At 61.1% G+C, this 43708-nt stretch carries 29 protein-coding genes; 20 read left to right on the top strand and 9 right to left on the bottom strand.

Annotated elements, in window-relative coordinates:
* Positions 1-70 precede the first annotated feature (70 nt).
* A complete protein-coding gene (locus tag ACF8K2_RS02820) occupies positions 71-2335 on the bottom strand; it encodes a fatty acid cis/trans isomerase (RefSeq protein WP_392463396.1) in 2265 nt (754 codons plus the stop codon).
* A gap of 206 nt (positions 2336-2541) precedes the next feature.
* Between ACF8K2_RS02820 and metH the strand changes: the two genes are divergently transcribed.
* Both metH and ACF8K2_RS02830 read left to right on the top strand, forming a co-directional pair.
* Entirely contained in the window at positions 2542-6249 is a 3708-nt protein-coding gene (gene metH, locus ACF8K2_RS02825; RefSeq protein ID WP_392463376.1) for a methionine synthase, read from the top strand.
* Between the two features lie 86 nt (positions 6250-6335).
* Complete coding sequence (locus ACF8K2_RS02830; protein WP_186556771.1) at positions 6336-6554, top strand: DUF2970 domain-containing protein; 219 nt, start codon at positions 6336-6338, stop codon at positions 6552-6554.
* 269 nt (positions 6555-6823) lie between these two features.
* Here the strand turns inward: ACF8K2_RS02830 and ACF8K2_RS02835 are convergent, their stop codons facing one another.
* Complete coding sequence (locus ACF8K2_RS02835; RefSeq protein ID WP_392463377.1) at positions 6824-7912, bottom strand: ABC transporter substrate-binding protein; 1089 nt, start codon at positions 7910-7912, stop codon at positions 6824-6826.
* Positions 7913-8127: 215 nt separating this feature from the next.
* On the opposite strand from ACF8K2_RS02835, the gene ACF8K2_RS02840 reads away from it, so the two are divergent.
* From ACF8K2_RS02840 to ACF8K2_RS02850, 3 genes are all read left to right on the top strand, one after another.
* Positions 8128-9780 carry a nitrite/sulfite reductase gene (locus tag ACF8K2_RS02840; RefSeq protein ID WP_392463378.1) on the top strand — a complete coding sequence of 551 codons (1653 nt, stop codon included), beginning with the start codon at positions 8128-8130 and terminating at the stop codon, positions 9778-9780.
* On the top strand, positions 9764-10258 hold the full coding sequence (locus ACF8K2_RS02845) for a DUF934 domain-containing protein (protein WP_186556773.1): 495 nt from the start codon (positions 9764-9766) through the stop codon (positions 10256-10258). The genes ACF8K2_RS02840 and ACF8K2_RS02845 overlap by 17 nt, the downstream gene beginning before the upstream one ends.
* A 161-nt stretch (positions 10259-10419) precedes the next feature.
* Entirely contained in the window at positions 10420-11991 is a 1572-nt protein-coding gene (locus ACF8K2_RS02850; RefSeq protein WP_392463379.1) for a hypothetical protein, read from the top strand.
* A gap of 63 nt (positions 11992-12054) precedes the next feature.
* Here ACF8K2_RS02850 and ACF8K2_RS02855 read toward each other — a convergent pair whose 3' ends face one another.
* The 4 genes from ACF8K2_RS02855 to ACF8K2_RS02870 all read right to left on the bottom strand — a co-directional run bounded on the left by ACF8K2_RS02855 (position 12055) and on the right by ACF8K2_RS02870 (position 22604).
* The gene (locus ACF8K2_RS02855; RefSeq protein ID WP_392463380.1) at positions 12055-16131 is read right to left on the bottom strand and encodes a dermonecrotic toxin domain-containing protein; all 4077 of its coding nucleotides are present in this window, start codon (positions 16129-16131) and stop codon (positions 12055-12057) included.
* Between the two features lie 101 nt (positions 16132-16232).
* Complete coding sequence (locus tag ACF8K2_RS02860) at positions 16233-20567, bottom strand: NEL-type E3 ubiquitin ligase domain-containing protein (protein WP_392463381.1); 4335 nt, start codon at positions 20565-20567, stop codon at positions 16233-16235.
* A 93-nt stretch (positions 20568-20660) separates the two neighbouring features.
* Positions 20661-21623, bottom strand: coding sequence for an aliphatic sulfonate ABC transporter substrate-binding protein (locus ACF8K2_RS02865; RefSeq protein WP_392463382.1), 963 nt, complete (start codon positions 21621-21623; stop codon positions 20661-20663).
* Positions 21624-21638: 15 nt separating this feature from the next.
* A complete protein-coding gene (locus ACF8K2_RS02870) occupies positions 21639-22604 on the bottom strand; it encodes an ABC transporter substrate-binding protein (RefSeq protein ID WP_392463383.1) in 966 nt (321 codons plus the stop codon).
* 560 nt (positions 22605-23164) lie between these two features.
* Between ACF8K2_RS02870 and nhaA the strand changes: the two genes are divergently transcribed.
* On the top strand, positions 23165-24355 hold the full coding sequence (gene nhaA / locus ACF8K2_RS02875; RefSeq protein ID WP_392463384.1) for a Na+/H+ antiporter NhaA: 1191 nt from the start codon (positions 23165-23167) through the stop codon (positions 24353-24355).
* 68 nt (positions 24356-24423) lie between these two features.
* Here nhaA and tssM read toward each other — a convergent pair whose 3' ends face one another.
* From tssM to vasI, 3 genes are read right to left on the bottom strand one after another with little or no spacing between them, the layout of a single operon-like run.
* Positions 24424-28056 carry a type VI secretion system membrane subunit TssM gene (gene tssM, locus ACF8K2_RS02880; protein ID WP_392463385.1) on the bottom strand — a complete coding sequence of 1211 codons (3633 nt, stop codon included), beginning with the start codon at positions 28054-28056 and terminating at the stop codon, positions 24424-24426.
* 9 nt (positions 28057-28065) lie between these two features.
* Positions 28066-29520 carry a type VI secretion system protein TssA gene (gene tssA / locus ACF8K2_RS02885; RefSeq protein WP_392463386.1) on the bottom strand — a complete coding sequence of 485 codons (1455 nt, stop codon included), beginning with the start codon at positions 29518-29520 and terminating at the stop codon, positions 28066-28068.
* Positions 29508-30140, bottom strand: a complete 633-nt coding sequence (gene vasI, locus ACF8K2_RS02890) for a type VI secretion system-associated protein VasI (protein ID WP_392463387.1) — start codon at positions 30138-30140, stop codon at positions 29508-29510. The genes tssA and vasI overlap by 13 nt, the downstream gene beginning before the upstream one ends.
* 354 nt (positions 30141-30494) lie before the next feature.
* On the opposite strand from vasI, the gene tssB reads away from it, so the two are divergent.
* The 14 genes from tssB to ACF8K2_RS02960 form a co-directional block, all read left to right on the top strand.
* A complete protein-coding gene (gene tssB / locus ACF8K2_RS02895; RefSeq protein WP_186556804.1) occupies positions 30495-30998 on the top strand; it encodes a type VI secretion system contractile sheath small subunit in 504 nt (167 codons plus the stop codon).
* 54 nt (positions 30999-31052) lie between these two features.
* Positions 31053-32543, top strand: coding sequence for a type VI secretion system contractile sheath large subunit (gene tssC / locus ACF8K2_RS02900; protein ID WP_186556811.1), 1491 nt, complete (start codon positions 31053-31055; stop codon positions 32541-32543).
* Positions 32540-32950: a type VI secretion system baseplate subunit TssE gene (gene tssE, locus ACF8K2_RS02905; RefSeq protein ID WP_186556813.1), complete on the top strand. Its 411-nt coding sequence runs from the start codon at positions 32540-32542 to the stop codon at positions 32948-32950. The genes tssC and tssE overlap by 4 nt, the downstream gene beginning before the upstream one ends.
* 3 nt (positions 32951-32953) lie before the next feature.
* Positions 32954-34720: a type VI secretion system baseplate subunit TssF gene (gene tssF / locus ACF8K2_RS02910; RefSeq protein ID WP_392463388.1), complete on the top strand. Its 1767-nt coding sequence runs from the start codon at positions 32954-32956 to the stop codon at positions 34718-34720.
* Positions 34684-35709, top strand: a complete 1026-nt coding sequence (gene tssG / locus ACF8K2_RS02915) for a type VI secretion system baseplate subunit TssG (RefSeq protein WP_392463389.1) — start codon at positions 34684-34686, stop codon at positions 35707-35709. Before tssF ends, tssG begins: the two co-directional genes overlap by 37 nt.
* Positions 35706-36290, top strand: a complete 585-nt coding sequence (locus ACF8K2_RS02920) for an FHA domain-containing protein (RefSeq protein ID WP_392463390.1) — start codon at positions 35706-35708, stop codon at positions 36288-36290. The genes tssG and ACF8K2_RS02920 overlap by 4 nt, the downstream gene beginning before the upstream one ends.
* The gene (gene tssJ / locus ACF8K2_RS02925) at positions 36287-37075 is read left to right on the top strand and encodes a type VI secretion system lipoprotein TssJ (protein WP_312151772.1); all 789 of its coding nucleotides are present in this window, start codon (positions 36287-36289) and stop codon (positions 37073-37075) included. The genes ACF8K2_RS02920 and tssJ overlap by 4 nt, the downstream gene beginning before the upstream one ends.
* 52 nt (positions 37076-37127) lie before the next feature.
* Complete coding sequence (tssK, locus tag ACF8K2_RS02930) at positions 37128-38465, top strand: type VI secretion system baseplate subunit TssK (protein WP_392463391.1); 1338 nt, start codon at positions 37128-37130, stop codon at positions 38463-38465.
* Between the two features lies 1 nt (position 38466).
* Entirely contained in the window at positions 38467-39273 is an 807-nt protein-coding gene (gene icmH, locus ACF8K2_RS02935; protein ID WP_312151768.1) for a type IVB secretion system protein IcmH/DotU, read from the top strand.
* Positions 39274-39401: 128 nt separating this feature from the next.
* Positions 39402-39920, top strand: coding sequence for an Hcp family type VI secretion system effector (locus ACF8K2_RS02940; protein ID WP_312151767.1), 519 nt, complete (start codon positions 39402-39404; stop codon positions 39918-39920).
* A gap of 68 nt (positions 39921-39988) precedes the next feature.
* Positions 39989-42076 (top strand): type VI secretion system Vgr family protein, encoded by a 2088-nt coding sequence (locus ACF8K2_RS02945; RefSeq protein ID WP_392463392.1) that lies wholly within the window; start codon positions 39989-39991, stop codon positions 42074-42076.
* Positions 42076-42999: a hypothetical protein gene (locus ACF8K2_RS02950; protein WP_392463393.1), complete on the top strand. Its 924-nt coding sequence runs from the start codon at positions 42076-42078 to the stop codon at positions 42997-42999. The genes ACF8K2_RS02945 and ACF8K2_RS02950 overlap by 1 nt, the downstream gene beginning before the upstream one ends.
* Positions 42996-43133 carry a hypothetical protein gene (locus ACF8K2_RS02955; protein ID WP_392463394.1) on the top strand — a complete coding sequence of 46 codons (138 nt, stop codon included), beginning with the start codon at positions 42996-42998 and terminating at the stop codon, positions 43131-43133. The genes ACF8K2_RS02950 and ACF8K2_RS02955 overlap by 4 nt, the downstream gene beginning before the upstream one ends.
* Positions 43134-43142: 9 nt before the next feature.
* Positions 43143-43708, top strand: a 566-nt coding sequence (locus ACF8K2_RS02960; RefSeq protein ID WP_392463395.1) for a T6SS effector BTH_I2691 family protein, incomplete at its 3' end; no start/stop codon positions are given.

A 43708-nucleotide genomic window follows, 5' to 3' on the forward strand; every position in this document is an offset into this window, starting at 1 on the left:
ATCCGGGACCACTCCCAGAGTCGGACCGCAGGATGCCGGGAAAGATCAGCCGACCTTCCCGGCGGTCATGTCACAGGCTCTCGTAGCGGTTCATGTCCAGCACCCCCGCCTCCACCGGCTGGGTTTGCTTGATGAAGCTGTTCAGGTCATGGAAGTAGCGCCAGAACTCAGGGTGGCTGCGCCGCACGCCCCAGCGCATGACGATCCGTTCGAACTTGGCCGGATCATCGCGAGCCGCTTCCATGTCCTCGACCCACTCCGGCACATCGCTCGCCGGGATGTTGAAGATGAAGTTGGGATAGCTGCTCAACACCCCCGGATACAAGGTCAAGGTATCCAGCCCCGGCTGATAGCGATAAGCCTCGCCGAGCAGGAATGCCACGTTGCTATGCGCGCGGTTGCGCAGCAGGCTGTAGACCTCGCGCTGGCCACCCTGCCCTTCGATGCGCAGCATGGTCGCCTCAGGCAACTGGTTGATCACCTTCAAGCCCGCAGCTGGGCGCGAAACCAGGCGACTGAGGCTCTGTTCAACATCACGGAACTCATCCGTCATCTCTGGCCGCGAGCAGTACGCGCCGGTGCAGCGGTTGATCGGATCGGGCGCCGCGTTGAGGCTGCCGGTGCGCTGCAGCAGTTTCAGGCCAAAGTCGCGCTTGGGGTCGCGCTCATCGAGCTTGAGCCCGCTTGGGGTATCGGTGTCGATGTCCTCGTAATCGAGCCACATCTTCACCTTGCCGCTGTTCTGGTACCAGTCGCTGAGGATTGCCCCACGCTTGTCAGCCGGCATCAGGCGCAGGAAGTTGACCTCGGCGCCATTGCGGATCAAGTCGAAGTACAGACGCGTCTGCAACTGGTGCGAGACGTTGCCGAACACATCGAAGTTGACCGCCAATTGATAGTAGGTGCGCTCGAACAGCGGGTAGTCGAACAGCCAGGTGGTCTTGGGCACATCACCGATCAAGCCCTTGGTCACCGAGGCGCTATCGAAGTGGCGGAAGATGCTCAGCAACGCGTTGTCGTTGCCCGCCCACAAGGTCGACCAGCCCGGCGCCGGCAGTTCGGCATAGGCTTGGCGGCGCAGTTTCTCGTACTCGTTGCGCTTGTCGCGATAGGCGTGCCAGAGGCTCAGTACGCTGCCGACATCATCGATCTGGCCAGGCATGGCCAACAGCGGCGTGGCTTCGCCACGGTACTGGGCATCGGTGACATAAAGGTCATGTGCAGGCTCCTGGAACAGCGCCCAGAAGTTGTCGCGAATCACGTCGGTAGCGATCTGCCCGCGGCACACCGGGCCGCGAATGAAGGTGCGCACGAAGTACTCGGCGTTATCCAGCATGAACTGGTAGCGCGCCACGGCCGGAATCGCTTCGAAGGTCTCGAACGGGTTGGCCCGGTGGCGCGGGCCGTAGCCCGGCAGCGCGGCGGCATGCCAGTCGCCGCTGTAGAACAGCTGTTTGACCCGCTTGAGCTTCTGCGGCCCCATCGGGTAGGTGATGTGGGTTTTATGGACGATCACGCCCTGCACCGGCATCAAGCGGTAATAGAAGTCGGTGCCCGGTGGATCGTTGGGCCGGCGGGTGGCGATCAAGTCCACCGGCTGGCCGCTTGGCGTGCGCGAGCGCACCCACTGGAAGAAATGCCCCTGCTCGCCGCCGACAAAATGAATGTGCGCCAGGAACAGGTGCTCATACAGCCAACGGCCTACCAGCGCTTCGGTGGAACCTGGGCGATTGAGCAGCTCTTCCCAATCGGCGATCTGCTTGGCCTCGACTGCACTGGGCTGGATCGGCTGCGACTCGACCGGCGCACCGGCCGCCAGCCAACGCTGCAGGGTCTGGTACTCCTGATCGGTCAGGCCGGTGACCGCCAGCGGCATGCCCTCCTTGGGGTGGGCGCCGGCATAGGCGTCGAACTCATGGGGCAAGGGGCACATGTTGTTGCGGTTGAGCCCCAACACGATCTCTTCAGGGAGTTTGGCATTGGGCGTCAGCGGGGTCTTGTGCCCAAGCTCAAGCATGCGTGCCATCAGCGCGGCCTGGCTGCCCTGGCGATCAAGCACCGAATAGAAGCCCTGCTTGCGCCAGCCCTGTTCATTCTGCTCGTCGTAGAACAGCCGCGTGGTAGGCACCGCCTGACTGCGTTCGCCTTGATACACCGGCACCTTGGAGGCACCGCGCTCGGCGCCTTCGGCACTGCCCAGATTGAGCTGGCAAGCGGCATCGTTGCAGGCGTGGCAGGCGACGCATTTCTCGGTGAAGATCGGCTGGATATCCCGGGTGTAGGAGATTGCCGGGCTCGATTGCGGGGCTTGCCCCACCGCCAGCCCGCTGATCATCAGGGTCAAGGCGGTGGTTATGGCAAGTAAACAGCGATGCACCATGTGCAGATTGTCCTGGTTTCTAGTAAAGCCATCACGATTGCCTACCGGTCGCGGGGTGCGTCAACATGAGGGAAATTCATGCAAAAGCCCAGCATGCCTAAAAACCGCACAGCTTTGCTATCATTGCGCACCTTCTGTTATTCGCCCGACCAGGTAGTCCTATGTCCGACCGTAGCGCTCGTCTCCAAGCACTTCAGCAAGCACTCAAGGAGCGCATACTGATCCTCGACGGAGGCATGGGTACTATGATCCAAAGCTACCGTCTGGAGGAACACGACTATCGTGGCACGCGCTTTGCCGATTGGCCAAGCGACATCAAGGGCAACAACGATCTGTTGCTGCTGACCCAGCCCGATATCATCGCCGCGATCGAGAAGGCCTACCTCGACGCCGGGGCCGATATCCTCGAAACCAACACCTTCAACGCCACGCAGATTTCCCAGGCCGACTACGGCATGGAATCGCTGGCCTACGAGATGAACGTCGAAGGCGCGCGGGTTGCCCGCCGCGTGGCCGATGCCAAGACCTTGGAAACACCGGACAAGCCACGCTTCGTCGCCGGCGTGCTCGGCCCGACCAGCCGCACCTGCTCGATCTCCCCGGACGTCAACGACCCGGGCTATCGCAACGTCACCTTCGATGAGTTGGTCGCCAACTACATCGAGGCGACCCGCGGCCTGATCGCCGGCGGCGCCGACCTGATCCTGATCGAAACCATCTTCGACACCCTCAATGCCAAGGCGGCGATCTTCGCCGTGCAGCAAGTGTTCGAAGATGACGGCATCGAATTGCCGATCATGATCTCCGGCACCATCACCGACGCCTCCGGCCGAACCCTGTCCGGGCAGACCACCGAAGCGTTCTGGAACTCGGTGCGTCACGCCAAGCCAATTTCCGTGGGCCTTAACTGCGCCCTCGGCGCCAAGGACCTGCGGCCGTACCTGGAAGAGCTCTCGACCAAGGCCGACACCCATGTATCGGCGCACCCCAACGCCGGCCTGCCGAACGCCTTCGGCGAGTATGACGAAACCCCGGCCGAAATGGCCGCCGTGGTCGAAGAGTTCGCCGCCAGTGGTTTTCTCAACATCATCGGTGGTTGCTGCGGTACCACCCCGCCACATATCCAGGCTATCGCCGAAGCGGTGGCCAAGTACAAGCCGCGTGAAATCCCCGAGATCGCCAAGGCCTGCCGCCTGTCGGGCCTGGAGCCGTTCACCATCGATCGCCAGTCGCTGTTCGTCAACGTCGGCGAGCGGACCAACATCACCGGTTCCGCCAAGTTCGCCCGCCTGATTCGCGAAGAGAACTACACCGAGGCCCTGGAAGTCGCCCTGCAGCAGGTCGAAGCCGGCGCCCAGGTGATCGACATCAACATGGACGAAGGGATGCTCGACTCCCAGGCCGCCATGGTTCGCTTCCTCAACCTGATCGCCGGTGAGCCAGACATCTCCCGCGTACCGATCATGATCGACTCTTCCAAGTGGGAAGTGATCGAAGCGGGCCTTAAATGCATCCAGGGCAAGGGCATCGTCAACTCGATCTCGATGAAGGAAGGCGTCGAAGCCTTCAAGCATCACGCCCGCCTGTGCAAGCGCTATGGCGCTGCGGTAGTGGTGATGGCCTTCGACGAGGTCGGCCAGGCCGACACCGCGGCGCGCAAGCGCGAGATCTGCAAACGCAGCTACGACATCCTGGTCAATGAAGTTGGCTTCCCCGCCGAAGACATCATCTTCGACCCGAACATCTTCGCCGTCGCCACCGGCATCGAAGAGCACAACAACTATGCCGTGGACTTCATCGAAGCCTGCGCCTACATCCGCGACCACCTGCCCCACGCCCTGACCAGTGGCGGGGTGTCCAACGTGTCGTTCTCGTTCCGTGGCAACAACCCGGTGCGTGAGGCGATCCACTCGGTGTTCCTCTACCACGCGATCCAGAATGGCCTGACCATGGGCATCGTCAACGCCGGCCAGCTGGAGATCTACGACGAGATCCCGCCCGCGCTGCGTGACAAGGTCGAGGACGTAGTACTCAACCGCACCCCCGAAGGCACCGACGCCCTGTTGGCCATTGCCGACGACTACAAAGGCGGCGGCGCGGCCAAGGAAGTGGAAAACGAAGAGTGGCGCTCGATGCCTGTCGACAAGCGCCTCGAACATGCGCTGGTCAAAGGCATCACCGCCTACATCGTCGAAGACACCGAAGAATGCCGCCAGCAAGCGGCGCGGCCGATCGAAGTCATCGAAGGCCCGCTGATGAGCGGCATGAACGTGGTTGGCGACCTGTTTGGCGCGGGCAAGATGTTCCTGCCGCAGGTGGTCAAGTCGGCACGGGTGATGAAGCAGGCCGTGGCCCACCTGATCCCGTTCATCGAAGCCGAGAAAGGCGACAAACCTGAAGCCAAGGGCAAGATCCTCATGGCTACGGTCAAGGGCGATGTGCACGACATCGGCAAGAACATCGTCGGTGTGGTCCTCGGCTGCAACGGTTATGACATCGTCGACATGGGCGTGATGGTCCCGGCCGAGAAGATCCTGCAGACCGCCCGCGAACAGAAGTGCGACATCATTGGCCTGTCCGGCCTGATCACCCCGTCGCTGGATGAGATGGTGCATGTTGCCCGCGAAATGCAGCGCCAGGACTTCCACTTGCCATTGATGATCGGCGGCGCCACTACCTCCAAGGCGCATACGGCGGTCAAGATCGAGCCCAAGTATTCCAACGATGCGGTGATCTACGTGACCGACGCCTCGCGCGCGGTCGGCGTGGCCACCCAGTTGCTGTCCAAGGAGCTGAAGGCCGGCTTCGTCGAGAAGACTCGCCAGGAGTATGTCGAGGTACGCGAGCGCACCGCCAACCGCAGTGCCCGCACCGAGCGCCTGAGCTACGCCCAGTCGATCGCCGCCAAGCCCAAGTACGACTGGGCCACTTATTCGCCGGAGGTGCCCTCCTTCACCGGCGTCAAGGTGCTGGAGAACATCGACCTACGGGTGCTGGCCGAATACATCGACTGGACGCCGTTCTTCATCTCCTGGGACCTGGCCGGCAAGTTCCCGCGCATTCTCACCGACGAGGTGGTCGGCGAAGCAGCCACGGCGCTCTATAAAGATGCCCGGGAAATGCTCGACAAACTGATCAACGAAAAGCTGATCAGCGCCCGCGCGGTGTTCGGCTTCTGGCCGGCCAACCAGGTCGCCGATGACGACATCGAGGTGTATGGCGACGACGGCCAGACGCTGGCCACCCTGCACCACCTGCGCCAGCAGACCATCAAGCCTGATGGCAAGCCGAACCTGTCGCTGGCCGACTTCGTCGCGCCCAAGGACAGCGGCGTCACCGACTATGTCGGCGGCTTCATCACCACCGCGGGTATTGGCGCTGAGGAAGTGGCCAAGGCCTATCAGGACAAAGGCGACGACTACAGCTCGATCATGGTCAAGGCCCTGGCCGACCGCCTGGCCGAGGCGTGCGCCGAATGGCTGCATGAACAGGTGCGTAAAGAGCACTGGGGCTATGCCCGCGACGAACACCTGGATAACGAGGCGCTGATCAAGGAGCAATACAGCGGCATCCGCCCTGCCCCGGGTTATCCGGCCTGCCCGGATCATACCGAGAAGGAAACCCTGTTCCGCCTGCTCGACGGCACGGCGATTGGCCAGACCGGCCCAAGCGGCGTATTCCTCACCGAGCACTTCGCCATGTTCCCGGCGGCAGCGGTCAGTGGCTGGTACTTTGCCCACCCGCAGGCGCAGTATTTTGCCGTGGGCAAGGTGGATAAGGATCAAGTCGAGCGCTATAGCGCGCGTAAGGGCCAGGAGTTGAGCGTGACCGAGCGCTGGCTGGCGCCGAACCTCGGTTACGACAGCTGAGATTGATTGGGGCCGCTTTGCGGCCCCAAAAATCGAAAGGTCTACACTTGTCCCTGATCGTTTCTGAAAGCCTTCAGGAGCCCCTCATGGACGACTCAAGCCAGGGCAAACCGCCCACCTTCTGGCAAATGCTGCACAGCATTCTCGCCGCCGCCTTTGGCGTGCAAAGCGGCAAGAACCGCGCCCGTGACTTCACCCACGGCAAGGCCAGCCACTTCATCGCCCTCGGCACGCTGTTCACCCTGATTTTCATCCTGGTGCTGATCGGCCTGGTGCAACTGGCCCTGCACCTGACTGCCCGCTAAAACGCAATCCGCCCGTGGAAATCCCTTCCACGGGCGGTTCAGGTTGAATCCACGGTCTGAAGTTTTTGCGCTACTGATGGCTGACCCAATACACAGCGGTGACGACCACCAGAACGATCAGGCACAGGATCGCCCAGGCATCGACACTGCTGTCAGGCTTGCGGACCTTGGTTGAGTTTCCCATTGCATTGCCTCTTGTAGTGGTTATGGGAATGCACTTCACCACCAGCAGTTAAGACGAGCAATGCCCTTCCCTCAAGCAGGGTTTTTCAATAGTCGACGGGTGACGTAAGAAAAGGATACTGATAATCGGCCGGGCGCCCCTCAGCGCTGTAGCGCTGGAAATCAACGCCATGATCGTCCTCCTCCAGCAGCTTGAGCCAACGCCTGGCCTTGGCCTGATCGATCGATTGCAGCACGGGCAGGCTGTGCTCGCGCAGGCCGTCACGGTTGATCGCCAGCCCCTGGGCATCATCGTGCAGCATCACCATGGCCCAACCACCCACACTGAAGTGTCCGCCCATCAACACCCCCAGGCGCCCATCGATCCGCGCCCGCAGGGCTTCTGGCGAGCTGTTGACGGCGCTGAAGACGGTATCGACGCCTGGCTTGCGCCCAGCCGCCTCGAACGCCTGCATGGCGCCGAATGCCATTTCGTCATTGGCCGACCAGACCAGCTGGACCTGCGGATAGCGCTCGAGCAGTAACTGGGCCTGTTCGTATGCGCGCTGGCGGCTCCAGCCGCCATACACTACCTGACGCAAGCGTACCTGGGGGAAATCGGCCAAAGCGCGGCGCATACCTTGCTCACGCAGTTGCGAGGCGGGGGTGGTCTTGATCCCGGCGAACGCCAGCAGATCCACCGGCCCACTTGAGCGCGGCAGCAACGCGACCATCTCGCGCAACATCTGGTAGCCAGCCTGCTCGTCGTTCCCGGTGAGGGTGCCCAATACCGGGGCATAGCGCTCAGGCTGGGCCTGGATACTGCTGGCCTGGGTCGCGGTCAGGCCGTTGTTGACCAGAAACAGCTTGACCCCGCTGCCACGTGACAAGCGGATGATCTCCGGGGCCACATATTGCTCGTTGACCAGCACCAGGTAATCAGGCCGCTGCGGCCCCTTGAGAATCGCCCGCGCCTGGCTCAGGGCAAGGTCCGCACGCCGCTCACTGTATTGCACGCGCAACTCCATCCCCAGGTCCTGTGCTGCCGCCTGCATGAAGCGCGAGTAACTGACCCAGAAGTTTTCATTGGAGTGACCCGGGTTGAGAAACACCACCGAAGCGGCCTGCGCGCCCGCTGCCAGGGGCAGGCTCAAGCACAGGCCCTGACCGACGGTGCGAAGCAGCGCCTTGAACATGAGGTACATCCCTGCGGAGCAAACCGCGGATTATACCTATTCGCCCCGACTGCGCGGATAAATGCCAGTCAGTCTCACTTAGTCCGTTTAGTTCTTTTCATATGCAAAAACATCACTTTAGCGCATAAATACAACCTGATATCGTTCCCCGGCTCCGAACCGGAGTGCGCGGCCGTGCGCGCGATTAGCTGCATGCAGCCTGAGACAGGACTTTTATGTACGTATACGACGAGTACGATCAGCGGATCATCGAGGACCGCGTCAAGCAGTTCCGTGATCAGACCCGCCGCTACCTGGCCGGTGAGCTGAGCGAAGAAGAATTCCGCCCTCTGCGCCTGCAGAACGGCCTCTATATCCAACGTTTCGCGCCCATGCTGCGTGTCGCGGTGCCTTACGGCCAGCTGAACTCGACTCAGGTGCGCCTGCTGGCGAAGATCGCTCGCGACTACGACAAGGGTTACGCGCACATCAGTACCCGCCAGAACGTGCAGTACAACTGGCCGGCGCTGGAAGACATCCCCGAGATTCTGGCAGAGCTGGCCACCGTGCAGATGCACGCGATCCAGACCAGCGGCAACTGCCTGCGCAACACCACCACTGACCAGTTCGCCGGCGTCGCCGCCGACGAAATCGTCGACCCGCGCCCATGGTGCGAGATCGTCCGCCAGTGGACCACCTTCCACCCCGAGTTCGCCTACCTGCCGCGCAAGTTCAAAATTGCCGTCAACGGCTCGAAGGAAGACCGCGCCGCCATCGAAGTGCACGACATTGGCCTGGAGCCGGTGCGCAACGAGGCCGGCGAGCTGGGCTTCCGGGTCCTGGTGGGTGGCGGCCTGGGGCGTACCCCGGTGGTCGGTTCGTTCATCAATGAGTTCCTGCCGTGGCAGGACCTGATCAGCTACCTCGATGCCATCCTGCGCGTGTACAACCGTTACGGTCGCCGTGACAACAAGTACAAGGCGCGGATCAAGATCCTGGTCAAGGCGCTGACCCCAGAAGTGTTCGCCGAGAAGGTCGAGGCCGAAATGGTCCACCTGCGTGGCGGTAACACCACCCTGACCGAGGCCGAAGTCGAGCGCGTTTCGCGCCACTTCGTCGACCCGGCCTACCAGGCCCTGGACAACGTCGACTACGCCGAGCTCGATCAACAATTCCCAGGCTTTGCCCGCTGGCGTTCGCGCAACACCCGCGCGCACAAGCGCCCTGGCTATGTGGCCGTGACCCTGTCGCTCAAGCCGACCGGCGTTGCCCCAGGCGACTTGACCGACAAGCAGCTCGACGCCGTTGCCGACCTGGCCGAGCGCTACAGCTTCGGCTTCCTGCGCACCTCGCACGAGCAGAACATCATCCTGGCCGACGTCGAGCAGCGCCAGTTGCATGCGCTTTGGCAGGAACTGCGCGAAAGCGGCTTCGCCACGCCGAACATTGGCTTGCTGACCGACATCATCTGCTGCCCGGGCGGCGATTACTGCTCGCTGGCCAACGCCAAGTCGATCCCGATCGCCGAATCGATCCAGCGCCGTTTCGATGACCTCGACTACCTGTTCGACATCGGCGAGATCGACCTGAACATCTCCGGCTGCATGAACGCCTGCGGCCACCACCACGTTGGCCACATCGGTATTCTCGGCGTGGACAAGAAAGGTGAAGAGTTCTACCAGGTCTCGCTGGGTGGCAACGCTGCGCGTGACGCAAGCCTGGGCAAGATCCTCGGCCCATCTTTCGCTCAAGACCAAATGGCTGATGTGATCGAGAAGCTGATCGACGTCTACGTTGAACAACGTACCGAAGAAGAGCGCTTCATCGACACCTACCAACGTATTGGCATCGACCCCTTCAAGGAGCGCGTCTATGCAGCGAATCATTAAGAACAACCAACTGGTCGACGAAACCTGGCACCTGCTGCCCAAGGAAACCTCGTTCGACGAGCTGACCAACTGCGACGACTACATCGTGCCGCTGCAGTTGTGGCGCGACCACGCGCATGCCCTCAAGGCGCGCGATGGTGGCCTGGGTATTTGGCTGGACAGCGACGAAGAAGCCGAAGAGATCGGTGACGACGTCGAGCACTTCCAGGTCATCGCCCTGAACTTCCCGGCGTTCACCGACGGGCGCAACTACTCCAATGCGCGCCTGCTGCGTGACCGCTACCAGTTCAAAGGTGAGCTGCGTGCCATCGGTGACGTACTGCGCGACCAGCTGTTCTTCCTGGCTCGCTGCGGCTTCGACGCATTCGCCATTCGCGCCGACAAGGATCCAGTGGATGCCCTTGAGGGCCTGAAAGACTTCTCGGTGACCTACCAGGCCGCCACTGACGAACCGCTGCCGCTGTTCCGTCGACGCTGATCGTTATCGCTTCACCCTCCAGCCCGCCCTTGAGCGGGCTGGTTGGTTTTAGCGCTGCCAGTAATCTCTGGCTGAACTCGTTAAACGCAATAAACCCTCAGGTTTCCTAGTGGCATGCCGATATCAAGGGCTACAGCCTAAGATCTGCACGGAAGCCGACCATGAATGCGATCACTGCCGCACAGCGCTTCACACCTGTCTACACGCCACCGGTGCGTGCGCTGGCGCCCATTAGCACCAACACCCAGAGCAGCACCGCCGCAGCCACACCCAGCACCAGCGTGAGCCTTGGCCAGAGTCAAACCACGCCCGTGCAAACCTACAGCCCCAACGGCTTGGCCAGCACTGGCCAGGTGCGCTACATCTGGGAAAAAGACAGCGGCAACAAGCTCGGCACGGCCATGACCATCGCGGTGCAAGCCTCGTCCAATGGCGGCCGCTTCGCCGGCATTGGCGCAGCGCTGCTCGACCAGTTGGCGGCCAATGGTGGGCGCAACATCTCGCAATCGGTGCTCACCTTCTCAGGCACTGAGCAACCTGATGCCACTGGACTGCGTCTGCAACAGGACAGCCTGCGGGAAAACGCCGCCAACACGGTGACGTTCAATCTCACCACGGCTTCCGGCGCTACAGTGACGCTGTCGTTGGCCAGCGGCGAACAAGGGCTGGCGGTAAGCGCAGAAGTTCAAAACGGCCAATTGAGCGCAGACGAGCTCAAGGGCCTGGCCGGGCTGGCGGACGGTTTCCAGTCCGCCCTCAACGGCCTGACCCAAGTACCACCGAGGGTACAGATTGGCGACTTGGTAAAGGTCGATCCTGCGCTGTTCAGCTCACTACAGCTCAACGCCAGCCTTGATGTAGCCGGGGAAACACAGACCTTCGACCTGCGTCTGGACGAGCAGTCGCGCAGCCTGGCGCTACAAGGTCCGTCGGGGCGCGTACAACTCGACCTCGACGCTTCCAGCACCCGGCTTGGCAGCGCGGCGCAACGCCAGGCGGCAATCGACAACTACCTGAGCCAGTTCGACGCGGCGCAAAAACGTGGCAAGGGCGACGAGAACCTGATGCGCCAGTTCAAGGACGCCTTCACTCAGCTCAATGCCGCAGACAATGGCAAGAAGGCGGTCAACGACCGTATCTCGCTGATCGATACCGGCTCGCGCGCCTTGCTCAGTGGCCTGGCGGACTTTTCCGCCTCGATCAGCCAGACACCAGGGCAAAGCAACCCCCTGCACCCCGAGGAATCAGACCGCTTCAGCTATCGTGCTTCGCAGTCGACCAGCCTCAAGGGCAGTGGCTTGAACCGCTCAGTGCAACAAGACCAGCAAGCTGAACTCAAGGCTGCCTATCACAAAGGCCTGAACCCCCTGGTGGACATGCAGCTTGGGATGGACCGCGAGTCGCAGAACTACAGCTACCACGAGATCAACGACCAATCGAGCAGCTCCACCCGCCTGGCCTATGACAAAGGCCGGCTGGTAGAAGCCAGCGCTACTCAGCAAGCCAGCCAGAGCGAGCGGGTGCGCACCTACGTCAAAGGTGAGCTCACCGAAGATGTGACCACACCGGCCTCGGCACGCCAGTCGCGCAACCTGCTGGGCGTGCTTGATGATGTGATGCGCCGTGAGCGCAACGCTCGCGAGCAAACCGGCGCCTCGATCCTCGATGACGCCTTGCAAAGCTTGCGCAGCCGCTGGCAGTTGCAATCGACGCCTTCGGCGATTGCCGCCTAAGCCTGCTTCACCCCGCGCTCATCCTGGCTTTTTGGCACGAATGAGCGCGGTGTCCCAGCCCTGTCAAAGCCTCTCTTGCTCCCAGGAAACACTGCGCCCCTGACGGCTCAAGGTATCGATACGCATCTGCGCAGCTCGCCAGCGCGCCATAGCCTCCTCCTCCAACGGATTATTGGCCAGATTGACCCGATGCGGATGTTGGTGAACCCACTGCAGGGCCTGTTCGCTCACCTCCACGATGAGATTGTCGGCAAGGTCTACATGCAGGTTGGGATGACGCTGCAGAAATGCCAGCGGAAATTCACTCAAGCGGGTCTCGCGCAGCGCCAAGTGACGCAAATGGTCCAGCTGGCGCAGCGGTGCAATACGGCCAATCGGGTTACGGCTCAGGCTCAGCGTTTGTAGGCGGCTAAAAGCCTCAAGTCGCTGCCCGCCTGGGAGATCAATGACGATCTGGTTATTGCCCAGATACAACTCGGTCAATTGCCGTAACCGCTCCAAACCGAGCGGAACTTCAGTGAGCTGGTTGGAGGCCAGGTTGAGAATCCTCAATTGCGTCAGATTACCAAGCGCAGCTGGCACCCTGGACAAGCTATTGCCGCCCAGATGCAGATGCAGCAATCCTGCTAGCTGGCCAAGCGAGTCAGGCAGTTCAGTCAGCTGATTGCCGCCCAGGCTCAACTGATTCAACCCGGCCATGTGCTCGATGCCCTGCGGTACCACCGTGAGTTGATTCCTGCTCAAGTTCAGATACTGCAACCCAGTCAACCGTCCGAGCTGCCCAGGTAGCGCCGTCAGGCGATTACCGCTGAGGTCCAGTTGAATCAGCAAAACGAGGTTTTCAAGGCCAGGCACGCCGGTCAGTTGATTGTCCTGCAAGTCCAGACGCAGCAACCGCGCCAGGTTTTCCAACCCTGGCAGCTCACTCAGCTGATTGTCATTGAGGCTCAACCGGGTCAACTGCGTAAGCTGCCCAAGCCCGCGAATCTGGCTCAGCTGATTGCGCTGCAGGTCCAATCGCGTCAAGCGCGTGAACAACGCCAGATCCGGAAGGGTGGTTAATTGATTACCGCCCAGGAGCAAGCTGGTCAGATTGGTAAAATGAGCCAAGAAAGCCTGATCAAGCGTCGCCAAACCGATGTTGCTCAAGCTGAGGTTGCGGATGTGAGCGAAGTGCACATTGGCCGGCAACCTGGGCAGCGTACCGACACGCTCGCCCTCGATTCTCAAGGTGCTCGTGCCACCGGGGCCAAAGTCGTGGGGTTCCCAGGCCTGAGCGAGCAAGCGCCCGACGCGCTGGCGACTGCTGTAGGTTGCGCCCGTGGCCTGGACGTACCAGCTCCACAGACTCGATCGCAAACCACGCACCTGGCTGCTCAGCTCGCTAAAGGCCGTCCACACCGTCCTTGCTGGGCGCTGTGCGAGCTGATGGGCCATCCAGGTCACATCCGCCGCGCGCCAATGCGGGAACAACTGACGCAAGCCGGCGTGGATCGAGCGCCGAGCGCTCTGATCTTCGGTGGTGAGCACGGGCCCAACTAGAATCCTGTAAGGCTTGCCACCGCTCAACGGGTAGCCCAGGCGGCCATCACCCAGGCGCACCGGCGCGCGCACACTGCCTTCGAGTGGCGCCATACCCAACAACTGTGCGACCTGCTCGCGGCGACTCGACGCGCGTCCTGCCAGTGCCTCGGCCAAGTGGTGTGCTGAACGCGCAGCGCCCCCCATGAGCTGCTTCTGCGCCTCATCCAGATGTAGCCACAGCGCGGTGAACAAGCTGTCGCTCGGCCTGGCAGTAGTCAGCAATGCGCCATTGGCTGACAGGGCGCGATAACCCTCCGCGGTCTTGACGATTAGCCGCACGTGCGCGGCCATGGCCGGGCCCGCCTCGGCCAGTAGCGCGCCGGTCGAAGTCAAGTCGCGTATCTCGATGCGCACTGTCGGCTGCCATGGCGCCCAGTCGGTGATCAGGCCCAGCGCCAGACGTTGTCCATCAGCGTTGATCGCCGAGGCCTGATAAAAACCGGCGCAGGCGCGGTCCAGTCGATAATCGCGGATCAACCAGCGCGCCGCAGTGGCCAAAGCCTGGGGTACGCGCTGGGCGGTAACCATTTGCTCGACTACCTCGTCACCTGCCTGGTCGACGATCTGTTGCGCTGCGCGCGCGGTCAGGCTGGGGAAGTCGCGACGAAGCAGCTGCTGCGCTGGCGTTGATGGCGATTGCAGGGCGTTGAACTGGTGGTCGAATGCAGTGCCGACCAGGTTGGGCTGCTGTTCGCGCAGTTGATAGGCTTGCCACGCGTCGTGCAAACGCGCCGGGGCGGGAGCGTGGTCCAGGTGCAAGCGGCGCAAGCGATCTTCATCGAAACCGGTAATGTGCATGATCCGCTCTGCACTGTGCTCGTCCAGTTCGGCCCAATGGCTGCCCAGGCGAGACATCAACAAACCCGCACCCTGCCACTCTTGTGGGGTTTCAAGTTCGTGGCGCCAGGCGCCTTCGCCGTTGTCCTCTAGCAACGGCGTATAGGCATCGGGATTCGTCGGATGCTGGATGCGTAGCCCAGCACCGGGAACAGCCTCGACCACTTGATAGGTTGCCAAGGGCGTGCGCAGCCGTAGCTGGCCGGCTACGAGTCTGCGCTCTCCCACCTTCAAGCCAAGGTCGCCCAGGGCATAGCCGGGCAGATCGGCGCTGATCAACTTGAGCGCACCTGTTGCGGTCTGTATCGGGATCAGCCCATCAACGTACGCAGACCGTTCGATCAGCCTACCTGCGGCAACGCCCACTGCCGCGACCGCCGTGCCAAACGCCAGGCTCTGCGCCACCCCCAGCAAATGATCCAGTGCACTCTGACGATCGCCCAAGCGCCAATCGGCATAGCCTTCATACACCTCGGCGGCAATCTGCAGGGCCGTGATACCCAACAATGGCAAGCCAAGCGCAGGTATGAACAAACTGGCCAAGCCAAGCACATTCAGGCCGCCGCTGGCATAGTCGCTCAGGCGTCTGTCGCGCTGCGCGCTGTCGACTTCGGCGCTGGGCGTAGCTAACACTCGCGCGTCGTCGAGCAAGGTGTCGATGCGCACTTTACGCAGATGGGCGAACAGTGGCGCGCCGATGCTGGAGTAGCGTCCGTCAAGTTCGATGGCAGCCGCTGTGTTGGCGCTTAGCAGAGCCTCCAGAGCCCTGCTGAATGCCACACGATCGCGCTCACTGATAAAACGCTGAAAAAAAGCCCTGTAGCCTGGGCTCTGCAACCGCCGGCCCAGATCTGAAAACAGCTCATCCCAAGTGCGGTAGCGGCTCAGCGCGCCTTGCGGATCATCTGGAATCCACGCCAGTACTCCCTCCAATGGCGCAGTGGCCAAACCATCGCGACGCACTTCGAATGCCACCGCCCCGCGTACTTGCTTACCCAGCACCCGCAGATCAAAAGGCAGCAGGCGCGATGCATCGGAAGCTACCACCCGCGCCTTGGACATGACCGCAAGGAACTGCAAATAGCTGCGCTGATCAATATCGCCGCGCAGCGCAGCGAGACGTACCGCCGCTTCAAGGTTTGCCCGCGCGCCCTCTTCCAACAAGGCTTCGATGTTCTTTCCCGCAGCGCCAGTCGCCGGCAGGACTGAGCGCAAATGCTGCTGGTACTGCCCACCGATGTCCAAGCTATGACACAACGCCATGAACGCCTGCACCGACAGCGGCAGCACCTCGCCATCGGCGTCCACCAGCACGGCAGTTTCAAGCCCACCCGAAGGCGCCGCTTCCGGCGCGGCGAAGTTCTGCAGTGCAGCTGCCAGCAAGCTGATTTCGCTGGTTTCCTGCACGCTCCTGCCCAGCCCGCCTGGCGCAACTGGGGCAACGATGACGCTGCTGGTGCGGCGCACCTTGGCCTGGCGTACATCGGCAGTGAGCGGCAATTGCGCTTGCAGACCACTGACGAGCACGCGTTCAGCGAACGTATCGAGCGGGGTGATCTTGGCAAACAGCGTCGCCAGCTGGTGCTGACTGCGCTGTTGCTGATTCAGGCTGCTGCGCAGCCGGCCGATGTGTTCTGCCGATGCGCCGGTCAGCCAGGCAGGCAGCCGGCTAGCAATCAGTGCATCAACACAATCCTGACGAAACAATGCAGCTGTCATGGGGCGCTCCTGTCCTTGATGAGAAGGCCCTAAGCAGACCATCCCACAAGCCAGCATCGGCACTACTTAAAGCAATGTCGCGCTGCAAGGTTTGCGCAGGCTCAGGACCGCTCGACCCTTACCCCTGTGCGCCAACGCGAGTCACGCTCATAGGCCTCACGGGTCAACCTCAGGCGCAAGGCCTGCTCGGCCGCTGCGCGCTCGGCCGACAACACTGCGACACGCTCCAGATAGACCCGCTCGCCAAGTGTCCATGCCTGTTCCAGCAATGCGCCGAGGCGCTCATGAAACGGCGCGTTGAGCGCCTCGAAGGCGTCGTTATGGACTGTCCTCAAGTACGCCTGCCAAAACTCGCGCGCCGCCAGCGACTCGCTCAGCGCAGCAATGGTCTCGGCCCGCGCTATAGAGGCGCGGGCAGCTATCAAGTGAGCTGAGCTGACGTCGCTGAAATGCTCATAGTGCATGTGGGTAGGCTGGCCAGGCAGATCCAGCAGCTTGGCCAAGCCGACGCGATAGGCCAGGTGAACCTCGACCTCATCGACCAAGGCTTCGGGAGCCAGGCGCAACCGGGTGATGTGCTCAGAAGCGATCCGATCCACTTGATCAAGGCGAAACAACTCACAGCCCAGCTGCAACAGAGCGGCCTCGGCTCGGCGATCGAGTAGCCCTGCGGTGCGCTGGACCACCAAGGCCCGTACCTCCAAGGTGCTCAAGATAAGCAGCAACTGGTCAGCGCAACTGCGCGGTCCTGACGCTTGCTGAAACACTGCCTCACGCACTTGGCTGTTCTGCACGCACGCTTCGATGACCTGCCACACCCTGCGACGCAGATCCACCGGCTGATTATCCAACTCTCGAGAGTGTGACAGGTCAGCCAGGAAACGGAAAAAATCCTCCGCGCCCTCCTCTGCGCCCAGGCGTTCCCACTGTGCGCTACGCCGAGCGCGTTCGGCGCCAGAGAGATTATCCAGCCAGATATCACGCGCTCGTGCGCCAACATGGGGGCCACGCGATAGGTAGCTGTGCGTCTGCATTAGCTCGTGCAAACGCCGCACTGCGTCCGCCGAGAGCGGGTTGTCATGCAGGTTGATCCGGGTTGGATGCACCTGCAGCAAGCGGATGGCCTCATCGCTGAGCTCGACGATAGCGTTGTCGCGAAGGTCAGCCAGTACCAGATTGGCATGACGCAGCACCGCCAGCGGCAGCTCGCTCAGGCCGCAATCACGCACGGATAGACTGTGTAGCCAGGCCAGCCGACTCAGCTCTGGCACACTGCCAATCGGGTTGTGATCCAGGGTGAGCACTTGCAATCGAGTGAGCCCAGCGATGCACTGGCTACCTTGTTCATCGATGACAATCCGGTTACCCGGCAAATGCAGCTCTTTCAACTGGGTCAAATACTCAAGCTCGGCCGGTATGGCAGTCAGTTGATTCGCGCTCAAGTCCAGATGCGTGACCCCGCCGAAACGGCTCAGGAAACCTTCGGGCATCGTTGCCAGATCCAGGTTGCGCAAGGTCAGGTGGGTCACGTGCGTGAAATCTACCGCCTCCGGCAGGCTGGGTAGCGAGCCAACCCGGATGCCTTGCAGGCTCAACTCGTAGCCACCGCTCGGGCCTGGGGTCTGACGCTGCCAAGCCCGACGGATACGCCGCACCACTTGCGAACGTCGCAACAACCGAGCCGGCCCACCGGCCTCACTGCGCCACGCGCTGAGCGCGCTACGCAGGCTGCTCTGCTGGCTGTGCAGCTCGCTATAGGCAGCCCAAGGGGTCATTCCACGCGCGCCTTCACTGGCAAGGTAGGCATCTATCTGCGCATCGCTAAGGGTGCCGAACAATCGCCGAAGCGCTCGGCGAAGCGCCAACCTGCTGGTGCCTGGCTGACGACCGCTGAGCGGGTAGCCCAAGCGCCCGTCGGCCAGGCGAAGAGGTGGCCTCATACCCCTTGCGACAGGAACCAGGCCAATCAACTCAGCACAGCGGCCACGCCGACTGACCGCCCGCTGCGCCAATGCCTGGATAAAGCTTGCATCTGACTGGGCTGCTTGTGCCAACCGGAGCTTCTGGCTAGCGTCCACATGTTGCAGCAGTGCCTGCGCCAAGGTGGTGCTGATGGTCGGCACTGGCCCATCGGCCGGAACGGTCTGATAACCGCCGCGACGCTTGATCAGGGTGCGTATTTCAGTGGCATCGTCAGCGCCTAGATAGGCCAAGCGCTCACCGCTCAGGCTTGACTGGCGAATCTCCACCCGCACGGATAGCGGCCATGGGCTCCAGTCATGCACCAATCCCAGTACCAACTGCTCAGTATCACGGTTGATCGCCTGGGCCTGGCTCAAGCCAGCACAAGCACGATCCAGACGGCTATCGTGCAAATACCAGCGAGCCTGCTCTGCCAGGGCCAGGGGTACACGCTGGTGGTGCAGCATCCGTTCGACCAGCAACTCTTGCGCATGCTCGACGATCTCGCGTGCACTGCGTGCAGACAGCCCTGGAAAATCTCGGCGCAGTATCTGCTCGGCTGGCTGCGAGGCTATCTGTCGTTCATTGAACACATGCTCGAACGCTTCGCCCAGCAGCGCCGGATAGTGCTCATGCAGGCGGTAACGCTGCACCGCATCGAGCAACCTTGCCGGCGCTGGCGCGTGCTCCAGATGAAGCTGACGCAAGCGCGCCTCGTCGAACCCTGTGCTCTGCAGCACACAACTGACAGCATGGTCGCTCAAGTCGCTCAGCGCGCTTCCCAGGCGCCGCAGTAGCAAGCCCTGGCCTTGCCATTCATGTGGATTCTCCAGCTCATGACGCCAACTGCCGGCACCGTTATGCACCAGGTAAGGTGTGTAGGCATCTGCCCGGTTCGGGTGCTCGATGCGCAGCTCGCCGTGTGCGACATCGCCGCGAACCCGATAGGCGCCGGCATGTGAGCGCAAATGCATCAGCCCACCCAGCCTGCCGCGCTGCCCGACGGCCAATTCCTCGGTTTCAAGTGCATAACCCAAAAGGTCGGCGCTGCATAACTTAAGCTGGCCGGCCTCGGTGCGTACCGCCTGCAAGTTATCGACGAAGGCCGAACGCGCAAGCAATCTATTGGCCGCCAGACCACTGCCGGCAGTCACTGCGTTGAGCGCAAGGTTTTCAGCCACGCTCGCCAAGTGCTGCAACGCCGCCTCACGATCGCCCAGACGCCAATCGCTATAGCCTTCATAGACTTCATTGGCCAATTGCAGTGCGGCGATGCCGAGCAGCGGCAAGCCCAGGCCGGGCACGAAAAAACTGGCCAACCCCAGTAGGTCCAAGCCAGCTGTGGCGTAGAACTGCAAGCGCAGCTCACGCTCAGCGCGATCCACTTGTGCAGTGGGCACCGCGAGTACTTGGGCATCGTCCAGCAGCGTCTCGATCTGCGTTTTTCGAAGGTAGGCGAAGAGCGGCTGGTCAATCGTCTGGGTGCGGCCATCGAGTTGCGCCAGACCCTGACGGATTGCGGCTTGCAGCGCCTGAGTAAAACCTGGCCGATCGCGCTCACTGATCAAGCCCTGAAAGAAATTCGCGTAAGCGGGGTCGCCCAACTGCCGTGCCAAAGCATTAAACAGCGCCTCCCACGAGACATACCAACTCAGTGCGCCGTGAGGGTCGTGGGCAATCCAGCACAGCACACCTTGCACTGCCCCACCTTCAGCGGCGGTTTGACGAATCTCAAACGCTACAGCCCCACGCACCAGCTTGCCTAACACCCGCAGGGTCATTGGCGTGACCCCGCCAGCGTCCCTCTGGGCCGGGCTGGGCTCCAGCAATGGCTGAATCTTAAGGTAGGTGCTTCTACTGATGTCCCCCTTGAGCAAAGCCAGGTGCACAGCTGCGTCCAAGCCAGCCCGCCACCCCTCCTCAAGCAGCGCTGCCATGGTGTTTCCTGCTTCACCGGGTGGGGTGAACAGGGCGCGCAAGTGGTTTTGGTAGCGTTCGCCCAGATCCAGGGTTCGACACAACCTCATGAACGCCTGAACCGTCAGCGTCTGCCGCTGCCCGAGCGCATCGAGCACCGACGAGCTTTCCAACAAGGCCAATGGCAGTGTTTCGCCTTCACTGAAGTTATGCAGCGCGGCCGCCAACAGCGGCTGCGTCCGGGTCACGATCGCATTACCTTCAGGCACGCCTGCCACATAGGGCGAAAAGTGCACCACTGTCTTTAGCTGTAACCTAGCTGTGCGCACATCGAGCATCAGTGGTGCTAGCGCCTGTTCGAGCAACGGCTCGGCGAATTGGTCCAGCGGCGTGACACGTTGGAACAACGCGCGCAACTGATGCTGTGCGCGCTGCTGAGCGCACAGGCGCTGATGCAAGTTGTTGACGTCAGCTGGCGAAGCTGTGGTCAGCCAGCTGGGCAGGCGGCTGGCGATCAGGGCATCGACGGAGTCATCAGGAATGGGAACGTTGGACATGTAGCGTGCTCTTCGGTGGCAAAGCCGCCAGCACATCATCCATAGCCACGACAACGGCGGTAGCTATGTCTGCGCCACCATCCGTTCACGCAATCATTGGCTCGCCCGCGGTTCGAACAGCGTCACCGCACGCGCATCGACCGCCTTGGGCAGCAAGCCTTCACGGAAAAAGGCATCGGCAATGTGCTGCTGCTCAGCCAGGTTATCGGCCTGTACCGGCTGCACCTCATAGCTGCGTCGGGCGTTGGCCTGCTGCACCGTGGCGCTGTCCAGGTTGCCCCACAGCGGGCCGAGCACTCGGGCTGCGGCGGCTGGATTGGCCTTGGTCCAGGCGCCGACCTCGCGCAGGGCGGTGTAGACCTGCTCCAGCACTTGCGGATGCGTCTTGGCATAGTCACTGCCTGCCAGGTAGTAGCGCTGATAGCTGGCCAGCCCGGTGCCGTCGGCGAGGATTCGCGCATTTTGCTGGCGCTGGGCGCTGGCTACGTACGGATCCCAGGTAACCCAGGCATCAACCTTGCCGTTCTCGAATGCGGCGCGGCCATCGGCGGGGATCAAGTAGGCCGGATTGATATCCTTGAAGGTCAAGCCTGCTTTGGCCAGGGCCTGGATCAGCAGGTAGTGGCTGCCCGCCGCCTTGGTCACGGCCACGCGCTTGCCCTTGAGGTCGGCGAGGGTCTTGAGCGGAGAATCGGCAGGCACCAGGATCGCCTGGGCGCTAGGCGATGGCGTTTCTCGGGCGAAGTAAGTCAGCCGCGCGCCAGCGGCCTGGGTGAACACGGGGACCGTGTCGGCGACGTCTGCCGACAGGTCGACATTGCCCAGGTTCAGCGCTTCCAGTAGCGGCAGGCCACTGGGGAATTCGTGCCAACTGACCCGAATACCCTCGGCCTGTAAACGCTGCTCGAGTGTGCCACGGGCTTTGAGCAAGGTGAGCAAGGTCGAGGACTTCTGGTAACCGATGCGCAGGGTCTGTTCGGCGCTGGCGATCCCCGGTAGCAGGCCGCCGAGCACTAGCCCAACGGCCAGATGGCGCAAGTGTTTGAATGCAAGCATGAGCTGTTCTCCCGATCAGTGTTGCGCCGCAACGGCCTCGGCGTTCGGCACGCTGAAGTCTTTGGCAAAAGTGGGTGACACATCCAGGCGCTGAGGCATCAGCCCATGGGCGTGGTAGAAGTCGGCGGTTTCCTGCTGCTCGGCGATGGTCTTGGCGTCGATGGCCTGCCAGCGTAACTGGCGCCGCTCGAACTGCAGGCGAGCGGCGTCCTCAGGAAATCCGATGATCTTGGCCAGCGTGTGCGAATAGCTATCCAGGTGCTGATACGCCCACACCTGAGCGCCAGCCAGCCGCTTGAGGTAGTCCTGCAAAGCCGCACGGCGGTCTGGGTCGTGCAACGCCTTATCGGTCACGGCGAGAAAACTGTTGCCGCTGGACAGGCCACGGCCATCGACCAGCACCCGACCCTGGCCACTCAACTCGGCCAATGCGGTATAGGGTTCCCAAGTCGACCAGGCGTCGACCGAGCCATTGGCCAATGCGATCTTGGCGTCGACTGGGCCAAGGAAGCGCAACTCAACGTCCTTTTCACTCAGGCCGGCCTTGTCCAACGCCTTGAGTGCCAGATGATGACCGATCGAGCCGCGGCCGGTCGCGATGCGCTTGCCTTTGAGATCAGCTGCAGACTGTAGTGGCGCATCCGGACGCACCAACAGCGCCGTGCCATAGGGATCGGATTTGTCCACCGCAACTGCCTTGACCGGCGCTCCGGAGGCCAGTACGAACAACAGCGGCGCATCACCGATGATGCCGGCATCGATGGCGCCAGCATTCAATGCTTCGGCCAACGGCGCGGCGGCGGGGAACTCGGCCCAGTGGATGTCGTAGGGTAAGTCGCGCAAGGCATCGGCGGCCTCGAGCTGGGCGCGCATATTGCCCTTCTGATCGCCAATGCGCAGGGTCAGGCGGTCGGCGGCGAGCGCCTGGGTAGCCGCCAGCAAAGCGGCGGCGAAAAGCAGAAAACGCGAGCGGATTGGCATGGTGCTCCTTAAGGGTTGTCCCTGGCCAGGTACTAGCTGTCTGGAACAGACTCTATAGAGCATTGCGTAATTAATTAAATTGATTTTAGGAATAACCTAATATGCATTTTAACAAGCAAGGTCAAACAACCCCGTTCGAGCCAGCTCATGCCACTGCAGAGCCGTGACGCCTTGAGGAGCGCATCTTACGCACGTGCCTAGGGATAAACCATTGCTGAGCAAAACCGGCTATTAGCAACATTTCGACGCATAAAACTGGAACATTGCCGCAAATACTCTGTAAAATTGCCGCCTGGCGTGTGCTGCGTGCGCCCGGGAGCCATCCCGAATACGGAGAACATTCATTTGTTTTCCGAGAGTCCGTCCATGTTGCATGCAGCTGTCCAATGTCTATGGCGTTTTCCGTTCCCGCTTTTTTTAGCTGGGTTGCGCACGCCCCTTCCCTTCTTCTCGCCTACCGCCGCACTGGTTCGGGTCAACCCCCGCCAGCGCTTTGCTGTGCTCGCCAGTTGGCCAACCGCAGCGGCATCGAGGGCGAATCCATGAACGAGGACCTTCCCATGAACGTTTCCCTACCTACCGCCGAGCGCCGGCCCTTGCTGCAGCGCTTGCTGGCCAGCGAGGCTGCTGGCGGCGTGCTGCTGATGCTCGCCGCCGCCCTGGCCATCGTCATCGCCAACAGCCCCTGGGCCAGCGCCTATCAACACCTGCTGCATCTACCGGTAGGCCCGACCTTCACTGACAAGCTCGGCCCGATGACCGTGCACCACTGGGTCAACGATGGCCTGATGGCGATTTTCTTCTTGATGGTTGGCCTGGAGATCAAGCGCGAGATGGTCGACGGCCGCCTGGCGACCTGGGAGCAACGCCGCCTGCCGGCGCTGCCGGCGCTAATGGGCATGGCCGTACCCGCGCTGATCTACCTCAAGGTTTCAGCGGTCGAACCGGGCCTGGCCAGCGGCTGGGCGATCCCCGCCGCCACGGACATCGCCTTCGCCGTCGGCGCCCTGGCGCTGCTCGGCAAGCACGCGCCGTTGTCATTGAAGGTGATGCTGGTGTCGGTGGCGATCATCGATGACATGGGCGCGGTGGCGATCATCGCCTTGTTCTACACCTCATCGATCGACCTGCTCGCCTTGGGCGCTGCAGCGGGCATCGTTGCCCTACTGCTGGGCCTTAACCGCATGCGCGTAGTGACACTGTGGCCTTACCTGATCGGCGTTGCCGCGCTGTGGTACTTCACCTTGCTGTCGGGTGTCCACGCGACCATTGCCGGCGTCGTCGGCGCCCTGCTGATTCCGTACAGCGCAGGCACCAGCGACAGCCCGCTGCTCAAACTTGAGCACGCCATCGCGCCCTGGGTGGGGTTCCTGATCGTGCCGGTATTCGGCTTTGCCAACGCCGGTGTTTCGTTCGCCAACCTGAGCTGGAGCGATGCGCTGGCACCACTGCCACTGGCGATCGCCCTGGGTTTGTTGCTGGGCAAGCAGTTGGGCGTGTTCGCGGGGGTGCTGCTGGCAGTGAAAACCGGCTTGGCCTCTAAACCGCAGGGCGCCAGCTGGCTGCAGATTTACGGGGTGGCAATGCTCTGCGGAATCGGCTTTACCATGAGCCTGTTCATTGGCGAGCTGGCGTTTCCAGGGCAGCCTGAGCTGATCGATCAGGCCAAGATCGGGATTCTGCTCGGGTCGTTGCTGTCGGCGGTGATCGCTTGCGTGATCTTGCGCTGGGCGCCGAAGACAACCGAGTAAGTGGTCTATCACACGATAAAAAACCGGGCCTTGATGGCCCGGTTTTGCTTTCGACTCGCTTCTTGCGCCTACCGTACGGCACTGCTGGTAAGCCCAGCCTGAACCACCCGCGGGCTACCTTGCTCAAGCAAGGTGCGCGGTAGCCGGAAGCCTTTGAACGGCTGTTGGGTGATCGGGTTGAATGCTTTCTCCGAACTCAGTTGATAACGCATCATGCCGTCTCCTGTACGAAAGCTCAGGTCGACACTGGTCGCCGTACGCCCATTGAGCGCGCCCCGACTGAGCAAGCGGAACATCGACCACGGGCCACGATACTCAAGACTGCTGCTGTTGCCATTGAGCTTGAGCAAGGTCAGGTTGCTACGCACCTGCGGGTTCAAGGTATTGGGCCAGATCACCCCGGTGATCAAGCTAGGACCATGGGTGTAGGAAATCAGCTGCCCATCCAGGTCAAGCACACTAGTACGCTGGTTCGCACTGAGCCCCAAGGGTTCGATGCTGAACTGCACACTCAGATTGCCTCGGTGATCGAAAAAGGTTTCGCGGATTCGATCTGCTACTTCCAACTGCTCGATGACATCGGTGCGTATCAGGTAGCCGCCACGATTGTCGGCATAAAGTGCATCGAGGTTGTCCTTCAGAAACACCTTAAGGTATTGATCCTGGAATTGCTGCAGGCGCCCTTTGGGCCCAAAGAAGGCCTCGAAATCATCCAACGCCGCATCGGGGGCTCGCGCAACGAATGGATAACGCCCCGCAAGCCGCTGCTGGAAGAAGCTGTAGACGTCAGCATCCCAACGCCGCTCCAGCTCTCGCAAGGCTTCGATTACCAACACTTGGGCAGTTTGCTCGGCGACCTTTTTAACCTGCTGGCGGATGGGCTCAGGCAGGCCGGTTGAGACCCGCTGCAGGGTTGCAATCGGATCAGGTCCCTTCATCGAAAAGCGCTGCAGCACCACCTGCAAGGCAGCCTTGCCTTGATCGGGGCTATCTTGCACGGCCTTGGCGTAGTCATAGAGCGCGGTGATCGCGCTAAGGGTTTCGTCGTAATAACTTGGCCGCTCACCCCTCGCCTCAAGCATTTCATTCAAGCTTATGAACGCCCTGCGTATTCCTCCGGCCTGTTGCTGGGCAGGCTCCCCGCCTCCCGCCAGTGCCGTGACAGCCCCTGCTTGCTTGGACTGTGCGGCGCTCAACGAATCGATGGTGGTGTTATCGCGTACAGTCTCCAACAAGCGGCGCAGCGGCGCTGCCGGTCCTGTGATGTGGTCGAGGACCGACACCCCATGGCTCAAGTCGTGAAAGTCCGTCACCGCGAACTCATTCAACGCCCGTCGCCAACTGTCGATGTAGTCAGCGCGGTACAGGCTGCTGATCTTCTCCGTCAATGCAGCGCGGTCGGCCGCGGAGTAGTCCAGTTGACGCCGCTCACCCAGGGCCCACTGGTCGATCATGGCCATGTCCGTGATGTGCTCGCTGTGCGGTTCGAAATAGTCCCTGAAACCCTTCGCCGTCAGCAATGGCGCCAGCAGGATGCCGTCGCTCGCAGCCACGTTTGTTGAGGTTGGCTGATAGACGATGTCGAACGCAGGCCCTATCTGATGGCGCAAATCCAAGCCTGTATGCAACTGATCTTGAGCCTGCCGCTTAAGGCTTGCGTAGACACGCTGCGCCAGCGGGACTTTACCCAGTATCTGCTGGAGTTCACTGACTCGTTGACGGAACTGCGGTAGATCGGTGTCGGCGTAGGCCAAGGCGTACTGCAAGTGCCGCATAAGGTCACGCTGTAGCTGCCCCTGCCCAGGGTAGGCAGATTGCCACTGGTGTGCCATCCAATCTTCTACCCACTGCGCTCGCCGGTTCTGCCGGTCCTCGATCATCCGATAGACCCTAAGCGCCGCCATCTGTTGCTCGCTACTATCGGCGGCGGCATTCATCGCGTCGACGACCCCACTGGCAAGGGCCGGCAGGAAACGCCGCGACAGTAGCGTCAGGTAGGCCTGATCGACCATCGGACCAATTGCACGGCCCTGGTAGAGACCAAGGTCGGCCACCACCGGCCACGCAGCGCGATAGTCGCCAAACACCGAAACGGCATCTCGGATCTGATCCAAAGGCACCAGCAGGTTGCGGCCGGTAGGATCCAGGCGCTGATCGACTTCACCCTCGCTGAACGCCTGACTCTTGGCCAGCACGCTGATCGCTTGGTCTCGGTTGTGATCAAAGTAGCGATGCCAGCTTGCCCCAAGCACGGCAAAGGCCAGCACACCAACACCCGAACTCAGCCACAACAGACGGCGTTTGTCGCGAGCGACCTTGACGTTGTCACCCGCCAATCCCGCTTCGGGAAATATCGCCCGCTTGAACACCTGCTGGGCAAAATAGACCAAGGCTTTGCCTTGCGGCTTGCCATCGCTCAGCGGTGGCAGAACGTTGTAGGGTTGCGCCGCTTCGCGGACAAACGCGTTGTTCATCTCTCCCTGCTGAAACACCGAAGACAGGTACAGTCCGCGCACCAGCGCCGGCGTCGTGAAGCGATCGCTGGCCAATGCGTGTTGAAGGAACGTCATCAATGCCGGGCGCAGCCCCATCAACTGCCCCTGCAACGAAACCAGCCGCTGGCGCTGCTCAGCACTGCTCAAGCCGCTCATGCTATCGAGCACCATTTCTTGGGCGATCTCGATCAGCTGATCGTAATGGGCGATCAGCTCATCCAGCCACGCGTCGAATGAACTAATGGCATCGAGCTTAAAGCTGAATCCAAGCATGTGCTCTCGCTGAGACTGGCTCATGCGCGCAAAAAGCTGATCGAAACCGTCAAGCAAATCGAACTTGCTCAGTACCACGTACAAAGGCAAACGTGAGCCCAGCTGACGGCTCACCTCATACAGCCGGGTACGCAGCACATCAGCCAAGGCCATGCGCTGCTCGGGCGTCGAACGCAACAACGATGCCAGATCGACCACTAGCACCAGACCATTCAAGGCTCTACGGCTGCGCTTGCGCGCCAGCCAATCCAGCAGGTGCAGCCAGAGCTTGGCCTGAGTGCCCGCAGGCAGGACGGCTGACGGCTTGCCGTCAGCGTCAGGCACAAGGCCCTCAAGTGACTGCTGGGTAATCAGTTCGCCGGGCGGATCGATGATCACTGCTTCATTGCTGATCCACCAGTCCACTGGATAGGCGAGGTCGTCATCCTGGCGACTGAGGGCCTGTGCCTTGCTGATACGGGTCAGAGAAAAATGCTGATCGGAACGGGTGATGAAGCTGGTCTTGCCAGCGTTTTGCTCGCCGACAACCAGATACCACGGCAACTGATAGAGCGCACGACGGCCGCCGGCATTGTCCAGATAGCTTGCCAGCCCTCGATCGAGCGCTCGCTCCTGTGCTTGCACGAACGGCAGGCTCGGATCTGCCTCGACAGCGGCCTCCTGCTGACGCTGTGCTTGGAAGCGACGCAGGCGCGCGACCAGCACCAGCGACCCGCACAGCAAGGGCACCAGTACCACCAGCAAACTGGCGATACTGCGGTGCGCAGGACTGGCCAGTGGCTGCTGCCCACGCCAAGTCCACTGCGGGCCAAGCCACCAGATGGCGACCAGCAACAACACCCCCCCCACTGCGAGCAGCAGCGGCATGGCCAGCCCTGCGCGGGTGGCCAGCGGCAAGCCCCAACGTTTCAGATGTCTCCAATATGTGCTCATCAGGGACTGCTACTCCTTGTCCTGGTCAATCAGTGATGATGTGCCTGCGTAGTGCTTGAGCTTTTGATAAACCTCCGGCTCCCACAGCTGGGCGGTGGTGGCCTGCATGGTCCGGGCGACACTGGCGCACAGGTCGTGAGCCAGCCAAGACACACCACGGGCACCGAGCAGATCGGCAGCGATCAGCGTGGTATGGCAGCGCTCGCGCGGCGAGCTGTGCTGTGCTTGCAGGGCCTGTAGGCGCAACAGCACCGCTTCCACCCCTTCAACCTCCATCTGCTCGACCAACGCTTCACGCAGCCCAAGAAATTCTTGCGAGCCTGCGGTCTGGGCAGGCGATGCTTCTGCGCCCTTGAGCCATGCCAGGCATTGCTCATCGACAAACGCCACGCCATCGCTGAAACACCGCTGCTGCACGGCGGGTAAACGACGGACGAAGCGAGCCGTTGCGCAGCGGATCGCTTCGGCGACTTCAGCCATGGCCAAACGCGATGCGATGCTTGCAGCGAGGAAACTGCCGCGAATCCAATACGGCGAGGCAGTGACGCTTTTCTCCACTCGCAGCAACAGGGCCGGATCAATAGCGGTACTCGACAGCGCCTCCTCGTATCCGCTGACGATGTCTGCCGGGACCGACATCAGTTCGGTGCGATGATCCTGCCTGGCGCCCGGCGCAGCCTGGATGTGCGCCCACAAGCCAAACCTTCGCAGTTGATAGCCGGTCGGGTCATACAGGTCTTGCTGATTGATGAACTCGGCCATGCTCAGCACCGCGCGCCGGGTTTCGCGCTCATTGCCGAGCGACACGGTGGTCTTGGCCGGGAGGAATGCTTCAGCGAGCGGGGTAGCATTGCGGGCGGGTGAAACAGGCTTGCGCGCAGGTTCGTTGCCGACTCCAATGACAGAGTCGCTGTGTTTTACCAGCAAGCGCTCAAGCGCCTGCAACGCCGGCAGATCAAGCTGCGCCGAGCTCGCCTGTTGCAACAGGGAGGCAATTGCTTTCTGCGCCGTTTCGGCACAGGCCGGTGTGTAGCTAAAGCGGTCGAGCTGAGGCAGCGCTTCGGTCAATCGCTTGACCTGCACACCAACCAGTTTGCGCTTGCCCAGAAATCCCGTTGGGCCGGGCTTGGGATGGGCGGTTTCCCAATAGTGTTCAACCATGCCCGCCAGCAACTGCAGCGTGTGGCACCAGTGCTCCCAACAGCGCTTGCGTAACCACACGACACCCAGATGGCCGACGATACGCAAATGCTTGCAGTGGCTACTGAGGTACTGACGGGAGGCTTCCTCGATGAATGGCCAATCGATAGCCCCCTCATGCAATCCGCCAAGCTTGACCATCTCCTGATCGATCGCCTGGTAGGTCTCATCCTCGATATCGAACAGACCCGCAGCAAGCTTGGGGTCAATGGGCGCCAGCAGCCTGGCGATGTCATCGCTCGACACCCTGGCTACCAACGACATGCTTGGCGCGCCTGATCAATCAAAGAGTCCAGCCCTTGAGCATCGAAACTCAGCCCATCGAGCGCCGGATGGTCGCTGACGATGTGGATCCGCTTGGCGCCGATCAACGCCTTGATCTGCTCAATAGCCGGTAGACCCCGGCCAGCATCCAATACTTGGCCGTTTTCCATGACTTGCCAGGGCTGCGCACCGGTCGCCCGATGCTCGGTGCGCAGCTGCACCATCACTCGGCTGCCCTCAACAGGTCGCGCGGTAATCAACTGCAATCTGGAGATGTTCTGCACGCAACTGATGGCAAGGTAGGGCCGCGGCTCGACCGCGGCGATCGCAGGTGCCGAAATCACCAGTCGCGTCTGCCCCACTTGCCCCTCACGCTGCACGCTCATGCGAAACGCCAGGTCGTCCGGCATTCGCTGGGCCTCATTGGTCATGACCCGAGCCACGCTAGGTGCGCTCAGCTCCGGCGCTGACCACGTGGCTTTTACCAGCGGCACCCGCGAAGGGGTTCCGGCCGCCTCATCAAAACAGGCCAAACGCTCGACATTGGAAACAATCCGCGTGCAATCGCGCTCAGGCTCGGCGAACACTTGCCCCAAGCCGAGCAACAATAAAACACCCATTCCATAAGTGCATTGTTTGTTCACCGCAGCTCTACTCCACTCTCATACGCCCATACGGACGCACACTTCCAAAGCATTTACCTGAAGAGCAATGCGCCGCGTACAAAGCTAGAAAACTCGACAAGCGCAGAGCTTAGAGCAGATTCAGGCCAGGCCACAAACAAATATTTCTTTACACTTTTAAACTCGACCAAGCCACTTTCAGCCATGCATCGTTTAAATACAAAGCAAAAGCTCAAATAAACATTAAGTACAAATGCAACATCAACTGTCAGAATAAACCTACAAAAGCAACCCTAACAGGAAGCACTGTAAGAAACATCCTACAAACTTAACAGGGAGTTAATGTAGCGCATGGCTAAAAGCTCAAGTTCCGTTGCACCCAAAGAACGTATCAACATCAAATACGTACCTGCCACAGGCGACCAGCAGGCCGAAATAGAACTGCCCCACAAGATGCTGGTCTTGGGCGATTTCGGCCTGATCGATACACGTACTCTGGAAGATCGCCAGCTCATGCGCATCGACAAGCACAGCTTCAACAGCGTGCTGAGCGAGGCTGCGGTGAGCTTGAGCATGGCCGTGCCTTCGAGCCTCAGCGCAGCACCCGATGCTGAACTGGCAGTGCGCCTGCAATTCAACTCGATCAATGACTTCGGCCCAGACCAAATCGCCCGCCAAGTGCCCGAACTGAACAAGTTGCTCGAGTTACGCGAAGCCCTGGTGGCCCTGAAAGGCCCGCTGGGCAACGTCCCCGCCTTTCGCAAACACTTGCAACAGCTGCTCACTGACGAGCAAGCACGCAAGCAGCTTGCCCATGAGCTGGACCTGGTGATCGAAGCCACCGAACAAGATTGAAGCAGCCAAGACCTGAGCATCAGGTCAATGAAGCACTGACAACGGAGCGTCACCATGCCCAGCCAAAATACCCAGACCCTCACCTCTGACGTTGCTGACCAGACAATCGGCAACCAGACCTTGCTCGACCAGATCATGGCCGAGACCCTGCTCACTCCCAGTCAAGAAGGCTATCAAGTCGCGAAGCAGGGCGTCGCTGCATTCATATCCAACATCCTCAAAAGCGATGAGCCTGATCAACTGATCAACAAGCATCGCGTGGACCAGATGATTGCTGAGGTCGACCGAGTCCTTAGCAAACAAATGGACGCTATCCTGCATCAACCCGAGTTCCAGCAACTTGAATCGGCATGGCGCGGCTTGAAACTACTGGTGGACCGCACCGACTTTCGCGAAAACATAAAACTCGAAGTGCTCCACGTCAGCAAAGCCGAACTCCTCGAAGACTTCGACAATGCCGGCGACATCACCAGCAGCGGGCTCTACAAACATGTCTACACCGCAGGTTTTGGCCAGTTTGGTGGCGAGCCGGTGGCGGCCATGGTCGGCAATTACAACTTCGGCCCCTCCTCGCCCGATATAAAGCTATTAAGTTATGTTGCTTCGGTAGGTGCAATGTCCCATGCGCCGTTCATTACCGCACCCGCCCCTGAATTCTTCAACTTGAGCAGCTTCGAAGACTTGCCCAACCTCAAGGAGGTCAAAGACATTTTCGAGGGGCCGCGATTCGCTAAATGGCGATCGTTCCGTGACAGCGAAGACGCCCGCCATGTCGGCATGATGTTGCCGCGCTTCATGCTGCGCTCGGTCTACGACCGCCATGAGCAACCCATCAGCAGCTTCAGCTATGACGAGACCATCAACGGTCAGCATGACAATTACCTGTGGGGCAACGCCGCCTTCCTGATGGCCAGCTGCATCAACGACAGCTTCGCTCGCTACCGCTGGTGCCCGAACATCATCGGCCCACAATCCGGAGGCGCCGTCGAAGACCTGCCCGTGCATCTGTACGAGTCCTTGGGTCAACTGCAGGCGAAGATACCGACCGAAGTGTTGATCTCTGATCGCAAGGAGTTCGAGCTGGCCGAAGAAGGCTTCGTCGCCCTGACCATGCGCAAGGACAGTGACAACGCGGCGTTCTTCTCGGCCAATTCGGTACAAAAGCCCAAGACGTTCCCCAGGACGCCTGAAGGCCAGCAGGCGCAAACCAACTACAAGCTCGGCACCCAACTGCCCTACCTGTTCATCGTCAACCGATTGGCCCACTACATCAAAGTGCTCCAGCGTGAACAGATCGGCAGCTGGAAGGAACGCGCCGACCTGGAAGGCGAGCTCAACAAGTGGATCAAGCAGTATGTCGCCGACCAAGAAAACCCCTCGGCCGATGTACGCAGCCGTCGACCACTGCGCGCCGCCAAAGTCGAAGTCTCGGAAGTTGCCGGTGATCCGGGCTGGTACCAGGTATCCCTGGCTGTGCGGCCACACTTCAAGTACATGGGAGCGAATTTCGAGATCTCCCTGGTCGGTCGGCTCGATACCGAATGAGCAGCCTGTTCGATCGCCTGGCTGCAGATAACCCACCCAGTCGACAGCAATGCCGCCATGAACAGGCAGGCCAGACATTCGAGGCCATCAAGCACCACCTCGAGACACTGCTCAATACTCGTCAGGGCTGCTCGCAAAGCAGCCCTGACCTGGGCCTGCGCGACTTCAACGGCCACGACCTGAGGAGCGGTGATTTGCTGGCTCAAGTGAGTGCCGACATCCGCCGCACCATTGGACGCTATGAACCGCGCATCCGCATTCGCACCTTGCATGGCGTACCGGACGCCAATACCCCGCTGGAGCTGCACTTTCGCCTCGATTGCCAAGTGCGGGTAAACAACCGTGCCGAGCAGTTGCAGATCGAGTTGCTGGTCAACGGCCAAAACCGCTACACCCGGGTGAGGTAACCCATGCCATTGAAACAACGTTTTAGCGAAGAGCTGCGTTACTTACGCGAGCTGGGTGCCGACTTTGCCCGGGACAACCCGCAACTCGCGCAGTATCTAGGTAAAGAAAGTAGCGACCCAGATGTCGAGCGGCTGCTCGAAGGCTTTGCGTTTCTCACGGCAAAACTGCGCCTGAAACTCGACGATGACCTGCCCGAGCTGACCCATTCAATGCTGCAGATGCTGTGGCCCAATTACCTACGGCCGCTGCCCAGCGCAACGATAATCCAGTTCACCCCGCTGGAGCAGTCTCTGAGTGAGTCACAACGCGTAGCCAAGGGCTCACGGCTGTTTTCCCGCCCTGTGGACGGCATCGCTTGCGAGTATCGAACCTGTACCGAGGTGACACTTCATCCTTTTGAGATCCACCAGGCCAGTGCCACACAGACACTCGATAACTGCAGCGTTGCCATTGACCTCAACACCTTGGTTGAGCGCCCGCTGAACACCCTGGCCTGCCACAGCTTGGACTTCCACCTCAGTGGCGATCATGGCAGCGCTCAAACGCTGTACCTGTGGCTATCGCAATACCTGAAGAACATCAGCGTGATCATCAACGGTGAAGTGCGCAGGCTACCGGCTTGCACCGTCAGCTTTCCCGGTTTTAGCCCCGAAGAGGCCTTGCTGCCTTATCCGCGCAACGTCTTCGACGGCTACCGGATTGTGCAGGAGTACTTTGTCTTCCCGCAGCGCTTCCACTTCTTCAGCTTGACCGGCCTCACCCAGCTGTGGCCGAACCAGGACAGCCGCAGGGTGCGCATCGAATTTCACTTCACCCGGCCACTGCCCGGCTCGATGCGTATCAGCAAAGCTGACTTCAGCTTGTTCTGCACGCCGGCCATCAACCTGTTCGAGCACAGCGCCGAACCCATCGACTTGTCTGGCCAGGCCGAGCAGGTGCGGCTGACGCCCAGTGGTCAGCGCCCGAAGGCCTACGAGATCTTCAGCGTCGACCGCGTGGCCAGCTGGCGAGTAACCGCAGATGGCAGCCGAGGTGAGCAGCTACGCGTGTTCCAACCCTTTGAATCGTTCGCCCATGAAATCGAACACGCCCAGGGACGCACCGCGCTGTATTACCGCTGCCGGGTTGAAGAGTCGTTACGCGGCGACGGGCTGGTGCACCGCATGGCGTTCGTCCGCGCTGACGAAAGCCTGTATGTCGGGCAATTGGAAACCGCCTCGGTCGACCTGACCTGTACCAATCGGGATTTACCCTTGGCATTGGGCATTGGCGATATCAGTGTCACCACCGAGGCCACTCCACCGCTGGCCAGCTACCGCAACATCTGCCGACCGACCCGGCCGTACCGACCGGTACTGGATGGCCAGCTGCAATGGACATTGATCTCCAACCTGTCGCTGAACTATCTCTCGCTGCTCTCGGCCGAACCGCTCAAGGCGGTGCTCGGCGCCTACGACTTCGCCGCCCTGCATGACATTCAGCAGGCACGTGCCACGCGCAAGCGCCTCGATGGCATTGGCCAAGCCAAGACCGAACCGTTGGACTGGCTGATCAAGGGCCTGCCCGTGCGCGGCTTGCGCACACACTTGCAACTCGATCAGGACGCCTTTCGCTGCGAAGGCGACCTGTACCTGTTCGGCTGCGTGCTGTCGCACTTCTTTGCCCTCTACGCCAGCATCAATTCCTTCCATCAACTGGAAGTGATCAACACCACCAACAACGAGCACTACACATGGCCCTTGCTGACCGGCAGACAACCGCTGATCTAGCCGACACGCTGCTCGCCGAAGCTCATCTGCACAATTTCTTCCAATTGCTGGAGAGGCTGCATGGCTTGCACGATGATGACCTTGAGCCACATAGGCCAGCAGACGCTACGCAGCCGCGGCTACGCCTTGGCAGCGACCCTCGCCTGACCTTTCCGGTGGCCGACGTGCTGGAGGCGCAGCGCCTGCCGCAGCGGGCAGACAACGATGACCGCTACCGGGTTTGCACCACCTTCCTGGGGCTGCACGGTACAGACTCACCGCTGCCCAGCTACTACCTGGACCAGCTCGCTTACGAGCATGCCCAGGGCAAAGGCGTGCGCCCGGCATTCTTCGATTTCTTCAATCACTATTTGCTCAGCCTGCTCCACCGGATCTGGCGCAAGTACCGCTATTACATCCGTTTCCAGACCCAAGCCAGCGACCACTTTTCTGCCTATATCTACGCCTTGATCGGCCTGGGTAACGAGCAACTGCGAGTGGATACGGCATTGCCCTGGAGCCGCCTGCTCAGCTTTGCCGGGGTGATTGCCAGCCGCAGCCGCGCCCCCGGCACGGTGGCCGGGATCATCGCCCACTGTTTTGATCTGCGGCAGGTACAGATCCGCGAATTCGAAAAGCGCTCGGTGTCATTCGATATCCGCCAGAGGGTCAGTCTTGGCCTGACCAATGGCCAGTTGGGCAGCGCTTTCATTGTCGGTGATCGCAGCCGAACCCGCAGCAGCAAGTTCGCCATCCTGATTGGTGATCTCGACCAAGCCCAACTACGCGACTTCCTGCCCAGCGGTATCAATTTTGGGCGTTTGCGAGCGCTGATTGATTTTCTCCTGCGTGATGGCCTGGCCTACGACCTGGAGCTGCGCCTCAAACAGCAGCAACTGCCGCCGTTCAACTTGAGCCGCTCGCAAGGCAGCCACCTGGGCTGGACCAGTTTTTTCGATGATCGGCACGGCGCGACCAGCCCCAAGGTACTCATCAGGGTGCGCTCATGAAGATGACCCTGACTATCAGCAATCCCGATCAACTGCAGCATGGCGTCACCGTCAGCCATCAGTTCGACAACCGCGGCGGCACGCTCGGCAGCCTCGGCGCCGACTGGCTATTGATTGATCGCGAGCGGCGCATTCTGCCCATCCATTGCGAGATTCGTTGGCGTGAAAAGAGCTTTTGCGCCATTGATCGTTGCGGCCAGACCTTCCTCAATGACAACCAGATGAGCCTTGCAGGCACGGCTGCGGTGCGCCTGCAGGAAGGCGATTGCCTGAGTATCGGCGCCTATCGCCTGTTGGTCCACTATCACCGCGACCCACCCAGCCAGCAGGCCAGTCGCGGTGCCCTGGAAGAACTGTTCGAGCCGGGCAAGCGCCTCTTGGATGCCCTGGTGAACGATCTGCCGGCCGGCACCCTGGACCTGGAGCCTGCAGCCCCCACCTGTCCCGCCGTGCTCGACATCTGCCAGGCGTTCAAAGCCGACAGTGGCTGCGACCCCCTACTGGCACTGGAAGCCCCATCTACTTTGCACCCTGCAGGAGACACCACCATGACCAATATCCGCCTAGGGGAAAAGCTGTGAAGCTGCGTCCCCTGATAATCGCTGCACTGTTTCTACCCCTGCTGGGCTGCACGGTCTTGAGCAAGGTTGGCCAGGTATTGATGGACCCCAGCATACCGGTGGGCGCTGCGAGTGATCAGCCAACCCAGGTTGCTTTCAGCCTGTATGCCAGCCCCACCCTCAATGGCAACCCACGAAGCCTCGATGCCACGGTTGCCGATGCAGTACTGGAGCCAAGCCCCTATGCAGTCAGTCTCACTGCTGGCAACCCACAGGTCTTGACTGAAAAGGTCGAAGTACTGCTGGCGTATCTGCAAGAGCAATTTCCAGCCGTGTCTCCTATAGAGCAGGAACAGGAACAGGAACAACCAACCCTGCCGCGCTCGTCCATGGAGGACAGCAGCCCAGGCACTTACGACGACCCGGCAGTGCACCTGAGCCTGGCGCAGCCGCAGACGGTATCGGCTGAGCAGATCGCCACGCCCATCGCCATCAAGATCTTCCAGTTGCGTGACGACTCACTGCTGCATAACGCCGTCTTTTCGGGCCTGGAACAAGACCCGGCCAAGGCCCTGCGCAGCACTTACATACGTGACGACGACTATCTCCTGACGCCAGGTCAGTTCAAGTTCGTGCCCTTCGAAGCGCTCGATGCCGACACCCGTTTCATTGCCGTAATTGCTAATTACAGCAACCAACAGGACACCACCTGGAAGCAGGTCCTGCGCGTCCAGCCGCGGGGTCGCAAGGTGGTGCTCGCCGTACAGATCAACGACTCACAGATCCTGCTCAAGGAAGAAAGCTGATGCTCACCTGGCTGTTGTCCCTCTGCACCTTCCCTTCTGATTCGGAGCGCCCATGAGCTCACGCAACCCTGTCGTCTGGCGCGAAGGCTTGTTCGTCAAGCCGCAACACTTTCAGCAGTTTGCGAGGGCCAGCGAAGCCGCCGTTCACCAGCGCCTGAGCAGCCTCAATAGCTCGTTCTATGGGTTCAGCGAATTGCAGCTGAATCAGGAGTACTTATGCTTTGGCAAGATCGCCATTACCCGGGCTCGGGGCGTCATGCCCGACGGCACGGTGTTCGACATCCCCGGCGACTTGCCGCCTCCTGCACCGCTGGAAATCATCGACAACCTCACGCACCAGAACGACGTGTACCTGTGCCTGCCACTGCGCAGCGACGGCGGCCGTGAAGTACGCTGGCCAGACAGCAGCGCCAACTATCGCTACATCGCCAACACCGAAGATATCAAGGATACCCATACCGACGACGGCGACATCGCGGCTGTGGATCTGGCAGTGCTCAACCTGCAACTCAAACGAGACAGTGAAGACGCCAGCGCCTACACCCGCCTAGCCTTGGGGCGCATCCTGGAGCGTCGCCCCGACGGCAGCCTGGTGCTGGACGAAAGCGTCTACCCCACCTGCATCTCTGTGCAAGCGGTGCCCTCGCTCAAACGTTTTCTCGATGAAGTCTGCAACACCCTGCGCGAGCGCGCTCGCAACCTTGCGGCACGGATAGGTTCGTCAGGACAGTCGGGGGTGGCCGACATCAGTGACTTCAATCTGCTGCAAGCCATGAACCGCTGGTGGCCGTGCTTCCAGCATCTGGCGCGACAGCCGCATACCCACCCTGAGCAGTTGTACCTGGCCATGAGCCAAGCCTGTGGCGAACTGCTGACCTTCACGGATGAGAGTCGCTTGCCACAGGAGTATCCGGCTTATCAGCACAGCGCGTTGCACACTTGCTTCAAACCGCTGGAGGACGCCTTGCGGCGCACCTTGAGCATTGTCCTGCAACCTCGGGCGGTGTCACTGCCGCTTGAGCAACGCCAATACGGTGTGTTGGTCGCAACCCTCGAAGACCGGCGCCTGCTGGACAGCGCGCAGTTCATCCTGGCGATACGCGCCAGCGTGCCAGTAGAGTCGCTGCGCCAGCAGTTCACGCAGAAAGCCAAGGTCACCTCACTTGAAGCACTGACCGACCTGGTGCCGCTGCAATTGCCTGGTATTCCCCTGCTGCCGCTCCCGGTAGCCCCACGCGAGCTGCCGTTCCATGCAGGCTTTAGTTACTTCGAGCTGGATCGACGCAATCCGGCCTGGCAGGTGATGAACGACAGTAGCGGCTTTGGCTTGCACATCGCCGGCGAGTTCCCAGGGCTTGAGTTGCAGTTCTGGGCGATCAGGAGCGAATGACATGAGCGACAAGAAAAGTACCCCTGGCGCCATCGATACCGAGTTGCACGGGCTGCTCGAACAACCCCATAGCGCGGCCCCAGCCGATTACCCAGGCTACCCAGCTGACCCGCAATTTCAACTGCGCGGCGCCTTCAGCAACCTCATGATCGATGCGGCAATGCCCTTGTTTGGCTTGGCCATGCGCTTGCAGACACTGGACGATCATCAAGACATCAAGCAGTTGTACAAGGACGTCCACAACCAGATCACTAGCGTCTTGGCAGAGCTGCGCCAGCACAACTATGAGCCTGCGCACATGCTGGCCTATTCCTACTCCTTGTGCCTGTACCTGGATGAAACCGTGATGAGCACCCCCTGGGGCAAGAACTCCAGCTGGAGCCAACAGCCGCTGCTGAGCGATTTTCACCAGGAAACCTGGGGCGGGGAAAAGTTCTTTACCGTGCTCTCGCGAATGATGCTCGAACCGCAGCGCTATCAGCAGGTGCTGGAGTTCATGTACCTGTGCCTGTGCATGGGCTTGAAGGGTAAATACGCCATCCTGCCCAAGGGCGACGAGGCCTTGCAGAACCTCATCGTCAAGCTACACCGGCAGATTCGCGAACTGCGAGGCCCGGTCCCGGAGTACTTGAGCGACCCACTGACCAATGTCGCGCCGCGTAACTTTCGGATGAACCGCCAATGGCCGTGGTGGAGCCCACTGGTGATCAGCGCAGTCGCCCTTGCCGCCCTGTACACCTTCTATAGCTACCGCCTGCATGTGATTACCACCGAGGTGCTGCAGTCGCTCAACGGCATCCTGCAGTGACCGGCAAGCACGTGATTGGAATTCAACGAATTAGCAAGGCCCATGCCTTGCTGACAAGCCCATCGACCCGCGATGGCCACGCCTGCCCCTGAGGGTTGCGTGCTTTTACATGGACACAGGAGTCTGCCATGCCAACACCCGCTTACATCAAGATCGAAGGCAAAACCCAGGGCAACATCACTGCTGGAGCCTTCACCTCCGACTCGGTCGGCAACGTCTTTGTCGAGGGTCATGAAGACGAGATCCTGGTACAGGAAATCAAACACCAGGTGAGCGTCCCGACCGACCCGCAAAGTGGTCAACCTGCCGGCCAACGGGTGCACAAGCCTTTCACCTTCACCAGCGCGCTGAACAAAGCCACGCCGCTGATGTATGGCGCACTGGCCAGCGGAGAAATGCTGCCAACCGTCGAGATCAACTGGTACCGCACTTCAGTGGAGGGCAAACAGGAGCATTTCTTCACGACCAAGCTTGAGGACGCAACCATCGTCGACATCAACACCGTGCTACCGCACGTACAAAACATGAAGAACGAGAACTACACCCAACTGATCGAAGTATCCCTGTCCTATCGCAAAATCACCTGGACCCACGAAACCTCGGGGACCGAGGGTTCTGACGATTGGCGCAAACCTATCGCCTCCTGACAGCCGTGCTCCGGGCAGGGTCAGCCTGCCCGGGCATTTTCTTTCTCAGACCGCGCACAGGGACTTGTATGCCCCGCCAATCCGATCTTCGTTACAGCTTGCAACCCTTGGTCGGCGACGCCGCATTCGAGGTGGTCTCGTTCACTCTCGATGAAGCCTTGAGCACCCCGTTCAAGCTTAACCTGGAGCTGGTCAGCGCAGACGCCGACGTCGACTTTGCCCAGCTGCTCGACCAGCCTGTGCTGTTCACCATTTGGCACGGCCCACGCCCGGTGCGCTACGTGCACGGCCTGGTCAGCAGCTTCAGCCAGGGTGACAGCGGCTTCTCTCGCACCCGCTACCAGGCGCTGGTCGAACCACAGCTGGCCCGCGCCAGCCTGCGCTCGAACTGGCGGATCTTCCAGCAAAAGACCGTGCCGCAAATCCTTGAGCTGATGTTCCAGGCCCAGCGGCTGAGCAATGTCAGCCTGGTGGCCTGTTTCGACCATCAGGTTCGCGAATTCTGTGTCCAGGCCGGTGAAACCGACCTCGACTTCCTGTCCCGCCTGGCCGCCGAAGAAGGCTTTATCTACAGCTTCGAGCACAGCGCCACCGGCCATCAACTGATCATCACCGACCGCCTGCTGGAGATGGGCCTGATCAGCCGCAGCGTGATCAAGGCCGAAGACGACGATGAAGGCTTCGTCGATGACGTCGAAACGCCCGACGCCGACCCCATCGCCGTGCTCTACCAGCCCAACGGCGGCGGCGATCAGGCCAAACCTGCCCTGCACCGCTTTCGCTACAGCGAACAGGTGCGCAGCGCCCGCCAGGTGCAGCGCGACTACAGCTTCAAGCACCCCGCCTACCGCCAGGAGCATGCCGCCACGGCCAGCGACCTGCAGCACCAGTCCCCGGCCTACGAGCGCTTCGACTATCCCGGACGCTACAAGCGGGATGTGGTCGGCAAGCCGTTCACCCACAACCGCCTCACCGCCCTGCGCCACGATACGCGCATCGCCCAGGTCGAAGGCGACGATGTGCGCCTGCAACCGGGCTTGAGTTTCAACCTGATCGACCACCCGCGCGAAGACCTCAACGCCCACTGGCGGGTGATCGGCGTGCACCACGAGGGCTGCCAGTTCACCAGCCTGCAGCAAGAGGCGGTGGGCGCCGACCAGGGCACCCGCTACCTGCAACAGGCGACGCTGATTCCCGGGCGCATCGAGTGGAAACCCGCCCTGCTGCCCAAGCCGCATATCGACGGCCCGCACATGGCCACCGTGGTCGGCCCGGCCAACGAGCAGATCTATTGCGATGAATGGGGGCGGGTCAAGGTCAGCTTCCCCTGGGACCGCGACAGCCAGGAAAATGAGTTCAGCTCGTGCTGGGTGCGCGTCTCGCAAGGCTGGGCCGGCGGTAGCTGGGGCGCGATGGCCATCCCACGGATCGGCCAGGAAGTGATCATCCACTACGTCAACGCCGACCCCGACCAGCCGCTGATCACCGGCCGCACCTACTGCGCCAACCAGCTACCGCCGTACGAGCTGCCCAAGCACAAGACGCGCATGACCATCAAAAGCCAGACCCACAAGGGCCAAGGTTTCAACGAACTGCGTTTCGAGGATGAGCTGGGGCATGAGGAGGTGTTCATTCATGCGCAGAGGGATCAGAACAACCACGTAGGTAATGACGAAACAAGCTGCATCGGCCGCAACCGTGTCGAGCGCGTGGGTAACGATGAGCAAACCGCAGTGGGTAACGACCTACGACAGCAAACGGGTCGCGATCATAGCCACAGCATAGGTCGAACATGCCAAGTGAGCATTGGCCAGGATCTGCTCGAGCAGGTGGGTAACGAGCGCCGCGAGTCAACCCATGCCAATCACTACCAAACAGTTGGCGGCGATAACGAGCTGGTCGTCAACGGCCGGCAGACCGTGAGCGTCGGTCAGGGTGTCAATCAACAGACCACTGTCTACCAACTACAGGTAAATGAGCGGATCGAGTTCAAAAGCCCCGGCGGCAGCATCATTCTGGATCAACACGGCATCACCCTCGATGGCCTGACGCTCACGTTCAAGGGTCCGACCCAAGCCAGTACCACCGGTGCCGGTAACAGCGTGATCGTGGAGTTGCTTGCTGACGAAGGCAGCCGGTGCGAGGAAAACGCCTAATGAGCACCCAGGCCTTGATCGAGTACGTCGGCAAACATCACGATCCCCAGCTGTACTGCTACGTACTCCTAGACCCGTTGGCGATAGCCGCTACCAGTGATCAGACGCTTTTGGGCAGTTTGCGCCAGGCATTGGGCGAAAGTGCGTTGACCCGGGTTTGGCGTGCAGACCTCGCCCACTCTCCTGAAACTTTGCCGATCCTGGCCTGCCTGGCATCCCCCGGTAACAGCCTTTGCCAGCGCTTGCTTGAGCAGACAGCAAGCGCCGCGATAAGGGATCTGCGGCGCCGTAAACGCCAGGTATGCGCGTGGCTATTTAGCAGCGCACCCGCCCCTGCGACTGCCGCTTATCTGTCGTCCATGGGGCGAATTCAGAACAGTGCCGGCGCAGTAGGTTTTTACCCGCTGTTCGAACCGGTGCGTTTTGAGCTGTATGCCGGAGCCTTCGCTCAAGCGGACCAGGGCCACTGGTGGCCAATCAAGCATTGGCTGTTTCTAACCAGCGGCGGCGCTCCTGCTCGGGTAACCGGCGAAGCTCAGCCCCGCCGGCCGATTCCCGCTAACGCTGGCGATGACCAGGAAAAAACGGCGTTGATCGAGGCAGTGCTGGCTAGCTGGCGGGCATTGCGTACAGGTCCGTTGGCGCAACAACTCACGCCCATCACCCGCTTTGCGGCCACGCAGGCGGCCGAACATATCCGTCACGCGCGAGCGCTCGGCTTGAGCGCAGTCGACGACATTCTCAACCTGGTGGTGCACCAGCTATGTCTGCACCCGGCGCTACCTAACCACCCTAGCGTGCGCGCCATGATCGACAGCGCTGCGCAGGGGCAGCGATCGCTTGGGCAGCAGTTCGCTCAATACACCAATGCGAACTGGAAACACGTGACAACCACTTTGCCAGCAGCCGAGGTGCACTCATGACCATCAGCCGGCACATCGCCCACGCCATCGCCGAGTCGGCGATGCCCCCCGACCAGTGCCTGGCCTGCGAACGCCAAGGCCTGCCAATCCTGCCCCTGCGCCGGGCGCTGGTGCCCGACACCCGTCCCGCCTAGAACGCGCCCGTGGTTGACGGCAAACCCGTGGAAACCCGCCTGGGCCTGCGAACCTTGCGCATGGGCTACCTGTATGTGCTGCTCGACCGCAAGGTCTGGCAGGCCTTCGAGGTCACCGAACACGCTCACTTGCGCCGCTTCAACCCGCTCGAACCCCCACCGGCACCGCCACGGCCGCTGCCCAAACGGTGCGTGGGCAAAGACCACGACATCCCGTCTGCCTTCCTCACCCTCGACAGCAAGACCTACAACAGCGCCTGGATTGCCTTCTCCAGCGATGCCTGGCCGCCGAGCGTGCTCAATGCCTACCGCGATGGCAAGGCCCCGCCCGAGCGCTTTCAGGTGCTGGACCTGGCCCAGGTGCGCAATGCCCCTGGCGAACTGGGCCTGGCGATGACCCCGGACGCCCTCAAAGTCGATCGCCAGGTACTGGAATACGCCAAACAACTGCCCGGCGACTTCGACAGCGTGCATGGCTTTCACAGCCGCTTCCTGCGCCAGACTGCGCTGCGCGGCTATGTGCTCAACGCCATCGCCAAGCACCAGTTGGAGCACGGTGTGCTCGCCCTGGACCT

This window comes from Pseudomonas sp. xss_2, assembly GCF_043104195.1.
GTDB classification, from domain to species: domain Bacteria; phylum Pseudomonadota; class Gammaproteobacteria; order Pseudomonadales; family Pseudomonadaceae; genus Aquipseudomonas; species Aquipseudomonas urmiensis.

Excerpts from the sequence above, each read along its gene's own strand:
- ACF8K2_RS02950 (WP_392463393.1), top strand. The coding sequence starts at position 42,076 with ATGAGCACCCAGGCCTTGATCGAGTACGTCGGCAAACATCACGATCCC.
- metH (WP_392463376.1), top strand. The coding sequence starts at position 2,542 with ATGTCCGACCGTAGCGCTCGTCTCCAAGCACTTCAGCAAGCACTCAAG.
- ACF8K2_RS02865 (WP_392463382.1), bottom strand. The coding sequence starts at position 21,623 with ATGCTTGCATTCAAACACTTGCGCCATCTGGCCGTTGGGCTAGTGCTC.
- tssG (WP_392463389.1), top strand. The coding sequence starts at position 34,684 with ATGGCCCTTGCTGACCGGCAGACAACCGCTGATCTAGCCGACACGCTG.
- tssC (WP_186556811.1), top strand. The coding sequence starts at position 31,053 with ATGCCCAGCCAAAATACCCAGACCCTCACCTCTGACGTTGCTGACCAG.
- tssM (WP_392463385.1), bottom strand. The coding sequence starts at position 28,056 with ATGAGCACATATTGGAGACATCTGAAACGTTGGGGCTTGCCGCTGGCC.
- tssK (WP_392463391.1), top strand. The coding sequence starts at position 37,128 with ATGAGCTCACGCAACCCTGTCGTCTGGCGCGAAGGCTTGTTCGTCAAG.
- ACF8K2_RS02955 (WP_392463394.1), top strand. The coding sequence starts at position 42,996 with ATGACCATCAGCCGGCACATCGCCCACGCCATCGCCGAGTCGGCGATG.
- vasI (WP_392463387.1), bottom strand. The coding sequence starts at position 30,140 with ATGGGTGTTTTATTGTTGCTCGGCTTGGGGCAAGTGTTCGCCGAGCCT.
- ACF8K2_RS02830 (WP_186556771.1), top strand. The coding sequence starts at position 6,336 with ATGGACGACTCAAGCCAGGGCAAACCGCCCACCTTCTGGCAAATGCTG.
- ACF8K2_RS02945 (WP_392463392.1), top strand. The coding sequence starts at position 39,989 with ATGCCCCGCCAATCCGATCTTCGTTACAGCTTGCAACCCTTGGTCGGC.
- tssA (WP_392463386.1), bottom strand. The coding sequence starts at position 29,520 with ATGTCGTTGGTAGCCAGGGTGTCGAGCGATGACATCGCCAGGCTGCTG.
- ACF8K2_RS02840 (WP_392463378.1), top strand. The coding sequence starts at position 8,128 with ATGTACGTATACGACGAGTACGATCAGCGGATCATCGAGGACCGCGTC.
- nhaA (WP_392463384.1), top strand. The coding sequence starts at position 23,165 with ATGAACGTTTCCCTACCTACCGCCGAGCGCCGGCCCTTGCTGCAGCGC.
- ACF8K2_RS02835 (WP_392463377.1), bottom strand. The coding sequence starts at position 7,912 with ATGTTCAAGGCGCTGCTTCGCACCGTCGGTCAGGGCCTGTGCTTGAGC.
- ACF8K2_RS02845 (WP_186556773.1), top strand. The coding sequence starts at position 9,764 with ATGCAGCGAATCATTAAGAACAACCAACTGGTCGACGAAACCTGGCAC.
- ACF8K2_RS02820 (WP_392463396.1), bottom strand. The coding sequence starts at position 2,335 with ATGATCAGCGGGCTGGCGGTGGGGCAAGCCCCGCAATCGAGCCCGGCA.
- ACF8K2_RS02860 (WP_392463381.1), bottom strand. The coding sequence starts at position 20,567 with ATGTCCAACGTTCCCATTCCTGATGACTCCGTCGATGCCCTGATCGCC.
- ACF8K2_RS02850 (WP_392463379.1), top strand. The coding sequence starts at position 10,420 with ATGAATGCGATCACTGCCGCACAGCGCTTCACACCTGTCTACACGCCA.
- tssB (WP_186556804.1), top strand. The coding sequence starts at position 30,495 with ATGGCTAAAAGCTCAAGTTCCGTTGCACCCAAAGAACGTATCAACATC.
- ACF8K2_RS02870 (WP_392463383.1), bottom strand. The coding sequence starts at position 22,604 with ATGCCAATCCGCTCGCGTTTTCTGCTTTTCGCCGCCGCTTTGCTGGCG.
- tssE (WP_186556813.1), top strand. The coding sequence starts at position 32,540 with ATGAGCAGCCTGTTCGATCGCCTGGCTGCAGATAACCCACCCAGTCGA.
- tssF (WP_392463388.1), top strand. The coding sequence starts at position 32,954 with ATGCCATTGAAACAACGTTTTAGCGAAGAGCTGCGTTACTTACGCGAG.
- icmH (WP_312151768.1), top strand. The coding sequence starts at position 38,467 with ATGAGCGACAAGAAAAGTACCCCTGGCGCCATCGATACCGAGTTGCAC.
- ACF8K2_RS02940 (WP_312151767.1), top strand. The coding sequence starts at position 39,402 with ATGCCAACACCCGCTTACATCAAGATCGAAGGCAAAACCCAGGGCAAC.
- ACF8K2_RS02920 (WP_392463390.1), top strand. The coding sequence starts at position 35,706 with ATGAAGATGACCCTGACTATCAGCAATCCCGATCAACTGCAGCATGGC.
- ACF8K2_RS02855 (WP_392463380.1), bottom strand. The coding sequence starts at position 16,131 with ATGACAGCTGCATTGTTTCGTCAGGATTGTGTTGATGCACTGATTGCT.